At 70.9% G+C, this 48,246-nt stretch carries 37 protein-coding genes and 1 pseudogene; 16 read left to right on the top strand and 22 right to left on the bottom strand.

All coding sequences use genetic code 11. The annotated features are described in order from the left end of the window. Positions 1-162: 162 nt before the first annotated feature. Both ACFYSH_RS02955 and ACFYSH_RS02950 read right to left on the bottom strand, forming a co-directional pair. Entirely contained in the window at positions 163-471 is a 309-nt protein-coding gene (locus ACFYSH_RS02955; protein WP_388750567.1) for an Imm53 family immunity protein, read from the bottom strand. Positions 472-484: 13 nt separating this feature from the next. Further along, positions 485-9,997, bottom strand: coding sequence for a LamG-like jellyroll fold domain-containing protein (locus ACFYSH_RS02950; RefSeq protein ID WP_388750564.1), 9,513 nt, complete (start codon positions 9,995-9,997; stop codon positions 485-487). A gap of 201 nt (positions 9,998-10,198) precedes the next feature. Between ACFYSH_RS02950 and ACFYSH_RS02945 the strand changes: the two genes are divergently transcribed. From ACFYSH_RS02945 to ACFYSH_RS02935, 3 genes are all read left to right on the top strand, one after another. Further along, positions 10,199-12,163, top strand: a complete 1,965-nt coding sequence (locus ACFYSH_RS02945; protein ID WP_388750561.1) for a tachylectin-related carbohydrate-binding protein — start codon at positions 10,199-10,201, stop codon at positions 12,161-12,163. A gap of 86 nt (positions 12,164-12,249) precedes the next feature. Beyond that, positions 12,250-15,618, top strand: a complete 3,369-nt coding sequence (locus ACFYSH_RS02940; RefSeq protein ID WP_388750558.1) for a LamG-like jellyroll fold domain-containing protein — start codon at positions 12,250-12,252, stop codon at positions 15,616-15,618. Between the two features lie 96 nt (positions 15,619-15,714). After that, on the top strand, positions 15,715-16,173 hold the full coding sequence (locus tag ACFYSH_RS02935; protein ID WP_359467230.1) for a MarR family winged helix-turn-helix transcriptional regulator: 459 nt from the start codon (positions 15,715-15,717) through the stop codon (positions 16,171-16,173). Between the two features lie 15 nt (positions 16,174-16,188). Here the strand turns inward: ACFYSH_RS02935 and leuE are convergent, their stop codons facing one another. Continuing rightward, a complete protein-coding gene (gene leuE / locus ACFYSH_RS02930; RefSeq protein WP_388750555.1) occupies positions 16,189-16,848 on the bottom strand; it encodes a leucine efflux protein LeuE in 660 nt (219 codons plus the stop codon). A gap of 190 nt (positions 16,849-17,038) precedes the next feature. Further along, positions 17,039-18,619, bottom strand: a complete 1,581-nt coding sequence (locus tag ACFYSH_RS02925) for a methylmalonyl-CoA mutase (RefSeq protein WP_388750552.1) — start codon at positions 18,617-18,619, stop codon at positions 17,039-17,041. Between the two features lie 266 nt (positions 18,620-18,885). Here ACFYSH_RS02925 and ACFYSH_RS02920 point away from each other — a divergent pair, with 266 nt between their 5' ends. Then, positions 18,886-19,788, top strand: a complete 903-nt coding sequence (locus tag ACFYSH_RS02920; RefSeq protein WP_388750549.1) for a L,D-transpeptidase family protein — start codon at positions 18,886-18,888, stop codon at positions 19,786-19,788. Between the two features lie 127 nt (positions 19,789-19,915). Here ACFYSH_RS02920 and ACFYSH_RS02915 read toward each other — a convergent pair whose 3' ends face one another. The 6 genes from ACFYSH_RS02915 to ACFYSH_RS02890 all read right to left on the bottom strand — a co-directional run bounded on the left by ACFYSH_RS02915 (position 19,916) and on the right by ACFYSH_RS02890 (position 25,869). Continuing rightward, positions 19,916-20,983, bottom strand: coding sequence for a hypothetical protein (locus ACFYSH_RS02915; RefSeq protein WP_359467243.1), 1,068 nt, complete (start codon positions 20,981-20,983; stop codon positions 19,916-19,918). Next, positions 20,983-21,666 carry an RNA polymerase sigma factor gene (locus tag ACFYSH_RS02910; RefSeq protein WP_359467246.1) on the bottom strand — a complete coding sequence of 228 codons (684 nt, stop codon included), beginning with the start codon at positions 21,664-21,666 and terminating at the stop codon, positions 20,983-20,985. Before ACFYSH_RS02910 ends, ACFYSH_RS02915 begins: the two co-directional genes overlap by 1 nt. Positions 21,667-22,009: 343 nt before the next feature. Continuing rightward, on the bottom strand, positions 22,010-22,606 hold the full coding sequence (locus ACFYSH_RS02905) for a hypothetical protein (RefSeq protein WP_359467249.1): 597 nt from the start codon (positions 22,604-22,606) through the stop codon (positions 22,010-22,012). A 141-nt stretch (positions 22,607-22,747) separates the two neighbouring features. Then, entirely contained in the window at positions 22,748-23,254 is a 507-nt protein-coding gene (locus ACFYSH_RS02900) for a hypothetical protein (RefSeq protein ID WP_388750544.1), read from the bottom strand. A gap of 75 nt (positions 23,255-23,329) precedes the next feature. Next, a complete protein-coding gene (locus ACFYSH_RS02895; protein ID WP_359467255.1) occupies positions 23,330-24,061 on the bottom strand; it encodes a DUF4328 domain-containing protein in 732 nt (243 codons plus the stop codon). A gap of 206 nt (positions 24,062-24,267) precedes the next feature. After that, positions 24,268-25,869: a family 20 glycosylhydrolase gene (locus tag ACFYSH_RS02890; RefSeq protein ID WP_388750541.1), complete on the bottom strand. Its 1,602-nt coding sequence runs from the start codon at positions 25,867-25,869 to the stop codon at positions 24,268-24,270. Between the two features lie 374 nt (positions 25,870-26,243). Here ACFYSH_RS02890 and ACFYSH_RS02885 point away from each other — a divergent pair, with 374 nt between their 5' ends. The 7 genes from ACFYSH_RS02885 to ACFYSH_RS02855 all read left to right on the top strand — a co-directional run bounded on the left by ACFYSH_RS02885 (position 26,244) and on the right by ACFYSH_RS02855 (position 31,918). Further along, entirely contained in the window at positions 26,244-26,804 is a 561-nt protein-coding gene (locus tag ACFYSH_RS02885; RefSeq protein ID WP_359467260.1) for a 2-oxo-4-hydroxy-4-carboxy-5-ureidoimidazoline decarboxylase, read from the top strand. Positions 26,805-26,970: 166 nt separating this feature from the next. Continuing rightward, entirely contained in the window at positions 26,971-27,351 is a 381-nt protein-coding gene (gene sdhC / locus ACFYSH_RS02880) for a succinate dehydrogenase, cytochrome b556 subunit (protein ID WP_359467263.1), read from the top strand. Positions 27,352-27,356: 5 nt separating this feature from the next. Next, positions 27,357-27,836, top strand: coding sequence for a succinate dehydrogenase hydrophobic membrane anchor subunit (locus ACFYSH_RS02875; RefSeq protein ID WP_359467266.1), 480 nt, complete (start codon positions 27,357-27,359; stop codon positions 27,834-27,836). Positions 27,837-27,866: 30 nt separating this feature from the next. Next, positions 27,867-29,621: a succinate dehydrogenase flavoprotein subunit gene (sdhA, locus tag ACFYSH_RS02870; RefSeq protein WP_359467269.1), complete on the top strand. Its 1,755-nt coding sequence runs from the start codon at positions 27,867-27,869 to the stop codon at positions 29,619-29,621. Further along, on the top strand, positions 29,621-30,388 hold the full coding sequence (locus ACFYSH_RS02865) for a succinate dehydrogenase iron-sulfur subunit (protein WP_388750537.1): 768 nt from the start codon (positions 29,621-29,623) through the stop codon (positions 30,386-30,388). Before sdhA ends, ACFYSH_RS02865 begins: the two co-directional genes overlap by 1 nt. A 174-nt stretch (positions 30,389-30,562) precedes the next feature. Beyond that, positions 30,563-31,159, top strand: coding sequence for a hypothetical protein (locus ACFYSH_RS02860; protein ID WP_359467275.1), 597 nt, complete (start codon positions 30,563-30,565; stop codon positions 31,157-31,159). A 54-nt stretch (positions 31,160-31,213) separates the two neighbouring features. Next, on the top strand, positions 31,214-31,918 hold the full coding sequence (locus tag ACFYSH_RS02855) for a TetR family transcriptional regulator (RefSeq protein ID WP_388750533.1): 705 nt from the start codon (positions 31,214-31,216) through the stop codon (positions 31,916-31,918). Here ACFYSH_RS02855 and ACFYSH_RS02850 read toward each other — a convergent pair. The 3 genes and pseudogenes from ACFYSH_RS02850 to ACFYSH_RS02840 form a co-directional block, all read right to left on the bottom strand. Continuing rightward, positions 31,905-32,459 (bottom strand): annotated as a pseudogene (locus ACFYSH_RS02850) (ABC transporter substrate-binding protein); the annotation flags it as partial. The gene ACFYSH_RS02855 and the pseudogene ACFYSH_RS02850 sit on opposite strands and share 14 nt — an antisense overlap. A gap of 37 nt (positions 32,460-32,496) precedes the next feature. After that, positions 32,497-33,822, bottom strand: coding sequence for a metallophosphoesterase (locus ACFYSH_RS02845; RefSeq protein WP_388750530.1), 1,326 nt, complete (start codon positions 33,820-33,822; stop codon positions 32,497-32,499). Positions 33,823-33,876: 54 nt separating this feature from the next. Further along, on the bottom strand, positions 33,877-34,122 hold the full coding sequence (locus ACFYSH_RS02840) for an SCO4848 family membrane protein (protein ID WP_359467282.1): 246 nt from the start codon (positions 34,120-34,122) through the stop codon (positions 33,877-33,879). 121 nt (positions 34,123-34,243) lie between these two features. On the opposite strand from ACFYSH_RS02840, the gene ACFYSH_RS02835 reads away from it, so the two are divergent. Next, positions 34,244-35,488: a D-alanyl-D-alanine carboxypeptidase gene (locus ACFYSH_RS02835; RefSeq protein WP_359467285.1), complete on the top strand. Its 1,245-nt coding sequence runs from the start codon at positions 34,244-34,246 to the stop codon at positions 35,486-35,488. Here ACFYSH_RS02835 and ACFYSH_RS02830 read toward each other — a convergent pair. Beyond that, a complete protein-coding gene (locus ACFYSH_RS02830) occupies positions 35,436-36,368 on the bottom strand; it encodes a YihY/virulence factor BrkB family protein (protein ID WP_359467288.1) in 933 nt (310 codons plus the stop codon). The two genes, ACFYSH_RS02835 and ACFYSH_RS02830, sit on opposite strands and share 53 nt — an antisense overlap. Before the next feature lie 162 nt (positions 36,369-36,530). Here ACFYSH_RS02830 and ACFYSH_RS02825 point away from each other — a divergent pair, with 162 nt between their 5' ends. After that, a complete protein-coding gene (locus ACFYSH_RS02825; RefSeq protein ID WP_359467290.1) occupies positions 36,531-37,289 on the top strand; it encodes a decaprenylphospho-beta-D-erythro-pentofuranosid-2-ulose 2-reductase in 759 nt (252 codons plus the stop codon). A 26-nt stretch (positions 37,290-37,315) separates the two neighbouring features. Here the strand turns inward: ACFYSH_RS02825 and ACFYSH_RS02820 are convergent, their stop codons facing one another. Further along, positions 37,316-37,906, bottom strand: coding sequence for a 2'-5' RNA ligase family protein (locus ACFYSH_RS02820; RefSeq protein WP_359467293.1), 591 nt, complete (start codon positions 37,904-37,906; stop codon positions 37,316-37,318). A 108-nt stretch (positions 37,907-38,014) separates the two neighbouring features. Continuing rightward, positions 38,015-39,028, bottom strand: a complete 1,014-nt coding sequence (trpS, locus tag ACFYSH_RS02815) for a tryptophan--tRNA ligase (RefSeq protein WP_359467296.1) — start codon at positions 39,026-39,028, stop codon at positions 38,015-38,017. A gap of 191 nt (positions 39,029-39,219) precedes the next feature. On the opposite strand from trpS, the gene rocD reads away from it, so the two are divergent. After that, positions 39,220-40,425, top strand: a complete 1,206-nt coding sequence (gene rocD, locus ACFYSH_RS02810; protein WP_359467299.1) for an ornithine--oxo-acid transaminase — start codon at positions 39,220-39,222, stop codon at positions 40,423-40,425. A 27-nt stretch (positions 40,426-40,452) separates the two neighbouring features. Here the strand turns inward: rocD and ACFYSH_RS02805 are convergent, their stop codons facing one another. The 3 genes from ACFYSH_RS02805 to ACFYSH_RS02795 all read right to left on the bottom strand — a co-directional run bounded on the left by ACFYSH_RS02805 (position 40,453) and on the right by ACFYSH_RS02795 (position 43,456). Further along, complete coding sequence (locus tag ACFYSH_RS02805) at positions 40,453-41,640, bottom strand: glutathionylspermidine synthase family protein (RefSeq protein WP_359467302.1); 1,188 nt, start codon at positions 41,638-41,640, stop codon at positions 40,453-40,455. A gap of 7 nt (positions 41,641-41,647) precedes the next feature. Further along, positions 41,648-41,923, bottom strand: coding sequence for a hypothetical protein (locus tag ACFYSH_RS02800; RefSeq protein WP_359467304.1), 276 nt, complete (start codon positions 41,921-41,923; stop codon positions 41,648-41,650). A gap of 132 nt (positions 41,924-42,055) precedes the next feature. Next, positions 42,056-43,456 (bottom strand): PLP-dependent aminotransferase family protein, encoded by a 1,401-nt coding sequence (locus tag ACFYSH_RS02795; RefSeq protein WP_359467307.1) that lies wholly within the window; start codon positions 43,454-43,456, stop codon positions 42,056-42,058. Positions 43,457-43,503: 47 nt separating this feature from the next. Here ACFYSH_RS02795 and ACFYSH_RS02790 point away from each other — a divergent pair, with 47 nt between their 5' ends. Both ACFYSH_RS02790 and ACFYSH_RS02785 read left to right on the top strand, forming a co-directional pair. Beyond that, positions 43,504-44,016, top strand: coding sequence for a carboxymuconolactone decarboxylase family protein (locus tag ACFYSH_RS02790; protein ID WP_388750523.1), 513 nt, complete (start codon positions 43,504-43,506; stop codon positions 44,014-44,016). A 77-nt stretch (positions 44,017-44,093) separates the two neighbouring features. Beyond that, positions 44,094-44,831, top strand: a complete 738-nt coding sequence (locus tag ACFYSH_RS02785; RefSeq protein ID WP_388750520.1) for an isocitrate lyase/phosphoenolpyruvate mutase family protein — start codon at positions 44,094-44,096, stop codon at positions 44,829-44,831. 88 nt (positions 44,832-44,919) lie between these two features. On the opposite strand, the gene ACFYSH_RS02780 is transcribed toward ACFYSH_RS02785, so the two are convergent. From ACFYSH_RS02780 to ACFYSH_RS02770, 3 genes are all read right to left on the bottom strand, one after another. Further along, positions 44,920-45,909 (bottom strand): malate dehydrogenase, encoded by a 990-nt coding sequence (locus tag ACFYSH_RS02780; protein WP_359467315.1) that lies wholly within the window; start codon positions 45,907-45,909, stop codon positions 44,920-44,922. Between the two features lie 178 nt (positions 45,910-46,087). Further along, positions 46,088-47,134, bottom strand: a complete 1,047-nt coding sequence (locus ACFYSH_RS02775; protein ID WP_388750517.1) for a DUF2690 domain-containing protein — start codon at positions 47,132-47,134, stop codon at positions 46,088-46,090. Positions 47,135-47,583: 449 nt separating this feature from the next. After that, positions 47,584-48,228 carry a DUF3017 domain-containing protein gene (locus ACFYSH_RS02770; RefSeq protein ID WP_388750514.1) on the bottom strand — a complete coding sequence of 215 codons (645 nt, stop codon included), beginning with the start codon at positions 48,226-48,228 and terminating at the stop codon, positions 47,584-47,586. Positions 48,229-48,246: the final 18 nt, after the last annotated feature.

Below are 48,246 nucleotides of genomic sequence, written 5' to 3'. Positions count from 1 at the left end.
TCGCGCGGGCCCCCACGCGCCGCGGGGGCCCCCGCCCGAGACTGGGCGCGGGGGGCCCCGGGCGGCGCCGTTCCGTCCGCCGGACACCGCCCGACGGTGTCCACGTCCGCCACCCGACCGCCCGGGCCTGCCCCGCCCCACGGTCCTCGGCGCAGGCGTCTCTCAGAGCGAAGGCTCTCCGGAGCCCGGAGCGGCTCGTCCGGCCAGCTCTTCGAAGAACACGTCCACCTCGTGGAGGGAGAGTGGGTCGCAGGCCGCGTGGAAGACGGTTCCGTCGTTCCAGGCGATCATCCACCCTCCCCCTGGAAGGTCGCGTCGCACGCGTTCCACGTTCGCGCCCTCCATGTCCGTCTCGCTCACGTCGATCTCGATGTGCCACCCGGGATTGTCCGTCGTGGCCATTCTGATGCCGTATTCGTGCTCCCATTCCCCGTCACAGTTGGATGCGTACCAGGATGGGATGAAACGCATTCCCTGATGCCCTTCAGGAGCATCCGAGGGGCTTTTCCCAGTCTTCGGGTGCACGCGCGTCGCCGCCGTTCGGTGAGTTGATGTGAGGGGTCGGCACGACTGTGCCATCCGCGTTCGTGTGTTCCGGCCCTTCCAGGTCGAACCGCTTCACGAGTTCGAACGGAGCCGGGTTGCGGGGATTCGTCTGCGGGGCCCACTCCGCGTACTTCTTGATTCGTCCCGTCCCACCGTGGCGGACGAACGTCGAGTGCGGCCCTTCAGCATCATAGTTGGGCCGCTGCCCGGGCTTCCGCCCCATATTGTGAACGAGGACGCTTTCGTCACCCGCCGCCACGTAGTACGTGTGGACGCTGTCCACCGAGAGGTTGTAGACCCGCTCCGAGCGCGTGGAGTCGGCGACCTTCGTCACCTGGACCCATGAACCGCCGCCCGTCCGCAGCCACTGGCCGGGGTCGAGTTCGCCGGCGGTGGCCCACTCGCCGAGGGAGGACACCCAGAAGGAGTGACCGACGGTCGCGGTGATGACGTCCGTGGCGTCGCCCCGGTCACCGTCCGTGTCGACCGTGAGATGCACCAGCTGCTTGAGGCCCTCGCCCCTGATCGTGGCCGTGACCTCCTCGTCGGAGGTCTTCCCCGTCGTCGGATCGGTCGCCTGGACCTCGTCCCCCGCCTCGACCTCCTCGATCGGTTTGCGGGAGCCGTCGGCCATCACCACCTCGGTGCCGGCGACGAAGCTGTTGCCGATGGCGTCCGCGGCCATGCTCGTGCAGGAGACGGCCGTCTCGACGCGGTCCACCGTGGTCTCGACCCTGTCGGCGGCCTTCCCGATGTCGTCCGAGTACTTCGCGGCCTTCGACATCATCCGCCCGGCCTTCGCGGCCCGGACCACGCCCGCGCCCGCGCCTCCGAGGACCAGTCCGCCCACCGTCGCGGCGGCCCAGGCGCACGCCTCCATGTCGCCCTTGGTGACGCAGTTCTTGATGTCGTTGTAGCCGGTGACCTCACCGACGAAGTTGCCGACGTCCTTGACGCCCTCCCACACCGCGCCCCAGTCGGCGGCGTCCCGGACCGTCTCGACGACCGCCCCGATCTGCTGGGCCACCGCGTCACGGAGCGCGTCGGTCGCCTTCGCGACGTCCTGGACCACGTCCGCTGCGGCGTTGACCAGCATCGCCGGAAGGTTGGGATCGGCCGTGACGATCGCGACGCCGATCGTGATCAGCGGTTTCATCGCGGCGGTGATGGCCGGTATCGGATTGTGTTTCGCCACCTGGGCGGCGAACTCTCTGGCCTTCTTGGTGACCGCGACTCTCGCCGCGTGGTACGCCTGTCTGGCCTGCGCGGCCTTCTCTCTCGCCCACTCGCGCGCCTGCTTCTCGGCCGACCGGTAGATCTTCTTCCCGTAGTCGACGATCGTCTTGAGGCCGGACTTGCGGTAGAGGTAGTTGACCGCCCTCCCCGCGAAGTCGAGGGCCTTGCTGAGGGCGGCGCGGGGGTTGCGGACCGCGTAGACGACCGCGTCCTTGACCCTCTTGGCGGTCTTGTACGCCTTCTTCACGTACTTGTTGTTCTTGATCTTCTTTATGACCTTCGAGCAGAAGCCGCAGCTCGGCCAGTGCCCGTCAGGATCGCTGTAGTCCATGGGTGACCCGGCGCCGTAGGTGTACCGGTTGGCCAGGATCGAGCTGCCGGAGGCGTAGGTGTAGGAGTCGCGGGAGTCGAACGCCCCGGTGCCCGGGTCGTACCAGCGGGCTCCCATGTTGACCTGGTCGGTGTCCGGGTCGGTCCAGTCGCCCTGGTAGCCGGCGTTGCCGGTGGTGTCGCCGGTCGTCTCCCCGAAGGGGTCGTAGGCCGTGGACGCCGTCAGGCCGGTGGCCGTGCCGTCGGTCGCCGACATGTCCCCGACGACGTCGCCGTGCTTGTCGGTGACGGTCAACTGCGCGTCTCCGGTGCCCTCCAGGACGGAGAGGATCTCGTCCGATGCCCCGCGCCCGTAGGTGGAGTTGTTGTCCTTGACCGGGTCCGGCGTGAGACCGGCGTAACTGAAGTCCGCGCCGTTGCGGGACGCGACGCGGTCCAGCGAGTCGTAGGTGTACTCGGTTCCCGACTCACCCGCCGTCGTCATCCGGTCGAAGGCGTCGAAGGCGAACTCTTCGGTCAGGCCCGAGCTGGTCCGGGAGGCCAGGGTGCCACGGGCCGTGTGGTCGTAGGTGTAGTCCCCGTCGGACAGCAGCCGGTTGCGCTCGTCGAAGGTGGCGGCCTTCTCGCCGTTCCCGGTCCTGTTCCCGCTGTCGTCCCAGCCGTACTCGGTGGTGGTGCCCTCGCTGGTCCAGGAGGTCAGCCGGCCGGCGTCGTCGTATCCGTAGGTGTTCTCACCCGCGTCGGCCGTACCGGCGGTCTTCTTGCTGGTCAGATGGTCGTCGCTGTCGTAGCCGTAGTCGGTCGAGGCGATGGGCGCACCGGTGGACGTGGACACCGTGTCGGTGTCCAGGCGGCCCAGTTCGTCGTACGTGAACTCGCGTGACTGGCCCGCGCCGTAGTCGATCCGGTCGACCGCCCCCGCACTGTCGTACCCGTAGTTCTGGGTGGACCCCGTGAGCGGGTCGGTCGCGGAGGTCAGCTGCCTGCTGGTCCAGCCGAAGCTCGCCGTACCGGCCGCGTCCGTGCGGGAGATGAGCAGGCCGTCGCTGTTGTACGCGTAGGTGGCGTCCCCCGAGGGGCCGGCCGCCTCGAGCAGCGCACCGCGGTCGTCGTAGGTGTACGTGTTGTCGCCCCCGGGCGCGGACGCCCGGGTGAGGCGGCCGGCCGCGTCGTACCGGAACGTCTTGGCCGCGGTCTCCGACTCGGCGCCGCTGCCGGTCTCCCCCACGAGCAGCCCGGCCCGGTCGTAGGCGCGTTCCCGGACGACTCCGCCCGGGGCCACGACCTTCACCGGCAGGCCCTCCACGTCGTAGGAGGTGGTCCAGGTACGGTCCGCGAGGCCGGGGTCCCGCTGCGTCGCCGGCTCGATCACCGACTCGGTCAGGCCGAGCGTGTTGAGCGTGTACAGCGTCGTGTTGCCCCGCCCGTCGGTGTAGCGGGTGCGGTTGCCGAGCGCGTCGTAACCGAAGGACGTGGTGATCGACTTCTCGTCGGTCACCGGTTCGCGCTGGCTCGTGAGCCGGCCCAGGGCGTCGTACTCGTAGGTGGTGACGCCGCCCAGCGGGTCGGTGGACGAGGTCAGGTTGCCGCCGGCGTCGTATCCGTAGACGACCTCGCGGATCGGGTTGTTGGTGGCGTCGAGGTCGGAGTCCTCGACGAGCCGGCCGAGGGTGTCGTACGTCTTGGCCGCGGTGCGGCCCTGGCCGTCGGTGGTGCGGACCTCACGTCCGCTCATGTCGTAGCCGAGGTGGCTGACCACGTTGCCCGGGTCGGTCGCCCGGACCAGCTGCCCCAGCCCGTCGTACACGAAGGTGCTGTCGCCGCCACCGGGCAGGGTCTGCCGGACGACGTTGCCCGCGTCGTCGTAGGTGTTGCGGGTCGTGAACGCCCCCGGCTGTGGCTTGCGTTCGATCTCCGTGCTCGTGACCGGCCGGTCCAGGTCGTCGTAGGTCGTCTCCGCCCGCGCGCCCGTCGGGTCGGTGACCGAGAGGAGCTGGCCGGTGCGGGTGTACGTGTACGACCACTCGCCGCGTTCGTCGTCCTGGCCGACGGGCACCTTCTTCGAGGTGAGCCTGTTCTGCCGGTCGTAGGTGTAGCTGGTGACGGCGCCGCGCGGGTCGGTGGACTCCACCGTGTTGCCCAGGGCGTCGTAGGCGTAGCTGACGCGCGGGGTGACGGCCTGTGCGGCACCTGGCGCCAGGTAGTCCGGGGCGGTCGCGGTGAGTGTCCGGCCCAGCCGGTCGTAGGTGGTGCGGTTGACGTTGCCGAGCGCGTCGACGGACTCGGTGACCGCCCCGAAGGTGTCGTACCCGGTGTAGGTGGTGGGGCGGGACGTGGTCGGGGTGGAGCCGGCGGTCTCCGTCAGCACCTCCGGCGCGGTGGTGGACAGCGGCCGGCCGATCTCGTCGTAGGCGTAGTCCGTCCGGTTGCCGCCCGGGTCGGTCACGGAGCGCACCAGGCCGCGCTGGTCGTAGTCGTAGACGGTGGTCCGGCTCTCGGTGACGCCCTGGACGGTCTCCTGCTCGGCGTTGCCGGCGTCGTCGTAGGTGTAGCGGACGGTCTCCGGCGTGGCGTTGACCGGCCACGGCACGTTGGAGGCGGCGCCGCCGTTGGCGACGGTCTGCACGTTTCCGGCGAGGTCGTAGGTGTACGTGGTGCGGCGGGCCAGGCCGTCGGGGTCGGTGACCTCCGACGTGGTGCGGCCGACCGAGTCGTAGGTGTACGCGGTGACGAGCTTGCCGTTGTTGCCCTTCTCCTCGAGGAGGTTGCCCGCGCCGTCGTAGGTGTTGGCCGACACGACGATGTCCCGTGTGCTGCCGTCGGGGTCGTGGAAGTCCTCCAGCGTCACCGACTTGACCAGGTCGTCGCCGTAGTACGCGTAGACGATGGTGCGGCCCATCGCGTCGGTGTGCCGGGCGACGCGGCCGGCCATGTCGTACGCGTACGACTGCAGGACCGTGTAGTCGTCGTCCCCGCCGTCGTCGTCCCAGTCGCGCAGCCGGGCCTCGGCCATCGAGCTGCGCGCGGTGTAGGTGTAGTCGAAGTGGTTGCCGTTGGCGTCCACCATCGACGCGCGGTTGCCGAGCGCGTCGTAGGTGTAGGCCGTCTCGCTGCCCTCCGCGTCGGTCACCGTCACCGGACGCCCGTGCTCGTCGTTCTCGAACGTCATGGAGCGCGGCTCGTCGCCCCCGAGCACGTCGCTGACCTCGGTGCCGACGACGTTGCCGTCGGCGTCGTAGGAGGTGGTCGTGCGCTGCTGGTGCTTCTGCAGGGTGACGACGTTGGTGGTGGCCGGTTCCGTCGTGGAGACGGTGCGGTTCAGCGCGTCGTAGGTGATGGTCACGGTCTCGCCGGCGGGCCGGGAGTCGGAGACGGTGGTCTCGGTCAGCTTGCGGCCGAGCGCGTCGTACGTGAAGGAGGTGACCAGACCGGACGGTTCGGTGATCTGTGCCAGGTCACCGCTGGTGAAGTACCGGTAGCGGGTGACCTTGCTCCGCGGGTCGGTCGACGTCAGCGGCAGACCGGTGGGCGTGTTGCCGCCGCCGACCGCGGGCTCGGCCCCCGTCGTGTACGTGTTCCTGACGGTGCCGTTGTCCGGGGAGATCTGCTGGGTGAGCAGACCGCGGGTGTCGTACTTGTACTGCGTGCGGAAGCGGTTGTCCGTCGGACCGCTGGAGCGGCCGTCCCGTGTCTCGGACGGCTGGTCGGCCCGCAGGTCCAGGTCGCCGGAGGGCGTGGGGTACGTGGTGTACGCGGTCTGGCAGTCGCCCTTGGCCCGGCATGTGGTCCGGCTGATCACGTTGGAGCGGTCGTCGTAGCCGAGGGTGACCTTGTCACCGGTCTCGCTGATGACGCCGGTCTGGTTGCCCTTGTCGTCGTACTCGTAGGTCTGGATCGCGACACCTTCGACGGGGTGCCGGATGAAGTCCGGTTCGCTGCCGCCGTCACCGGGCGGGTTGGTGCAGAACGCCGGGTCGCCCGGGTCCGGCTCGGTGCAGATCTGCTCCGGCGGCCCCTCCGGATCGGGGGACTCCCCGGGCTCCGGGGCGCCCAGCCCCAGAGGCGTGCCGTAGCGCAGCATCTGGCCGGTCAGACCGTCGTACTCGTAGAAGTAGGGGGAGTCCGCCGGGTCGTGGACCTCGACCGTGCGGCGGAGGTCCTCGTCGTTGCCGAAGACGGCGGGCCGGCCGATCTTCCAGGTCCCGCCGTTGCGGTCGGTGTACTCCTCGACACGGTCCCGGGACACGTCGTACGACACCTGCGAGGCCTGACGGCCGGAGGGCAGTGTCGTCCCCGTCAGCACGTCCGCGGCACGGTTGGCCTCGCGGTGGTGACCGGCGACCGCCTCCGCGCCCAGCGGATGGTGGTAGACGGCCACCTCGTCGATGGTGCCGTTGAAGGAGCGGGCTCCGGTGGTGCCCCAGCCGGGCCAGGATGCCGGGGTGGAGGCGTGGGCCGCGCCGATCTGGTTGTGGGTGAGCTCGCCGGGTACCGGCTGCTTGCCGGTGAGGGTGCCGGACAGCTTCCCGTCGAGGTACAGGGACTGGGTGGAGCCGGACAGGGAGAGCACGGCGTGGTGCCACTGGCCGTCGTTGACGTTCTTGGTGATGTCCGTGATCGGGGAGACCGACCCCGTCCAGAACTGGCCCCGCAGTTTCCCGTCGTTGCCGACGTACAGAGCGGGGACGCCGACTCCCGGGGCGGTGCCCAGGGCCTTGTCCTGGTAGCCGATCAGCGGGCCGCCGGTACCCGACGCGATGGTCTTGAACCACACTTCGACCGCCGCGTCCCGGCTCCGTTTGAGGGTGCCGGCCGGCAGATCCACCCGGGAGCTCGTGCCGTTGAACCTCGCCGCTGTGGAGGTGTCCCCGGTCAGGGCACCGCCCTGGGCGAGCGTCACGTCCTTGTAGGTGCCGCGGTCCTTGCCGAGGTTCGTCTCCTTGGCGCTCGCGGCCGCGGTACCCTCGTCCTCGCCGAGCCGCCAGTACGACTCGGGCCGGGCGTCGAGCACCCCGGTGGCGTAGTGGCTGCCCTTCCCGTAGCCGTACCGGGTGCATCCGCCGAGCGGATCGCAGACGCTGTCGAGCACGTCGCCGGTGTAGCCGTACGTCCATGCCTGGGCGGCCCCGCCGACGGGGGTGGTGGAGACCCGGGTGACGTGGGAACCGGTCCAGGTGAAGGTCATGGTCCGGCCGCTGCGGGCGTGGCGGGCGCTCTGCAGTTTGCCCGCCGACCAGGTGTAGTTGACGACGTTCGAGGACGCGTCCGTGACCTTGACGAGCAGACCGCCGGTGGAGAAGTCGTAGGTGGTCCCCGACTTGTCCTGGAAGGCATAGGTGTTGGCGGTGGCGTCGTACGTCAGCTTGGCGTACCGGCCCGGCGGCGAGGCGAAGGTCCCGTCGGGGTTCCTGCCGAAGCGGACGTCCTGGCCGTCGGGATAGCGCAGCACGACATTGCCGCTGCCGTCGTTGTCGGGGGTGATCCGCATGTCGTACCGGGTGGTCCAGCCCGCACCGAACGCGAGGTCACGCCGGGGGTCGAGGCTGTTGTACGTACGGACGAGCGTCAGGTCGGGGCCGACGGCGCTGATCGAGGCGTCGACGGCGGAGGAGGTGAAGTTCCCGACGTTCGGATCGAACTCCTGGCCCTGTGCCTGGGACAGCCGCGAGGTGATCTCCGGCTGCGGTACGGCCGCGACCAGGGCGACCTGGGCGGTGGGCACCTCGTTGGACGCGTCCTTGACGAAGCCCCGCCACAGATAGGTCGTGCCCCACTTCAGCCGGCCGGCCGGTACGGGGTGGGCCGAGGCCGTCTGGTACGCGGAGGTGGTGCACGCGACGGGCTTCCCGTCCTTGTCCGCCTCGCAGATCTCGTACTTGTACTGGAGGGACGACCCGGCCGGGGCGTCGATGTCGACACCGCTCGCCCACAGTTGCGGGGTCAGGGTCTGCGCCTGGTACCCGTTGGGCGGGAACTGTTCCTTGACGACCGGGGCGATGTCGAAGACCTGGAGGGTCAGCCTGCCGGGCGGCACCTGTTCGTCCGTGAAGACCTTGCCGCCGGAGCGGACCATGGTGAAGTCCAGCAGGTACGCGCCCGGTGGCAGGGCCTTGATCGTCGCTTCCACCGTGGCCGCGGATCCGCGCGCCACGTTACCGCTCAGGTTGGCGGTGCGCTGCTGGGTGACCAGACGGCCCTTGGCGTCGTAGGCCCGGTAGGCGAGGTAGTAGGTGCTCGGGGTCCAGGTCTCCGCACCCTTGTTCGTGACCTTGACCTTGACCTTGCCGGCCTGGTTCTGGAGGACCGGGGGGTCGGGGACGGGACTGGGGAAGGAGTAGGTGGCGCTGTACGGGGAGTGCGTGACGAAGAGCTTCGGCGGGTTGGCGGTGGCGTGCCCGGTGAACCTCTTGAACGCGAGCGTGTCCGAGGGGGAGGCACGCAGCGACAGGCCGTGGTTCGGCTGCGTCCCGTCGACCCAGCGCTGGACCAGGTCACGGCCGCCCTTGCCGAGATCGAAGAGTGCACCGGCGGTGGGGCAGGCCGAGCTGGACGCCCCGAGGGCGACGTGGCCGTAGGCGAACGACTTGGAGGTGAGCGCGCCGGCCACCGAGGGCCCGGGATAGGCCGTGCCGGTGCCTTCTGCCCAGGAGCCGGTGACCGGGTGGACGGAGACCGCCCGCGGTCGGCACGATCCCGAGTCGTAGTTCACGACCTGGAGCTGGGCGCCGAAGATGCGGTGGTGGCTCAGCTCCTCGTCGAGTCCGGGGAAGCCGAGGAAGGAGTACGTCGCACCGGTCGTGCTCCTGCCGACCTGGAGCTCGCTCGACCCGACGACGGACGGCCCGCCGTCCCGCACGTACATCGAGGTCGAGGCGGAGGTGGCGTCGACGGAGGGGTCGAGCCGGACCGGATAGGCGCGGCCGGGTTCGGCGAGCCAGGCGGCGTCCGCGCTCACCCGGAGCGTCTGCCGGCCGCCTTCCTCCCGCAGCTCGTACCGCACGGCCCGGGAGGTCGCGCCCGCGGCGTCCTCCATGAAGCCGGCCGGGATGACCGCCTTCGTGCGGCCGTCGGTGTCCGCCAGGACGACCGCGCCGTCCTCGGTGCGTGCCGTCAGGCCCTGGAGGGTGAGGGGGAAGTCGAACTGCGTGGGGGCGTCGGCCGACCGCAGAAGGATCGTTTCCTTGACTCCACCCGCCTGCGAGTCGAGCCACAGGTCGGTGTCCGGCAGGACCTGCTCGTAGGTGACCCTGCTGCCCTCCGCCTTCCCCGGGGCCGCCGCGGCGCCGTCGAGCGCGTAGCCGAAGCGTTCTCCTGAGGCGAGGGTGAGGGTGGCGAGCCGATCGGCGTCAGCGCGGTCCGCGAGGTCGAGGCCGACGGCGTCGGCCGTGTTGGACCAGCCGCCGTCCTGTGCGGCGAGGCCGGTCCGGATGGGCTGCCACGTGCCGTCCGCGCGACGGTAGTTGACCGCCGCGGTGGACACCTCGCTGGTGAGGGTGCCGTCCTCGTTGGCGTACGTGCGACTGTGCGCGTCGCGCTCGGCCACGATCTCCTTGCTGGTGTCCGGGTCGAAGCCTTCCACGCGCGGGGCGGGTGCCGTGGCGACCTTCACGGTGTTGGGACGGGCGGAGGGCCGCGCCGCCGGCGGCGGGGTCACCGGGTACTTGGCGCGCATCGTGCGCGGCGCCCGGGTGTTGGCCCCTCCGTCGGCCGTGTGGCTGCGGCCTTCCGCGCTCCCCCAGCGCTGCCCCGGCCCCTCGGCCGCGGCGAGCGGCTCGGGGAAGAGGGGGAAGCCCGCTCCCGCCACGGCCACAGCGCCGACCGCGAACGTCACGAGCAGGGCCAGGGCGATGCTCCGGCCCCACCGCCCGCGCGCCAGACGGGGCATCAGGAAGCTACGGGCGATTCTTCGGTACGACGGCACGGATCCCCCAAGCTCGTGATGCCACGGACCTGTTGATGCTGGGACCACTGATCCGGGTGTGTCGAGACGGGCACATATTGTTCATGCACCTGACATGTGTCCGCGTTTCTTGTTCATCCGTTCGCTACCGCACCGTTCACCCGCGTCCGCCTAACGTCCGGCAGCATGACCTCAGACACGTCCCGTACCGCTCCACGGTGGATCGCGGCGGCCACCGCCGTGGCCGCCTCGCTTCCCCTGCTCGTCGCCCTGCCCGGCACGGCGCACGCGGCCGAGGCCGCCACCTGCACCACGACCGGCCCCACCTACGCCGTCGACTCGGCGGGCAAACTGCTGCGCGCCGACATGCCCACCCCGCTCACCGGCGGGACCCTCCCGGCCGCCGGCAGCATCGACACGGGCTGGAACGTCTACGGCCGGATGCTGGCCGGGAAGTCGGCACGCTTCTACGGGATCAAGTCCGACGGGCTCTACCTGAGCCATCGCTCCTCGGGCACCTGGGACATCCACCACAAGAAGATCAGCGACAACTTCGGCTGGCTGGCCAAGGCGGACGACCGCAACCAGGTCACCATCGACCGGGACGACCGGATCTGGGTGCTGGACAACGAGGGCGCGCTGCGGACCTTCTCGTACGATCCGGCGGACGAGGCCTGGTCCGCGGACAGCGGCAAGATCCTCGACCAGGGATGGGAGCGCTACAACCTGATCGTCGCGGCCGACAAGGGTGTGGTGTACGGGCGTTCGGCGACGGACGGCCGCCTGTACCGCTCACGCTACGACTTCGCGAGCCAGCGCTGGCTGGAGCGCCACGTCGTCGAGAGCCTGGCCGACTGGAACGTGTACACCAAGGGGATCACCTCGGTCGGCGGTGACACGCTCATGGGCATCACCGCGGCCGGAGCCGCGCACTACTACCGTTTCGACGAGAACATCCGGGACTTCCCCGTCTACAAGAAGACGGTCGGCGCCTCGGGCTGGGCCGCCTACACCAGCGTCGCGGGAGCGCCCGACGCCTGCCGGATCGTCAACACCCACACACCGGCGGCGACGCCGGCCGCGCTGGAGAAGTACAGCCCGGCGGCCATCACGCAGTCCTCCTCCGGCTCGCTCGAGATCGCCTACTCGGACAACCTCGGTTACCTGGTGCACGGCAGGATCTCCGACCCCTCGGACATCAACTCGGTGAAGTGGGCGACGGTTTCGGGCAACGAGGCCTTCTCGGGGCGTCCGACCCTCGCGGAGCACGCGGACGGCCGTGTCGTCGTCACCGGGCACAACCTCTCGGGTGACGTCTGGCAGCTCAACCAGAAGGCGAAGGCCTCCGCGGACTGGGATTCCTGGCTCTCCCTCGGCGGCGCCATGGCCCAGCACCCCGTGACCACGAAGACGGCCGGCGGCCGGCTGGTGCAGTTCGCCGTCGACGCGGACGGACGCCCCTGGTACCGGATCCAGCAGCGGCCCGACGTCTCCTTCATGGCCTGGATGCCGCTGAACGGCCTCGGCCTCTCCGGCCCGCTGACCGCCGTCCCGGCACGCGACGGTATCCAGCTCTTCGGAAAGAACGCGGCCGGATCCCTGGTCACCGCACGCTTCGACGAGGCCGGCACCCTCACGTCCTGGACCGGCCTCGGCGCCCAGACCGTCACGGGCACCCCGGCCGTCGTCGTCTACCCGGGCTACCGCTACCGCGTCTTCGCCAACGACGGCCAGGGCAACGTCGTCACCGCCACCCAGGACTCCGAGGGCGGCGCCTACAGCACCTGGAACACCCTCGCGGGTGTGGTGGCCGAGGGGTCGCCGACCGCCGTGATCTCCCCGGCGTCGGGCCTCACCGAGGTCCTGGTCCGTGACGCCGCCGGGGGCATCCACAACACGGGTGAGACCACGCAGGGCAGCGGCGTCTGGCGCAACTGGAACCTGGTGTCCGAAGGCGCGGCCGCCGAGCCGACCGCCTTCACCTACACCAACGCCAGTGGACCGCGCTGGGGCTTCACCTTCCGCACCGCCTCGAACGCCACCTGGATCTACGAGCTCAGCTCCGCCTTCAGCACCTTCGCCGCCCGTAGCACCGACCGGTCGCCCGGGTTCACGGGCACCGAACTGCCCGCCGCCCCGTCGGCGGGCTGACACCGCACCACCGGCCACGACATCCGAGCCACCGCGGCCGCCTCCCTCCGGGGCGGCCGCGGTGCCGCCGAGAGAGGCAGCCTCCCTTGCCCGTTGTCAGCACCAGGACGAGAGCGGTACTGGCGGGCCTGGGCCTGCTCCTCTCGTCCCTCGCGGTCCCCACGCTCGCCGCGCCGCCCGCGACGGCGTCCGGCTCCGCACCGTCCACCGACGCCCTGACCGGAACCGAGCAGATCCTCTTCCGCTCGGGGACCGGCGGATACGGCTGTTTCCGCATCCCCGCGCTGGTCCGCACCAAGGCGAACGTGCTCCTCGCCTTCGCCGAGGCCCGCCGCTCACCCTCCTGCGCCGACCGCGGTCCGATCGACCTCGTGGTCCGGCGCTCCACCGACGACGGCCGCACCTGGGGGCCGGTGCGCGTGGTGACGACCGGAAGCCCGGACGACCCCCACGCGCCGTACACCCACAGCAACCCCGCGCCGGTCGCCGACCTCGAGACCGGCGACGTCCTGCTGCTCTCCACCTCCGAGCCGGTCCAGCCGGGCGGCAGGCGGACACCGCGTGTCCAGCGCTCCACCGACGACGGACTGACCTTCGGCGCGGCCCGTCCGCTCCCGAGGTTCACCGCCACCGACAAGGGCTGGTACGGCACCGGACCTGGTCACGGCATCCAGCTCACCCGCGGCGCTCACCAGGGCCGGCTGGTCGTGGGCGCGTACGAGGAACCCGATTCCTCCACCGCGTACATCGGTGTGCTGTACAGCGATGACGGCGGAGAGAGCTGGCAGGCGTCCACCACCCCGAACTCCCATGTGAAGGACACCGTCAAACCGGGCGAGCCGACCGTCGCCGAGCTCGACGACGGGAGCCTGTACGTCAACGCGCGGAACAACACCGACCCCGTCCACCGCACCCGCGCCGTGAGCACGGACGGAGGTACGACCGTCCCGGCGCAACGGCTCGCGACCGGCCTGACGGCGCCTCAGGTGCAGGCCTCGGTGCTCGCCCTGCGGCAGACGTACCGCAGCACCCCTGGTGACACGCTCGTCTTCGCGGCCCCCACCCACCCCACCGACCGGCAGGAGATGGGCCTGCGGTGGTCGACGGACCGGGGCGTGACCTGGCAGCAGTCCTCCCGGAGCGCGATCAGCGACCAGCGGGCCGGGTACTCCGACCTCGCCGAGCTCATGGACGGCCAGATCGGTCTCCTGTACGAGGGCGGCGCGGACTTCTCCGCCGCCCACATCTACTTCAACCGGTTCACGCCCTCCTCCGTGGGCATCCCGGGCACGACCGCCAAACCGGTCCATCCGCAGCCCACGCCCGCGGCCGGCCGGACCACCCCGGACACCGGCCCGGACGCCCACGACGCCTATCTGGCGGGGGACGCGACGCTGGGCCCGGGCCGCTTCCAGCAGGCCCTGGTCCTGGACGGCGCGGGTGACCACGCCGAACTGCCGTACGCGCCGGCCCTCGACCCCGGCGCCGGAGACGTCACCTACTCGTTCTTCTTCCGCCACACGGCCTCGGCCACGAGTCCGCAGCAGGCCCTGATGTGGGCGTACGGTACGGGCTCGGCCGAACCGCAGGTGTGGATCAGGGCGCAGCCCGCGCAGGACCGGCTCTTCGTCTGGGCCCAGACCGCCTCGGGCACCACCGGGCTGGCGCTGCCGGACACGGCGGCGTCCACAGCCTTCGGCGACGGGGCGTGGCACCATCTGGCCCTGGTGCGCACCGCCGGCCAACTGGCCCTGTCGGTGGACGGCGGGCCTCCCGCCGTGGCGACCGGGGTCACCGGATCCCTCACGAACACCCTCGACCAGGGCATCGACGGCATCCGGCTCGGCGCCAAGGCCGACGCGACCGCCAGCGACTCCTACACCGGCGCACTCGACGGATTCCGGGTCCACCGGACCGCCCTCACCTCCGCCCAGCTCACGGCTCTGCGCACCGCGGACGACGCTGCCGGCACCGAGGACTCGCTGTCGGTGCACCTCCCGTTCCAGGTGATCGACCGCGCCGACGCCCCGGCCATGGTCTCCGTCGGCATCCAGGACGACGTCTCCGGCCACTGCGCCGACGGCACGCTGCTCGACGGACTGCCCACGGAGACGACGGGCCGTGTGGGCAGAGGGGCGATCGGGGTGTCGGCCACCCGGCCGGGCGTCGAGACCCCGTACGTGCCCGCCCTGGACGTGGGCTCCTCGGACTTCACGTACACCCTGTGGTTCGCCCACGCGGCCACGGCCTCGACACCCAACGCGGCGCTGCTGTGGGCCTACGGCTCGACGTCCGGCAAGCCCTCCCTGTGGGTACGCACCCAGCCGGCCCAGGACCGCCTGCTGGCCTGGGCCCAGACACCGGAGGGGCACGTCCAGGTCGCACTGCCGGACCCCGGCACGTCCACGGCCTACGGGGACGGCGGCTGGCATCTGCTGGCCCTGAGCCGCACGGGCGGCACGCTGCGGCTGAGCGTCGACGGCGCGCCGGCCGTGGAGGCCTCCGGCCTCACCGGCTCCCTGACCGGGACCGCGACGGAAGGGCTGCGGGTCGGTTCCAAGCCGGACCGCACCGACGTACTGAACGGCAAGCTGGACGACGTCCGCCTGTTCGACCGGGCGCTGACACCGGCCGAACTGACCAAGGCCACGGCCTCCACGGCCGGCGGCAGCGGCGGCTACCCGTCGGATCCGCCCCGGGTCTGGTGGTCGATGGAACCCGGCAACACAGAGGTCCACCAGGTCCAGCGCTCCGCCGCGGGCCCCGCGACGCCGGACTCCTCCGCCCACTGCAACCACGCCTATGTGCGGGGCTCCGCGGCCCCGGGCAGCGGCAGATTCGGCTCCGCCCTGGCGCTCGACGGCACGGACGACGGCGTCGAACTCCCCTACGGCGCCGACGAGGCGCTGGGAGCGGGCGACTTCACCGTCGCCCTGTGGTGGAAGTACTCCGCCACCTCGGCCACCGGCGACCAGGTGCTGCTCTGGGCCTACGGCACGGGAGGTACGGAACGCCAACTGTGGCTGCGCGCCAAACCCGCGCAGGACCGGCTGACCGCCCACTTCCAGACGGACAGCGCCACGACCGAGTTGCACGCGGTCGACACCACCACGGCCGCCGCCTTCGGGGACTCCGTATGGCACCACGTCGTACTCCAGCGGTCCGGTGACCGGCTGACCCTGTCGGTGGACGGCACCGTCCTGGACGAGGCGGCCACCCCGCCCGGCGCGGTGACCTACGGTGACGCGTTCGCGGTGTCCGGCATACACCTGGGGACCCGGCCTAACGGCGCCGAGCACCTGAAGGGCTCCCTGGACGAGTTCACGCTGGTACGCCGGGCTCTGACGGCCGAGGAACTGACGGCGCTGCGCACGCGCAACGCCGATCCGGGATCGGCTGCGGTGGCACGGCTCCCCTTCGAGACGGTGACGACGACGGGTTACGCCCGCATGTGACGCCGGGGCGGGGTGCCAGGTTCCACGGAGCCGGGCACCCCGCCATCCGACGCACCCCTTGACCTCAACGTAACTTGAGGTCCTACGGTCCAGGGCATGGACTACTCACATGACGACGCAGGACTGGCGCGGCAGCCCATCGGTTACTGGAGCTGGGCCGCCTACGACGCGACCGTGACCCACATCCGGGCCGCGCTGGCCGAACACGGTCTGACCCAGCCCCCCTGGTGGGTCCTCAACCAGCTCACCGACGCGGACGAACAGGGCCGCCCGCGGGCCGAGGTGGTCGCGATGCTCAGCGGCTATCTGGGCGTCGGCGGCGCACTGGAGCCCGAGATCGACACCCTCGTCGCCCAGGGCCTGGTCACCGAGGACTCCGGCACCCGCCTGCGGCTGACCGCCGAGGGACACGTCCTGCGCGACAAGGCCGCGGAACGGGTCGGCAGGGCGCTCGCGGAGATCCACGCGGGCATCCCCGACGAGGAGTTCGTCGCCGCGCTCAAGGTCCTCCAGCGGATGATCCACAACGTGGGCGGCAAGGCCTGGCACCACTGAGCCCGCTCGCCGCACTCAGACGCTGCTGAACGACAACTTCGCCGCGAACCCGAGGAACAGCACACCCGCCGCCGAAGTGGCCCCCGCCGACAGCCGCTTACGGCGGCGGAAGGCGGCGGCCAGGCGGGTGCCGCCGAATATCAGCGCCGAGAGGTAGAGGAAGCTGCCGAGCTGCAGCAGCGTGCCCAGCAGCAGGAAGGAGAGCCCCGGATAGGCGTAACCCGGATCGACGAACTGCACGAAGAAGGAGATGAGGAACAGGATCAGCTTGGGATTGAACAGGCTGACCACGAGCGCACGACGGTAGGGACGCTCCGCGTCCGTCGCGGGCGCGCCGCCCTCGTCCGCCAGATCGGCCATCCGCTGGTGCCGCTCGCGCCACATCGACACGGCCGACCGCAGCATCCCGATCGCCAGCCAGGTCAGGTACCCGGCGCCCGCGAACTTGACGATGCCGAAGAGCAGCGGCGTCGTCTGCAGCAGGGAGGCGGCACCGAGCGCGGACAAGGTCATCAGGATCGTGTCCCCGGTCCACACCCCGGCAGCGGCCACATAACCGGTGCGCACCCCACGTCTGGCGGCGACGGAGAGCACGTACAGCGAATTCGGTCCCGGCAGCAGAATGATCAGCACCAGGCCGGCGAGATAGGTCGGGAGATCGGTGACACCCAGCATGAACGGAGTGTCGCACGCGGGTCCGACACACCGCCCGCACGGTCCGGGATGTGGAGGACCAGTCGTTGTCGCCGTCCGGCGGACGGCCCACGGAGAGCCCCGTCTCCGCACCGGCCACGTCCGGCACGGTGCCTCGTGGACCACTGTGCACGCACCTGCCCACGGATCAGCGATCGCCTGAGGCGTCCGCTCAGAACGCGTCCGCCGGGACGTACGCCCCCCACACCTCCCGCAGCGCGTCGCAGACCTCACCCACCGTGGCCCGCGCCCTGAGCGCGTCCTTCATCGGATGGAGCACGTTGTCCGAACCCTGTGCCGCCGCCTTCAGCCCCGCCAGTGCCGCGTCCACCGCCCGCTGGTCGCGTTCGGCGCGGAGCCGCGCCAGGCGGGCCGCCTGCCGGGCCTCGATGGCCGGGTCGACGCGGAGCGGCTCGTACGGTTCCTCCTCGTCGAGGCGGAAGCGGTTGACACCGACGACGACGCGCTCACCGCTGTCCGTCTCCTGCGCGACGCGGTAGGCGCTGCGCTCGATCTCACCCTTCTGGAAGCCGCGTTCGATGGCGCCGACGGCGCCGCCCATGTCCTCGACCCGGAGCATCAGTTCCAGCGCCGCCGCTTCGACGTCGTCGGTCATCCTCTCCACGACGTACGAACCGGCGAAGGGGTCCGCCGTCGCCGTCACGTCCGTCTCGTACGCCAGGACCTGCTGGGTGCGCAGGGCGAGGCGGGCCGACTTGTCCGTCGGCAGGGCGATGGCCTCGTCGAAGGAGTTGGTGTGCAGCGACTGCGTGCCGCCGAGGACCGCGCCCAGGCCCTGGACGGCGACCCGGACCAGATTGACCTCGGGCTGCTGGGCCGTGAGCTGCACGCCCGCGGTCTGCGTGTGGAAGCGCAGCATCAGGGACCTGGGGTTCTTCGCGCCGAACTCCTCCCGCATCACCCGTGCCCAGATCCGGCGTGCGGCACGGAATTTGGCGACCTCCTCGAGGATCGTCGTACGGGCGACGAAGAAGAAGGACAGACGCGGCGCGAAGTCGTCCACGTCCATGCCGGCCGCGACGGCGGTGCGGACGTACTCGATGCCGTCCGCGAGGGTGAAGGCGATCTCCTGCACGGGCGAGGCGCCTGCCTCGGCCATGTGGTAACCAGAGATCGAGATCGTGTTCCACTTCGGGATCTCGGCCTTGCAGTACTCGAAGATGTCGGCGGTCAGCCGCAGCGAGGGCTTCGGCGGGAAGATGTACGTGCCCCGGGCGATGTACTCCTTGAGCACGTCGTTCTGGATCGTGCCCGTGAGCCGGTCGGCCGGTACGCCCTGCTCCTCGGCGACCAGTTGGTAGAGAAGGAGGAGGAGCGCCGCAGGGGCGTTGATGGTCATCGACGTGGAGACCTCGCCCAACGGGATCCCGCCGAACAGGACGCGCATGTCGTCGACGGAGTCGATCGCCACGCCGACCTTGCCGACCTCACCGGAGGAGAGGGGGGCGTCGGAGTCGTGTCCCATCTGGGTGGGCAGGTCGAACGCGACGGACAGGCCCGTCGTGCCGTCGGCGATCAGCTGCTTGTACCGGGCGTTGGACTCGGCGGCCGTACCGAATCCCGCGTACTGGCGCATCGTCCACGGCCGCCCCGTGTACATGGTGGGGTGGACACCGCGTGTGAAGGGGAAGGCGCCCGGGGCGCCGAGCTTCTCCTCGGCCCGCCAGCCGTCGAGCACCTCCGGCCCGTACACCGGCTCGATGGGCAGTCCCGATTCGGACTCACGCGTCATCTGCTGTGCCTCCCGTTCACGCCACTCGTCCGGTGACCACATCCGCGACGGACCCCGACGGCGGCGCCACGGCCTGCGGGAGCCCTCCGCCGGGGCCTTCCCCCAGCACTACCACGAGGTCCGGACGCGCACTTCTCCCCACGCGCAGGATTCGGCAACCGGGCGGGCCGGGAATCCGTCTCATGAGACATCCGCGCCGCGCGACGGACCGTGCGCGACGGGTCACGCGAGGCCGGGTCCGCGACGGGCGACCCAGGGGGCAGGACATGAGACGTATGCGGACGAAGAGCAACGCACGCCGAGCGCGTACGACGGCCGCGGCAGCCGTCGGCGTACTCGCGCTGACCACACTGACGGCGGGCTGCAAGGTCGAGCCGGTGGGGGCGACGGAGCCCACCACCCTCCCGGCGAAGGCGCCCTCGCGCCCCACACCCGCACCGTCGCCCACCGCGGACGCCGCCGGGCCCGGCGGTGGATCGGCGAGCCCCTCGGCCACTCCCTCACGGACGCCGAGCGTTCGCCCCTCTCCGCGGCCCAGCACCCTGATGTCCATGGGCGACCGGAGCAAGCGGGTACGGGAGTTGCAGGCCCGGCTGCGTCAGATCGGCCACTTCGGCCGTGGCCCCACCGGGTACTACGGCACCACGACCTTCGCGTCCGTGCAGTCCTTCCAGGGCAAGCGGGGCCTGGAACGCACGGGGAGGACCGACACGGTGACCTGGGAACGGCTGCTCGCGATGACGCGGGAGCCGACGGCGGAGGAACTCGACCCGCCGGACGCCGCGCCGGCTGCCGCGAAGCCCGACGCCCGCTGCATGACGGGCCGGGTCCTGTGCATCAGCAAGAACAGCCGCTCGCTGTCCTGGATGATCGACGGCAAGGTCGTGTCGTCGATGGACGTGCGGTTCGGCTCGCAGTACACACCCACCCGTGAGGGCACCTTCTCGGTGTACTGGAAATCCCGCCACCACGTCTCCACGCTCTACGACTCCCCCATGCCGTACGCCATGTTCTTCAGCGGCGGCCAAGCGGTGCACTACTCGTCGGACTTCGCGGCGCGCGGCTACGACGGCGCCTCGCACGGTTGTGTGAACGTGCGGGACGAGGGGAAGATCGCGTCGCTCTACGCCCAGGTACAGGACGGCGACAAGGTCGTCATCTACCAGTAGACGCGTGACCGGAAAAGGGGCGCGGACGGGACCGGGGGAACGTGTCCCGCCCGCGCCGGGTGCGCTGAGCCGAAGGTACGGGGGGAACCCCGGCTCTTTCGCGCCGCCGATGACCAGTCGGCACTCACTACTGCGCCGGAGTGCCGGAGAACGTTACAGCTGCCGCGTCTACGCAGGTCAGCGCATTGTCGGGACAAGCGCGGACGGCGTGCGGAAGGAGACCGGGGGGAATCGGCTTCTCGCCGTCCCCGCCGTTGTCCTCACCCTTGTCCGCGCCGCCGTTCCCGCTGTCGCCCTTGTCCTTGTCGCCGTCGTCGGCGCTCTCCCCGCCCTGGCCGTCCGCGCCCAGGAGCCGGTCGCAGAAGCGGTCCAGATCGACCTTCCCGTCCGTCAGCTCGAGGAGCCGCCGTTCGTCCGGCCGGCTCAAGGTGTCCGCGCGGTAGGCATGGCAGGCCTTGACCGACGTCTTGTACACCTCGGCCGGGGACGCTCCGGGCACCTCGGGTCCGCTCGTACCGTCGTCGGCGTCACCGGTACCGCTGTCCCGGTCACCGTCCTCGCGCCGCGTCGCACCGCCGTCCGGCCCGGTCCGCCCGTCGCTCCCGGCCGTCCCGGCGTCCGGCTCGTCCGAGGCCGGGGGCGCGCCGGGCGCACCGGACGTGGCGGAGGGCACGGGCGCCGGTTCACCGCCGCCGTCGGGCACCTCGACGCCCAGCTCGCGGGGGGACGCGGCCGCCGAGACGGACGTCACCGGAGCCGGCGAGCCCTGGCCGCCGAACGGCGCGGGAAGCATGCCCGTACCCCCGGCGACCGCCACCCCACCGAGTGCGCACCCGGCGAGTGAGACGGCGAGGCCGTAGCGCACCGGGCGGGTCCAGCGCGCACGCCGGGGCGTGGCCTTGCGCCCCTTCCCGATCCGTACGGCGTGCAGCGCGTCCTGCCGGCCCGCGAGTCCGGCGGGGCGCACCGCACCGGACCGCTTCCCGCCCCGGGACGCCTCGCGGAAGGCGGCCAGCACGGCGGACTCGCCGGGCAGTTCGTCACCGGACGGGCCCGGGGTCCGCAGGGCGAGCAGCGCGGCCTCCAGCTGCCGCGCCCCGGCTCTCGCGTGATCGTCGACGGGTTCGACGGACTCGCCACGGAGCAACTTCTCCGCCGCGTCCGCGTCAAGCCACTCCTGCTGCTCGTCGGCCATCACATGTCCTTCTGCGTCCACGGACGCGAATGCGTCACACCGGCGGGCGTCACCGCACCGTGGCGGCCAGGGCGTTGCGCGGGCACGGCGCCGAGCTCCCCGCCCGCTGCCGGAAGGTCGTCCTCCGGGCCGTGGTCGGCGCCCACCAGCTCCGCGAGCCGCTTCAGACCGCGGTGCGCGGCGGTGCGCACCGCACCGGGGCGCTTGCCCAGCGTCCGGGCCGCGCTCTTCGCGTCGAGACCGACCACCACGCGGAGCACGACCGCCTCGGCCTGGTCCTGCGGCAACTGCGCGATGAGGGACATGGCTCGTCCGGTGGCCATCGACTCCAGTGCCTCGGTCGCGGTGTCGGACTCGGCGGGCTCACCAGCCAGTTCGCTCTCGTCGCCGCCGACGGCGGGGCGCCTGCCCCGCATCCGTATGTGGTCGAGCGAGCGGTTGCGCGCTATCCGCGCGGCCCAGCCGCGGAAGCGGTCGGCGTCCCCGCTGAACCGGTCGAGGTCACGCGCTATCTGCAGCCAGGACTCGGACGCCACGTCCTCGGCGTCCGGTTCACCGACCAACGTACGTATGTAGCCCAACAACCGTGGGTGCACGGCGCGGTACACAGTCCGGAAGGCGTCTTCGTCCCCGTCCTGTGCCGCGAGCACCGCGGCGGTCAGCTCCGCGTCGTCCCCCAGCACTCCCTCAACCCGCCCTGCTGATCAGAATCGTAGCTGGTCACCACTACTGCGCCACCCTGCGCGACTCAGCACGCTACGTGGTCGGGCGGTGCCCCGTCCATGACTTGTACAACCCGCAACTGTCTCCTGACACAGTGCGGTGTGACAGAAAACGCACCCGTGGCGCTGAAATGAGTACGGGCCGCTCTGCGGCCCCGCGGAAGACGACCGGGGCCTCTCCTGTGGGGGGTGGCGGCCCCGGTCGTCGTTCCGTGCACCCACCTGACCACCCCTGGCCTGACCGAACCCACACCCCGGCCCGGTGCACCGCTCTCCCCTTTCGGTGCCCCTCCGGATCCGGGCCTCACTCCGGCATGCCGCCCCCGGACTGTCCGCGGGCGCGGCGGGACATCACCGCGCGCAGTACCCGCCGGCCCTCGGTCGACAGGTCCAGGGCACGGCGCAGTCCCGCTCCGCCGCCCACAGGTCCGGTGGTCTCGGCGAGACCCTCCAGGATCTCGGCCTGGCGGCGGAGTTCGCCCATGACGAGCGGACCACCGCCCACAGCCACCTCGGCACCGCCGGCCGACCGGCGCAAGGACGCCGCGGTGCCGTCGCCGGCCGGGAAGTCGAACTCCCGGTGCACTTCCAGCGCGAGGAGCGAACAGGCGTCCGCCCATGCGCGCAGCGGTCCGGCGGCGAAGTCCCGGGGCGCCTCGCCGAGCAGCGCCCGGACGCGGGCCGCCGTCGGGTCGCTCCTCGCCGCGCCTTCCAGAACCGCGTGTACGGCGTCGAGCCGGGCCGCCCATGCGGCGCCGTTCTCGCAGCCCGCCCAGAGCGGGCGCAGGGGCTCCGGCCCGTCTCCGTCCGGCGGAGCCGGAAGGCAGCGGTCCAGGCAGGCGACTCCGCTCGCCGCCAGCCCCCGCTCGTCGGCCCGTGCGATCAGCTCCAGCAGACTCATCGACATCCCCCATCGGACCGTCCCGTCCATCGGCCCGTGCGGCCCATCGACGCCCGGAAGCACACCGCTTCCCGTTACCGCGTACTGCGCCGAATGGCCGAAAAGCGTCACCCTTCCGACACGGAACATCGCCACGGGACGTCAGCTGGACCGGCCGACGACGCCCAGACGGTCCAGAAAAGCGAAGAAAAGCTCCTCCGCGGACCACTCAGGCCGCTCGATACGCAACAGTTCGAGCAGGGGGCCCTCGAGAACCCCACGGCCAGATTCAGCCGCCCACCCGACGGCCCGGGCGGCCGCGTCCTCAGGTGGCAGGAAGAGGTCCTCGAGCGTCGTGCCGTCCCGGCCCAGGAGCGCCGTCATCGGCTCCCTGCCGAGGCAGGCGTACCAGGACCCGCTCCGCGGTGCCGAAGCCTCGACGGCCACGCAGGCACCGTCCATGACGAACCCGAGGAGGACCGGCGCCCGTGCGGCGTCGGCCAGCGCGGTCATGCTGCCCAGCGAGGGCTCCGTCGGATGGGACCAGACCTGCCAGCCGTCCGCGCGGTACTCCCGCAGCGTCAGCCGCTCCCGCGCGTCCCGTAACGCCGGGTGGCCGATGAGCGGCTCACCGCTGCGGCCCACCAGATAACAGCCCCAGAAACCCACATCATGCTCCCCCCGTGGCACCGGGCTGTCATTCTTCCCGCCCCGCACCACGGGGAAGCGCGAGAACGGGTCAACTCAGACGGACGCCGGACCGGCCGTCGACGGCGCGGACAGCGGGGTCACACCGAGGGCCGCGCGCTCGCCCTGCATCCGGGTCAGCTTGCGTACGAAGAGGATCGCGAGGACGGCGGCGACGGCGTCGAGCACATCGGCCACCATGACCATGCCGGCCGCGTCCATGACCTCCGGCAGCAGCTCGGCCTGCTCGTACCGCTTGGCCGTGTACCGGGTGAAGAGCAGCGAGAAGACGTAGACCCCCCACCAGAGGTTCAGCGGCGCCATCGAGACGGTGCGCCAGGCACCGTCCGGGTTCGTCTGGGCGCTCGCGGCCCAGATGCCCCCGGCGACCCTGCGCGGCAGCCAGAAATTGCCGAGCGGCACGAACCAGCCGCCGATCGCCCACCCGGGCCGCATGGGCTGCAGACCGGCGTCGAACACCTCGGCGTTCCGGCGCACCCGGTGGAACCAGATGATGAAGAGCACGGCGGTCGCCAGCACCGCGATCATCTGCAGGCTTCCGGCACGGGCGTACAGGAGGTCGGCGCGCGTCGCCGCGGGCCCGGCGAACGCCGTGGGGTCGCCGGCGACCGCGTCGGCGACGACGCCGCGCAGGTACGCCCCGGCGGCGACGGCCAGGAGGTCCGTGGCGATCACGGCGGCCAGCAGGGCGACGACCGCCGTGGCGAGCCGGTCGGGCGAGCGCAGCCGGTGCCAGGACTCGATCGTCGGGACAGGAGCCGCGGACATGAGCCCGTGCGGCGGTGAGGAACGCAGAGCCGCACAGCGGGTGCAGCGCCCGTCGTCGGAAGCGACGGGTCTCGTACGGCATGTGGTGCAGAGCATGGAACGGCCCCCAGGATTCGTCCGGAACGCAGGAGCCGCGCGCCCCTTCCCAGGGCGCGCGGCAAGCGGAACCTAGCCGCCGGCGGCGTCGCTGTCCACGCGATTGCCGATCAGTTCGACGCGTCGGCCTCGTCCGCCAGCTGCTGGAACCGCGCCCAGGTCAGCTCCGGTTCCCGCGGGTCCCACAGCTTCTGGGAGACCGCGTTCAGCGGCAGCCGGATTCCTTCCGCCACCTGTGCCTGCGTCTGCGCGTTCGGGAAGTCGCCCCAGACCGCGAACCGGCCACCCAGGATCTGCTTCGAGTAGCGCTCGGCCACCGGCTCGGTCCCGCGCAGGACGAGCGGGGTCCACTGCTCGTAGATCCGCTCGCCGGTCGGGTACGTGAAGTCGTTGGGCTCGCCGAGCACGTAGTAGAGGAACTCGTCGTTGAGGTTGACCACCGCGCGGCCTTCGGCCAGGTAGTCCTGGGGCGGCCGGGCGCCGATCTCCTTGCCGGTCCAGTACTCGACCTCGATGTCCTTGGCCGCGGTGACCGCGCCACCGCTGAAGAAGCCGTCGTTCCATGCCTTGGGGATCTTCTCCGCCTCGCGGATCACCGCCGCACGGTCGTTCAACCAGCTCTCCGTGAGGTCCTGGACGGTGGCGCCGTCGCCGTGCTTCTCGCGGGCGGCCGCGGCGAGCTGCGGGTACGAGGCGGCCGGGTCGCTGACGGTCAGCGCCTGGTACTCGTCGGCACCGACGTGGAACCACTGGCCGGGGAAGAGCTCGGCGTACTCGCGGAGCAGGTCGTCGACGATCTCGGCCGATTCGGCCTTGGAGATGTCGATGGCTCCCTGGCGGGCGGTGCCCTGGGTGTTGCGCAGCTGCAGACCGGGGTGCGCCTTCAGCACCGCCCCGAGGTGTCCGGGCGAGTCGATCTCGCCGACGACCGTGATGTGGAGGCTCTGCGCGAGTTTCACGATCCGGCGGACCTCGGCCTTGGTGAGGTGGTCCGCGGAGACCACCTCCGGGTGCGAATCGGACTCGATCCGGAAGGCCTGGTCGTCGGAGAAGTGGAGGCCGAGCTGGTTGAGCTTGAGGTCGGCCATCTCGCGCAGCCGGTCCTCGATCCAGTCCGCGCTGTAGTGCTTGCGTGCGATGTCGAGGTTGAGCCCGCGCTGCGGCCGGTCGGGGGTGTCGCGCACCACGCCCTCGGGCACGGTGCTGCCGGTGTTCAGCGACTGCTTCAGGGTGCGGGTCCCGTAGAAGACACCCGCCTGGCCGGGGCCGCTGATCGTCACGCGGTTGTCCGCGGTCTTCAGGGTGTACGACTCCGGGTCGCCCTTGCCCGAGGCCGCGAGCGCCAGCTCGACGTCGCCGGACCGGGCGGACTTCTCGCCCCGGTAGGTGATCTTCAGCTCATCGGCGAGCAGTTTCGCCTCGTCGGCGAGCTCGGGGTCGGCCGCGACGACCGCGCTGTCCTCGGCCGGTTTCCAGCCGGGCCCGCGGGCGGCGGTGTGCTCACGGACCGCGGGTATCGTCCGCGGCGTCGTGGAGAGCGGGTAGCTCCGGGTGGGTGACGGTGCGACGGAGGTGCGGGACGACGCCGACGCGCCGGGGCCGGAGCCCTCGGGCCAGACGACGACGGTCAGGGTGACGGCGGCTGCCACCGCGACAGCGGCGCCGGCCACCAGGGGTGCGCGTGAGGCGCGTGCAGCATGCGAGGGCGACATCGGTCAGAAACCTCCGGATTGGGGGAAAAACAGAGCAAAGAAGATGAGAAAGTCGGGCATTTCCCCCACTGCTTCGTCCATCAGGCGTTCCGAAACTCTCCCGTCCAGGTGAATTTCTCGCGTCCTTCGGTTGCACGCCGCTCGGTCTCGCTAGCGTGATGGATCACAGGTAACAGTCTTCACTCCCACCCCGCGCAACCTCGTCGCTCTCCGGTCCCTCTCCAGGGTCACAGAAGTCATTCATTCGAGGAGTCCCGCTGTCCAGGTCCAGCGAGTCCCACGCCGACCTGCCGAAACCGCAGCAGGCCGGGCGGACGGCCGTACCCGTCCAGAACCGGAACCGGCACCCCGTCCGGGCCCTCAGGGAGGTCCCGGTGGAGGCCCCCGTTCCGGAACCAGTGTCCGTGACTACCCGGCGACATGCCCACTCGAGTGGTCTCGCCCGCTTCAACGCCTGGCCCCGGGACCTGGCCGAAGCGGCCCTGCTGGAGTGCTGCGGCAGCAGCCGCTGGGCGCAGCGCGTGGCCGCCCACCGGCCCTATCCGGACCTGGAGACGCTGCTCGCCGCCTCCGACGAGGCGGGGTACGACCTCGCGCCCGCCGGTCTCTCCGAGGCGCTCGCCTCGGAGAGCGCTCCCTGCCTGCATCACGACGCGCCCCGCGCCGCCCATCTGGCACTGCGCGCCGCGCACGCCGCGTACGAGAGCCGGTTCGGCCACGTCTTCGTGATCTGTCTCGACGGCCTGCGCCCCTCCCAGCACGTCGATCAGGTGCTGGCCGCGATCCGTACCCGGCTGGCGCACGAACCGGACGAGGAGCGCGCCCTGACCGCGGAGGAGATGCGTCGACTCGCCCGGGGCCGCATCATCGAGCTGCTGACGGAGGCGGGCCGGGAGCCCGGCCCGCTCCCCCCTGTGGCATATGACCCCAGGTAGCCCGTCCGTGCCTGTTTGACTGCCGCTTTGATCACACCGGAGGCCCCGCCGCCATGGAACCGACAAAGCGTCGCTACGATGGCCGGGGCCGGTGGACCGTACCCGGCCGGGTCAGACCGACAGTCAAGCCGGCCGACCCCAATCCCCGCTCCCGGAGGGTTCTTCCGTGCCGGCTGGAACGCTGTACCGCGGCCGGGAAGGCATGTGGTCCTGGGTGGCTCATCGAGTCACCGGTGTCCTCATTTTCTTCTTCCTGTTCGTACACGTCCTGGACACCGCTCTCGTGCGTGTCTCCCCCGAGGCGTACGACGACGTCGTGGCCACCTACAAGACCCCGCTCGTCGCGCTGCTCGAGTACGGCCTGGTGGCCGCGATTCTCTTCCACGCGCTGAACGGTCTCCGGATCGTCGCCGTGGACTTCTGGGCCAAGGGCCCGCGCTACCAGAAGCAGATGCTCTGGACCGTCATGGGTATCTGGATCGTGCTGATGGTCGGGGCCCTGTACCCCGTCCTCGGACACGCCGTACGCGAAGTCTTCGGGAGCTGAGGCCGATGTCCACCGAGACACCTTCTTCCGCGATCGGTGACGTCGAGGGCGTAAGCCTGTTCGACGTCGACAACCCGGCCCCGGTGATCGAGCCCCCGCGCAAGCGCACGGGCAAGACCCCCAAGGGTTCGCGCACGAACTTCGAGATGTACGCCTGGCTCTTCATGCGCCTGTCGGGCATCGTGCTGGTCGTCCTCGTCATCGGCCACCTGCTGATCCAGCTGGTGCTCGACGGCGGCGTGTCCAAGATCGGTTTCGCCTTCGTCGCAGGCCGCTGGGCCTCGCCGTTCTGGCAGATCTGGGACCTGGCGATGCTGTGGCTCGCCATGCTGCACGGCGCCAACGGCCTCCGTACGGTCATCAACGACTACGCCGAACGGGACAACACCCGCTTCTGGCTGAAGATGCTCCTGTACACCGCCACGGTGTTCACCGTCCTGCTGGGCACGCTGGTGATCTTCACCTTCGACCCGAACATCCGCTAGGCGCCGGGACAGAGGGACCAGAGGAAAACCATGCAGATCCACAAGTACGACACCGTCATCGTCGGCGCCGGCGGCGCCGGCATGCGCGCGGCCATCGAGTCGACCAAGCGCAGCCGCACCGCCGTGCTGACGAAGCTCTACCCCACCCGCTCCCACACGGGCGCGGCGCAGGGCGGCATGGCCGCCGCGCTCGCCAACGTGGAGGAGGACAACTGGGAGTGGCACACCTTCGACACGATCAAGGGCGGCGACTACCTGGTCGACCAGGACGCCGCCGAGATCCTCGCGAAGGAGGCCATCGACGCCGTCCTCGACCTGGAGAAGATGGGCCTGCCGTTCAACCGCACGCCCGAGGGCCGCATCGACCAGCGCCGCTTCGGCGGTCACACCCGGAGCCACGGCGAGGCCCCGGTCCGCCGGTCCTGCTACGCGTCGGACCGCACCGGCCACATGATCCTCCAGACGCTGTACCAGAACTGCGTCAAGGAGGGCGTGGAGTTCTTCAACGAGTTCTACGTCCTGGACCTGCTGCTCCAGGAGGTCGACGGCGTCAAGAAGTCCGCGGGCGTCGTGGCCTACGAGCTGGCCACCGGCGAGATCCACGTCTTCCAGGCGAAGTCGATCATCTTCGCCTCCGGCGGCACCGGCAAGTTCTTCAAGGTGACCTCCAACGCCCACACCCTGACCGGTGACGGCCAGGCCGCCGCGTACCGCCGTGGTCTGCCGCTGGAGGACATGGAGTTCTTCCAGTTCCACCCGACGGGCATCTGGCGCATGGGCATCCTGCTGACGGAGGGCGCCCGTGGTGAGGGCGGCATCCTCCGCAACAAGGACGGCGAGCGCTTCATGGAGAAGTACGCGCCGGTCATGAAGGACCTCGCGTCCCGTGACGTCGTGTCCCGCTCCATCTACACGGAGATCCGTGAGGGCCGCGGCTGCGGCCCCGAGGGCGACCACGTCTACCTCGACCTCACGCACCTCCCGCCGGAGCAGCTGGACGCCAAGCTCCCGGACATCACCGAGTTCGCGCGTACGTACCTCGGCATCGAGCCCTACACGGACCCGATCCCGATCCAGCCGACCGCGCACTACGCCATGGGCGGCATCCCGACCAACGTCGAGGGCGAGGTGCTGGCCGACAACACCACCGTCGTCCCGGGCCTGTACGCCGCCGGCGAGGTCGCCTGTGTCTCCGTGCACGGTGCCAACCGCCTGGGTACCAACTCGCTGCTCGACATCAACGTCTTCGGCCGCCGTTCGGGCATCGCCGCCGCCGAGTACTCCGCGAAGAACGACTTCGTCGAGCTCCCGGAGAACCCGGCCCAGCTGGTCGTCGACCAGGTCGAGCGGCTGCGCAACTCCACCGGTACCGAGCGCGTCTCCGAGCTGCGCACGGAACTGCAGGAGTGCATGGACGCCAACGTGATGGTGTTCCGCACCGAACAGACGATCAAGACGGCCGTCGACAAGATCGCCGAGCTGCGCAGGCGCTACCTCGACGTGTCCATCCAGGACAAGGGCAAGCGGTTCAACACCGACCTGCTGGAGGCCGTCGAGCTGGGCAACCTCCTCGACCTGGCCGAGGTCATGGCGACCTCCGCGCTTGCCCGCAAGGAGTCACGCGGCGGTCACTACCGCGAGGACTTCCCGAACCGCGACGACGTCAACTTCATGCGCCACACCATGGCGTACCGCGAGGTCGCGGACGACGGCACCGAGTCGATCCGGCTCGACTACAAGCCGGTCGTCACGACCCGCTACCAGCCGATGGAGCGTAAGTACTGATGGCTACCCCGACCCTGGAAAAGACCGGCAACGCCGAGGCCGGCTTCGCCGACACCCCGTACATCACTGCCACGTTCCGGATCCGCCGCTTCAACCCGGAGGTCTCCGACGAGGTCCAGTGGCAGGACTTCCAGATCTCGATCGACCCGAAGGAGCGTGTACTCGACGCCCTTCACAAGATCAAGTGGGAGCAGGACGGCACACTCACCTTCCGCCGTTCCTGCGCACACGGCATCTGCGGCTCCGACGCGATGCGGATCAACGGCAAGAACAGGCTCGCCTGCAAGACGCTGATCAAGGACATCAACCCGGAGAAGCCGATCACGGTCGAGGCCATCAAGGGCCTCACGGTCCTCAAGGACCTCGTGGTCGACATGGACCCGTTCTTCCAGGCCTACCGCGACGTCATGCCGTTCCTCGTCACCAAGGGGAACGAGCCGACCCGTGAGCGCCTGCAGTCCGCCGAGGACCGCGAGCGCTTCGACGACACCACCAAGTGCATCCTGTGCGCGGCGTGCACGTCCTCGTGCCCGGTGTTCTGGAACGACGGTCAGTACTTCGGCCCGGCGGCCATCGTCAACGCGCACCGCTTCATCTTCGACTCGCGTGACGAGGCCGGCGAGCAGCGGCTGGAGATCCTCAACGACCGTGACGGTGTGTGGCGTTGCCGCACGACGTTCAACTGCACGGACGCCTGCCCGCGTGGCATCGAGGTCACCAAGGCGATCCAGGAAGTGAAGCGCGCGCTCATCACCCGCCGCTTCTGACCCACGCGTTACCTCGGGAGGCCCCGTTTCGCGCACGGACCGTGCGGGAAGCGGGGCCTCTTGGTGCATCGGGCGGGCCGGGACGGTACGGTCGTGCGGGGCCGGTGACCGGCTCACCTCTCCCGGAGCAGCACAGCACGGGAACAGATGGCCTGATGGAGAACGGGGAACGTCATGAGCGATCCGAATCCGTACGCGGACGACTCATACAAGTGGGGCCCGCCCCAGCCGCCGGGCAATCCGCCCACCATGCCGGACGGGCAGGGCTACGGCTACCCGGCGCCGGGCGGCACGCCGGCGTACGGCTACCCGCAGCCGCTCCCCGAGTCGGCGGCGCAGCCCGGCCCCGGTTACGGCTATCCCGGCGCGGGACAGCCGACGGAGCCCGGCTTCAACCTGCCGGCGCAGCAGGGGCAGGGCCCCGGCGGAGTGCCGATGCTCTCGCTCGGTGACATCACGGTGATGAACGACAGCATCGTGACCCCTTCCGGCACCCTCCCGCTCAAGGGCGCGGTGTGGACGGCGACCGACATGTCGCGCACGGAGGAGAAGATCCCCACCGTGGGCATCGTGCTGGCGATCGTCTTCGCGCTGTTCTGCCTCATCGGCCTGCTCTTCCTCCTGATGAAGGAGAAGCGCACGACCGGCTTCGTGCAGATCACGGTCACCAGCGGCGGACGGCACCATCAGACGATGATCCCGGCGACGGGTCCCGAGACCTTCCACTGGGTCATGTCCCAGGTCAACACCGCTCGTTCGCTGAGCGCCTGAGACCGGGCCGGCCGCCCGGATCCGGCGGAGAAGGACAGCCCTTAGCCTGGGACCGTGGTGAAGCAGGAGAAAGAGCCCAAGGCGCCGAAGAGTGAGCAGACCCGCACCCTGATCCTGGAGACCGCGCTCCGGCTCTTCGAGGAGCGCGGCTACGACCGGACGACGATGCGGGCCGTCGCCCAGGAGGCGGGCGTGTCCGTCGGGAACGCCTATTACTACTTCTCGTCGAAGGAGCACCTGGTCCAGGGCTTCTACGACCGGCTCGCCGCCGAGCACGAGGTGGCGGTACAGCCGGTTCTGGCCGGGGACAGGGACCTCGCCGTACGCATCCGGGGCGTGCTGCTCAGCTGGCTGGACGTGGCCGGGCCGTACCACCGCTTCGCCGCGCAGTTCTTCAAGAACGCCGCGGACCCGGACAGCCCGCTCTCCCCCTTCTCCGAGGATTCGGCCGCGGCCCGCGAGGCGGTCGTCTCGGTGCACGAGCGCTGCCTGTCGGGCTCCTCGGCCAAGGCCGACCCGGAACTTGCGGGGCTGCTGCCGCAGTTGATGTGGCTGATGCAGATGGGGCTGGTGCTGTTCTGGGTCTACGACCGGTCCGAGGGCACGGAACGCAGCCGCCGGCTCGTCGAGCGCACCGCGCCGATCGCCGCCCGGGCGATCGCGCTCTCCCGTTTCCGGGTGCTGCGACCGCTCGTGCGGCAGATCCACGAGGTGCTGGTGGAGTTCATGCCCGGCGCGCGGGACGTCAGATCCAGCTGAGTTCCCCCAGCCGCCAGATGCCGGTGCCGTCGGAGAGGTACGGGGATCCGGACACGGACTGCTTGCTGACGACGTAGTCCTTCTTCTGCCACAGCGGGACCAGCGGCACGTCCTCGCCGACCAGCCGCTGGAGCTCCTTGAAGTCGTCCGAGGTCCGGCCGCGGTCGCTGTACATCTGTGGGGACGCGATCAGTGCGTCCGTCTTCTCGCTGGTGTAGCCGTCGTGAAGGGAGTTCTCGCTGCCCACCAGCGGCTGGCTGAAGGTGTCGGGGTCCGGGTAGTCGGGAAGCCGGCCCAGGGTGTACGCGTCGTAGTCACCGGCCGCGTAGCCCTTCTGGAAGGCCTGCCACTCCACCGCCTTCTCCGTGACCTCGAACAGTCCGTCCTTCTCCGGCTGGCGGACCAGCTCGGTGGACTCCTCCTTGTTGGCGTCGTCGTCGCGGTGGGCGAAGGTGATGTGCAACGGAAGATCCACACCGGCCTCCTCCATCAGTTCCCGCGCCCGCCTCGGGTCCGCCTGGCGGTAGAAGTCGAAGAAGGGGTAAAAAACCCAGGTCAGGCGCTCGCAGGTGGGGAGATCAGGCCTGCGGGGAGGCGAGCTCCACCACCGTGATGTCGGAGGGTGCGCCGACACGAACCGGGGGCCCCCAGGCGCCTGCGCCGCGCGAGACGTACAGCTGGGTGTCGCCGTAGCGTTCGTATCCGGCGACCGTGGGGTTGGCGAGCTCCGCCAGCAGGTTCCCGGGCCAGAGCTGGCCCCCGTGCGTGTGACCGGACAGCTGGAGACCGACGCCGTACTCGACGGCCTGGTCGATGACGACGGGCTGGTGCGCGAGGAGGACGGAGGCGCGGCTGCGGTCGCGGTCACCGAGCGCCCGGGCGAAGTCGGGGCCCTGGCCCTCGCTCTCACCCGCGACGTCGTTGACTCCGGCGAGGTCGAAGCCGGCGATCTCCACGCGGGCGTTCTCCAGGGGGTGCAGACCCAGCTCGCGTACGTGGTCGACCCACTCGGCGGCGCCGGAGAAGTACTCGTGGTTACCAGTGACGAAGTAGCTGCCGTGGCGGGCCTCGAGCCCGGCGAGCGGCTCGGCGGCGGAACCGAGGTCGGCGACGGATCCGTCGACCAGGTCCCCGACGACGGCGACCAGGTCGGAGTTGGTGGCGTTGATCGCGTCGACGATCCGCCGGGTGTGGGCGCGGCCCAGGATGGGGCCGAGGTGGATGTCGCTGACCACCGCGATACGGAAGCCGTGGGCGGATCGCGGCAGTCCGGCGAGCGGGACGGTGATCCGCTTGGTGCGGGGACCGCGCAGCACCCCGTAGGTGCCGTAGCCGACGGTGCCGAGCCCGGCGAGGGCGGCGGCTCCACCGACGGTGCGGGCGACGAACAGCCGCCGCGACGGGTCGGCGACGGACGGGGCGGGGGTCTCGGTGCGCGGCGCGACGTCCGTACGGGTGCTGCCTCCGCCGCTGCCGGTCGCGGTGCCGGACTCGGACCCGGAGTCGGACTCGGACTCGGACTCGGACTCGGCGGCAGGGGCTGCGGCTGCCTGCTCGGCCTGCACGGGTTCGGCCACGCGGTCCCGGCGCGCGAGCAGCCGGCGCAGCAGGGGGCGTACGGCCTCGCCCACCAGCAGGGCCATCGTCAGGTAGAGCAGGGCGGCCAGCCACAGATAGCCCGGCCAGGCCAGCACCTGCTGCACCGGGAAGGGGAACCCCGCCCGGCCGGAGACCAGGGCCCCGACGGACAGCAGCGGCAGCACGAAGGCCGCGACGGTGCCCGCGCGGCGCGCGAGGCTGCCCTTCTCCGTCGTGTCACCGATCAGCCGGCGCCACACGTATCGGTGCACCGCTGCCAGCAGCGCGAAAACCGCGACCGCCACGAGTACGAAGACCACAACCACGTACGCTCCCCCGCTGAAACGATCCTGTCCGGACGGCGACACGCGCCCGGCACGTCATCTGCCTGCGCGACGCAAAGCCCTGACACCACGGAACCCGATGACCCCTACAGCCGTCCCCAGAAGAAACGAGGTGACGGCAAGCAGGAGATGGACCCAGAAGTACGCAGTCGGGTCGCCCGCGTCGTCGAACGCGAGCCCGCTGCCGTCCTTCCACAGATTCTTGACAAAGGTGACCCAGATGACCCAACTCCACGCTCCGAAGACGAGCAGGAACCAGGAAACGGGGCGGCTGAGCTTCATGGGTTCAGTATCGCCGTCGCGCTCCGGGGCCATCGCACGGGGTGGGCTGTCCCGGCGGTATGCGCGGCGGTTCAGGCCATCCGGGTCCCCGTCCTCAGCGACGCCCTGTACGTTTCCGATCGTGCCTGCCTTGAAAAAGATCGTGATGACGGTCCTCTCTGCTGCGTTGTTGTCCGTATGTGTCGTCAGTCCCGCGGGGGCCGCCGACAAGGACAAGACCGGCGACAAACAGCCGAAGCCGACCGGCCCGATGTCGACCGTGGGCGGTGAGCGGCTGGGCAAGGTGGGCACCCAGGTCGACCTGGGGCCGGGCGCCCCGGTCCTGCCGAAGGACCTCAGCGCACGGTCGTGGATCGTCGCCGACGCGGAGAGCGGTCAGGTGCTCGCGTCCCACAACGCGCACTGGCGGCTGCCGCCCGCCTCCACCCTGAAGATGCTCTTCGCCGACACGGTGCTGCCCGCCCTGCAGCCGAAGAGCCTGACCCACCTGGTGACCGAGGAAGAGCTCGCCGGCGTCGGCGAGGGCAGCAGCCTGGTCGGCGTCAAGGAGGACCACTCCTACACGGTCCACGACCTGTGGCTCGGTGTGTTCCTGCGCTCCGGCAACGACGCGGTGCACGTGCTGTCCGAGATGTACGGCGGAGTGCCCGCGACGGTCGCCGCCATGCAGCGGCATGCCGAGGAGCTCCAGGCCCTGGACACCAGGGTCGTCTCGCCCGACGGCTACGACTCCCCCGAGCAGGTCTCCAGTGCGTACGACCTGACGCTGTTCGCCCGGAGCGGGATGCAGAAGGCCGATTTCCGGGAGTACGCGGCGACGGCGACGGCGACCTTCCCCGGCGAGCAGAAGAAGGGCAAGAAGCGGGAGAGCTTCGAGATCCAGAACACCAACCGGCTGATGACCGGGGACATCGGGGTGGAGCCGTACAAGGGCATCGCGGGCGTCAAGAACGGTTACACCACCCACGCGGGCAACACCTTCACCGGTATCGCCGAACGCGACGGGAAGGTGCTGCTGGTGACGGTCATGAATCCCTCGGCCGAGGAGAGCCACGCCGTCTACAAGGAGGCCGCCCACCTGCTCGACTGGGGTTTCGCCGCCGGCGGCAAGGTGACCCCGGTCGGCGAGCTGGTACCGCCGAAGTCCGCCGTGCCCGCGAAGGGCTCCGAACCGGCGTCGGGCGCGGACACGGCCCAAAAGAAGGAGCACGCGGCGGCGGCGGCCGCCGCCCCGGTCGGCTCCACCGGGGTGTGGACCGCGCTGTCGGTCGTCGGCGGGGCGCTGCTCGTCCTGGCGGCCGGAGTGTTCCTGGTCAACCGGCGCTGGCCGCTGCCCGACCTGGTGCGCCGCCTCCCCCGCCGCTGACGCCCGCCCCCTCCCCGCCCACCGCGCTCCTCCTGCTCGGTGTCGCCGTCCAGGCGGCGCAGACCAGCAGCAGCTTCGCGCTGAAGTTGATCCACAGGAGCAGCGCGACGGGCACCCCGAAGGCGCCGTACATGCTCTTCGACGCGACGTCCCTCATGTAGCTGCCGAGCAGCAGCTTGAGCAGCTCGAAGCCGACCGCGCCGACCAGCCCGGCCACGATCAGCCGCCGGCGCGGCGGTTCCACCCCGGGCAGCAGGGTCAGCAGGTAGAGCAGGATGAGGAAGTCGGCGAAGACCGCCACGGCCACGGCTGCCACCTGCAGCAGCACCCCGCCCACGCCGTTCGCGGGAATGCCCAGGCGGTCGGCCGTCCAGCCGATGGCCGTGGAGGCGACCGTGGACACGGCGAGTGTCACGAGCGCCGCCCCGCCGAGACCGAGGAGCAGACCGGCGTCCTTGAGCCTGCGGACGACCGGGTTCCCCTCGTCCACGTCGTCCTTCTCCCACACGGCACGCAGACAGTCCCGCATCGAGCCGATCCAGCCGATGCCGGTGAACAGCAGCAGCACACCGGCGACGACCCCCACCGTGCCCGCGTGGGCCACCAGGTTGTCGATGCCGAGCTGGTCCGAGATGCCGGGCACCTGGTCGGCGAGCTTGTCCTTGATCGTGCCGAGCTGCTGCGGGGAGAGCAGTGCGGCGCCGACCGCCGCGCCGACCGCGATCAACGGGAAGAGTGCCAGGAAGCTGAGGAAGGTGATCGCCGCGGCGAGCCTGGTCCAGTGGGCCCGGTCCAGTGTCTCGTAGGAGCGCCAGGCGTGGGTCTCCATCAGCCGTGCGGCGAGCGGCCCGATCACGGGGAGGTTCTTCAGCCAGTCCATGACGTACGCGTACCCTCCCGGACACGGAAAACCGGCGTCCGGGGCCTCCTGAGCCACCAATCACCCATTTCGGTGAGTGCTGTAACAAATCCCTCAAAAGGGTTTTCTCTGGCGATACGGTCACGATCACGTCTGTCGGCCATCCCCGCTTGGAGTTTTCCCGTGAAGGACGCCTTCGGTGCCCCGCAGTCCCTGCTCGTCCTCGGTGGCACCTCGGAGATCGGCCTGGCCACCGCGCGGCGGCTGATCGCCCGCCGCTCCCGGACCGTCCTGCTGGCCGGACGGCCCTCCCTCGCGCTCGAACGCGCCGCGGCCGGCCTGCGCGAGCTGGGCGCCGATGTCCGGACCGTCGCGTTCGACGCGCTCGACTCCGCCTCCCACGAGGAGGTGCTCGGCAAGCTCTTCACCGAGGGGGACATCGACATGGTGCTGCTGGCCTTCGGTGTCCTCGGTGACCAGGCGCGCGACGAGGAGGAACCGCTCGCCGCGGTCCGGGTGGCCCAGACCAACTACACGGGGGCCGTCTCCGCCGGCCTGGTGTGCGCCGGCGCGCTCCAGGCCCAGGGGCATGGCTCGCTGGTGGTGCTCTCCTCGGTGGCCGGTGAACGCGCCCGGCGCGCCGACTTCATCTACGGCTCCAGCAAGGCGGGCCTTGACGTCTTCGCGCAGGGCCTCGGCGACGCCCTGCAGGGGACCGGGGTGCACGTGATGGTCGTACGTCCCGGCTTCGTGCGGTCGCGGATGACGGCGGGGCGCGAGGAGGCGCCCCTCGCCACCACCCCGGGAGCGGTCGCGGACGCGATCGTGGCGGGGCTCCGGCGGGGCTCGGAGACGGTGTGGGTGCCCGGTGCGCTGCGGGTGGTGATGTCGGCCCTGCGGCACGTGCCGCGCCCGCTGTTCCGGCGGCTGCCGGTGCGCTGATGCCCCGGCTCAGGCAGGCGCCGGGCTCAGGGGCGCAGGGACCGCTGGTCCATGGAGCTGCCGCCCTGGGCCGGTACGACGGACGCGCCGCCGCCGGCCCCGAACGGGAACTCGTCGATCTTGCGCCAGACGCCGTCCGCACCCTGCTCGTACAGTGCGAAGGAACCACAGGTCCAGGCCGCCTCGTACGACGAGAGCTCCTCGTACGCGCGGTCCATGGCCTCCTCCGCGATGCCGTGCGCCACGGTCACGTGCGGGTGGTAGGGGAACTGCAGCTCGCGCACCAGGGGGCCGGAGGCCTCCCGGACCCGCTTCTGGAGCCAGGAGCAGGCCGAGGCGCCCTCGACGACCTGGACGAAGACGACCGGCGAGAGCGGCCGGAAGGTTCCCGTCCCGGACAGCCGCATGGGGAAGGGCCGGCCGGCCGTGGCGATCTGGGAGAGGTGCGCCTCGATCGCCGGCAGGTCGGCCGACTCGGCCTCCGTCGGCGGAAGGAGGGTGACGTGGGTGGGGATGCCGTACGCGGCAGGGTCCCCGAAGCTCGCGCGCCGCTCCTGGAGCAGGCTGCCGTACGGCTCCGGGACCGCGATCGAAACGCCGAGCGTTACGGTCCCCACATCGTTCTCCTCAATAGTCGAAGATCGCTCTTCGGTCCTGGATCGCTCTTCGGACGTGCCGACGCCAGTGTCGCCCTTTTGGCCGTGCTCCCGCCAGGGCCCTTGGACTCAGTGCTTCGCCGGCAGAAGACCCATTCGATCGTACGTCTGTGCGAGCGTTTCGGCTGCGACGGCCCTGGCCTTCTCCGCCCCCTTGGCCAGCAGGGCGTCCACGGTCTCCGGGTCGTCCAGGTACTCCTGGGTGCGGGTCCGGAACGGAGTGACGAACTCCACCATGACGTCGGCGAGCTCGGTCTTGAGTGCGCCGTACCCCTTGCCCTCGAACTTCTGCTCGAGATCCGGGACGGCGGTGCCGGTGAGGGTGGAGTAGATGCTCAGCAGGTTGCTGACGCCCGGCTTCTCCTCCGGGTCGAAGCGGATCACGGTGTCCGTGTCCGTCACCGCGCTCCTGACCTTCTTGGCGGTGACCTTCGGGTCGTCCAGGAGATTGATGAGGCCCTTCGGCGTCGACGCCGACTTGCTCATCTTGATCGCCGGGTCCTGCAGGTCGAAGATCTTTCCCGTCTCCTTGAGGATGTACGGCGCCGGGACGGTGAACGTCCGGCCGAAGCGGCCGTTGAAACGCTCGGCGAGGTCCCGGGTGAGCTCGATGTGCTGCCGCTGGTCCTCGCCGACCGGAACCTGGTCGGCCTGGTACAGCAGGATGTCGGCGACCTGGAGGACCGGGTACGTGAAGAGACCCACGGTCGCCCGGTCGGCACCCTGCTTCGCGGACTTGTCCTTGAACTGCGTCATGCGGGACGCCTCGCCGAAACCGGTGAGGCAGTTCATGATCCAGCCGAGCTGGGCGTGCTCGGGGACATGGCTCTGGACGAAGAGGGTGCACCGCTCCGGGTCGAGCCCGGCCGCCAGCAACTGGGCGACCGCGAGCCGGGTGTTGTCCCGGAGTTCCCTCGGGTCCTGCGGCACGGTGATCGCGTGCAGGTCCACCACCATGTAGAAAGCGTCGTAGGACTCCTGCAGCGCCACCCACTGGCGGACCGCACCGAGGTAGTTGCCGAGGTGGAACGAGCCTGCGGTGGGCTGGATTCCGGAGAGCACGCGGGGTCGATCAGAGGCCATGCACTCATTGTCTCAGGTGTCGAACCGATCTCCGGCAACCGGTGGAGGAAAGATGCGGGGGCGCGGGGAGGCGGGCCGGTGGTGTCCGGCGTCAGGCGCGCCGCCCGGGCGAGGTTTCCCCGTCCTGGATCCGACCGACGATAGACAGTGGGCACCACCCCCGCCCACGCCGCACGACGAACGGAGATCCCGTGTCGACCACGGACACCGCCATCGCCTCCGCCGAGGCGCACAGCGCGCACAACTACCACCCGCTGCCGGTCGTCATCGCCTCGGCGGACGGCGCCTGGATGACCGATGTCGAGGGGCGCCGCTACCTCGACATGCTCGCCGGCTACTCGGCGCTCAACTTCGGACACGGCAACCGGCGCCTGATCGACGCGGCCAAGGCGCAGCTCGAACGCGTGACCCTGACCTCGCGCGCCTTCCACCACGACCGGTTCGCCGAGTTCTGTACGCGGCTCGCCGAGCTCTGCGGCATGGAGATGGTCCTCCCCATGAACACCGGGGCGGAGGCCGTGGAGACGGCGGTGAAGACGGCCCGCAAGTGGGGCTACCGCGTCAAGGGCGTCCCCGACGGGATGGCGAAGATCATCGTCGCCGCCGACAACTTCCACGGCCGGACGACCACGATCGTCAGCTTCTCCACCGACCAGGAGGCGCGGGCCGATTTCGGTCCGTACACGCCCGGGTTCGAGATCGTGCCGTACGGGGATCTGACCGCGCTCGCCGGAGCGATGACGGAGAACACCGTCGCGGTGCTGATGGAACCGATCCAGGGCGAGGCCGGGGTGCTGGTACCGCCGCCCGGCTATCTCGCCGGGGTGCGGGAGATGACCCGGGAGCGGAACGTGCTGTTCATCGCGGACGAGGTCCAGTCGGGTCTGGGCCGGACGGGCCGGACCTTCGCGTGTGAGCACGAGGGCGTCGTGCCCGACATGTACGTCCTGGGCAAGGCGCTGGGCGGTGGCGTCGTGCCCGTGTCGGCGGTCGTGTCCTCCGCCGCGGTCCTCGGCGTCCACCGGCCGGGCGAGCACGGCTCCACCTTCGGCGGGAACCCGCTGGCCTGCGCGGTCGCCCTGGAGGTGATCGCGATGCTGAGGACCGGCGAGTTCCAGCAGCGCGCCACGGAGCTGGGCGACCACCTCCACCACGAGCTGGGGCTGCTGACCGGCGGCGGCGCGGTGCGGGCCGTGCGGGGCCGGGGCCTGTGGGCAGGCGTCGACATCGCCCCGGCTCTCGGCACGGGCCGCGAGATCTCGGAGAAGCTGATGGGCCGCGGGGTGCTGGTCAAGGACACCCACGGCTCCACGATCCGGATCGCCCCGCCCCTGGTGATCAGCAAGGAGGACCTGGACTGGGGCCTGGACCAGCTCCGCGGCGTACTGGCGGGCTGAACCGCCCGGATCAGTGGGAGGGCCGGCTCAGAGGATGACGTGGGGCAGGAAGCGGGCGTACTCGTCCGTGATCAGCCCCGCCGATTCCCGGATGCCGAGCCCGGCGGACTCGTCCTCGACCACCCAGGCGCCGAGCACCACGCGGTTGCCCGAGAAGTCGGGCAGGGGCGCCAGCTCCTGGTAGCAGCAGGGCTCGTCACGCCGCACCGGTGCGCTGCCCGGTTCGTGGACGGTGACCCCGGCGCCCTCACGGCCCAGCAGCGGCTTGGCGACGTAACCCGCTCCGTCGGGTCCGGCCAGTTCGCGGGGTCCGTCGAGATAGGCGGGGAGGAGGTTGGGGTGGCCGGGATACAGCTCCCAGAGGATGGCCAGCAGCGCCTTGTTGGAGAGGAGCATCTTCCAGGCGGGCTCGATCCAGCAGGTGCTGCCGGTGCCTCCGCCGTTGTCGAGGGTGTCCAGCACGTGCGGGCCGAAGCGGTCCGACGCCAGCCATTCCCACGGGTACAGCTTGAAGCAGCTCCGGATGAAGCGGAGCCGCTCGTCGACGAATCGGCCGGACAGCCTGTCCCAGCCGATCCGTTCGACCGAGAGCGCCTCGGTGTCGATGCCGGCCTGCTGGGCGGTCTCCCGTAGGTACGCGACCGTCATCAGGTCCTCGCCCAGCTCGTCGCCGTCGGAATGGGCGAAGTGCAGGGGGCCCGGCGGCAGCAGTGGGGCCTGCCGCTTCCACGCGTCGACGAGACGCTCGTGCAGGGAGTTCCACTGGTCGGCGCCGGGGAAGCGCTCCTCCATCCAGAACCACTGGGGGCTGGCCGCCTCCACCAGCGAGGTGGGGGTGTCCGCGTTGTACTCCAGCATCTTGGCCGGGCCGGTCCCGTCGTACCGCAGGTCGAACCTGCCGTACAGGGACGGCAGTTCGGCACGGCGCCGCCAGGACTCGGCTATCAGGCCCGCCAGCCGGGTGTCGGTGATGCCGAGATCGGCGAAGCGGTCCTGCTCGACGATGTGCGCGGCGGCGGCCAGGCACATCGTGTGGAGCTCCTCCACGACCTCTTCCAGCGCCTCGACCTCGGGCAGCGAGAAGACGTAGTAGGCGCTCTCGTCCCAGTACGGGCGCAGGGAACCGTCCGGATAGCGGGTCAGGGGGTAGATCAGCCCCTGCTCCTCGACGGTCTGCTGCCAGCCGGGACGCGGTTGCGTGGTGCGGCGTTCCACGGAGGTCTCAGCCGCCGCTGGAGCCGGAGGAGCCGAAGCCGTCGCGTTCGACCGCGGACTTGTCGAAACTGCCGCCGGAGACCCGGTTGTTGTGGCTGCTGCCGCCGTAGTAGTACTTCCCGCTGCCGGTGCTGTCCTCGCACTCGTAGCTCGGGAGGACCTCCTGGGTCACGGGATCGACGCACCGCTCGTCCGGCTCCGAACTGCACGCGGTGAGCGTGGCGGCGAGTACGCCCATGCCACCGAGCACGACGGTGCCCGACCTCAGCTTGCGCCTGATCATGTTCTGTTCTCCCCCGTCGTACCCACGGGCCGGTGTCCACCCACCCGCCCCTTGCCAGTCAGATTAGATGCACGGGGCGGGCGGCTGAAACCCGGTGCCGCTCATCCCTGCCGCTCGTCCCGGAATCCGCGATCACGGGAGCACCCTGCAGAGCGCGTCCAGCGCCCCGGCCCAGCCGCTCTCCGACGGGGTGCCGTAGCCGATGACCAGCCCGTCGCGGACCGGCTCCGCGTCCGGATGCCGGAAACGCGAGAGCCGCTCCAGAGCGAGCCCCTGCCAGGTGGCCGCCTGGACGACCGAACGCTCGGTCCCTTCCGGCAGTTGGAGCACGGCGTGCAGGCCCGCCGCGATGCCGCTCACCCGGAAGTCCGGCGCCCGCTCGGCGAGCACCGCGACCAGCTGGTCGCGGCGGCGCCGGTAGCGCAGCCGCATGGCCCGCACATGCCGGTCGTACGCCCCTGAGGCGATGAACTCCGCGAGGGTCAGCTGGTCCGGTGCCCCGGACATCCAGTCGAAGCCGCCCTTCGCCTCGCACACCTCCTCCACCAGGCCCTCGGGCAGCACCATCCAGGCCAGGCGCAGTCCGGGCACCAGTGACTTGCTGGCCGTGCCCATGTAGACGACCCGTTCCGGATCGAGCCCCTGGAGCGCCCCCACCGGCTGGCGGTCGTAGCGGAACTCGCCGTCGTAGTCGTCCTCCAGGACCAGTCCGCCGGAGGACCTCGCCCAGTCGACCGCCGCGGCCCTGCGGTCGGGATGGAGCGGGACGCCCGTGGGGAACTGGTGGGCGGGGGTCAGCAGCACCGCGCCCACGCCCGGACTCCCGCCCAGCTCCCCGGTCCTGGCCCCGAGGCCGTCCACCGGGAGGCACGGCGTGCGCAGGCCCGCCTCGGTCAGGAGGTTCCGGTGGATGTCCAGCCCGTACGACTCGACGGCCGCCTCCCGCACCTGGCGGCGCCGCAGCACCTTCCCCATCAGCGTGAGCCCGTGGACGAACCCGGAGCAGATCACGATGCGTTCCGGGGCCGCGTACACCCCGCGCGCCCGTGCCAGGTAGTCCGCCAGCACCGTCCGCAGCTCGACGCGGCCCTGCGGATCGTCGTAGCCGAAGGCGGCGTCGGGAGCCGTGGTGAGGGCGCGCCTGGCCGCCTTGAGCCATTCGGCGCGGGGGAAGGACGAGAGGTCCGGTGACCCGGGCATCAGATTGTGGGTGGGCCGCCGGCGCACCTGCCGACCCCTGGCCCCCCGGGCAGCCGGTGCCGGCACGGGGGCCCGCCGCGCGACCCTGGTCCCCGAGCCCTGCCGCGCGGTCAGCCACCCCTCGGCCACGAGCTCGGCGTAGGCGTCGGCGACCGTGTTGCGGGCGATCCCCAGGTCCACGGCGAGCGTCCGGGAGGAGGGCAGCCGGGTCCCGGGCGCCAGCCGGCCGGAGCGCACCGCCTCCCGCAGAGCGCTCATCAGCCCGCTGCGCAGGCCCGCGCCGACCGGTTCGATATGCAGGTCGGCGCCGAAAGCGGCCCAGGAATCCGTCATGGAAATGGACCATACCGCTGCGCCATCAGCCCAGTAGCTTCGTACCCATGACCACGCACACGCATCACCCCGCGCCCACCGACAACGCCCCTGAGCACCCCGCCCGTCTGCAGTGGGCTCAGCTCGCCCCCGACGTCTACAAGGCCATGGTCCGGCTGGACGTGGCGGCTCGTAAGGGGCTCGATCCGACGCTGCTCGAACTGGTGAAGATCCGTGCCTCGCAGCTCAACCACTGCGCCTTCTGCCTGGACATGCACTCCAAGGACGCCCTCGCGGCGGGCGAGTCCGTCGAGCGGATCATCCAGCTCAGCGCCTGGGAGGAGTCGCAGCACTTCTACACGGAGAAGGAGCTGGCGGCGATCCGGCTGACGGAGGCGGTGACGGTCCTGACCGACGGTTTCGTGCCCGACGAGGTCTACGCGAACGCCGCCGAGCACTTCGAGGAGACCGAGCTCGCCCAGCTGATCGCCGCCATCACGGTGATCAACGCCTGGAACAGGTTCGGGGTGACCGCCCGGCTGACCCCGGGGCACTACACGCCCGCCGACGCCAAGCACTGAGAGCGACGGGGCGAGTGACACCGCGGCCTCGCTCCTGTCGGACCACCGCCCCGCGTTCCTCCCGTCCCGGAGTCTCGATGAACGAGCCTGCTTCCGTCTTCCGCGCCCTGCACCACGGACGCCGTCCAGCCGATCCGCTGGTCCTGCCCGGCCCCTGGGACGCCGCGAGCGCCCGGGTGTTCGAGGACGCCGGATTCCCGGCCCTGGCCACACCGAGCGCCGGCGTGGCCGCCTCCCTCGGGTACGCCGACGGGCGGACGCCCGCCGCCGAGATGTTCGCGGCCGTGGCACGGATCGCGCGAGCGGTGTCCGTTCCCGTGTCCGCGGACGTCGAAGCCGGATACGGCCTGGCCCCGGACGAACTCGTCGAACGCCTCCTGGAGGCCGGGGTGGTCGGCTGCAATCTGGAGGACTCGGCCGACGGCGTCCTGGTCGACCCACGGCGGCAGGCCGACCGGCTGGCGGAGGTGCGCGCCGTCGCCGGCGGGCGCCTGTTCGTCAACGCCCGCGTCGACACGTACGTCCACGGGAACCCCGACGCCACGGACGTGGTGGCGGACACGATCGCCCGTGCCCGGCTCTACGCGGAAGCCGGCGCGGACTGCGTGTATCCGGTCATGGCCCCGGCCGACGCCCTTTCCCGTGTGGCCGCCGCGGTGCCGGTCCCGCTCAACGCGCTCGGCACGCCCGAGGACCCGTCCGCCGTTCGCCGGCTCGGAGAGCTGGGCGCCGCACGGATCACCTTCGGTCCTCAGCTGCAGCGCCGGGCCTCCGACGCCGTGCGCGGCCTCGCCGACCGGCTGCTCGGCCGCTGACCCCGCGTATGAGGGCGCCCCCGTCAGCAGGTGCTGACGGGGGCGCCCTCATACGGCTCCGGAGTCCGGCCCGGGGGCCGGTCTGCGGTCAGATCAGGCCGAGCTCGCGGACCGCGTCGCGCTCCTCGGTGAGCTCCTTCACCGACGCGTCGATGCGCGCGCGGGAGAACTCGTTGATGTCCAGGCCCTGGACGATCTCGTACTTCCCGTCCTTCGTGGTGACCGGGAAGGAGGAGATGATGCCCTCGGGAACGCCGTAGGAGCCGTCCGACGGGATACCCATCGAGGTCCAGTCGCCCGCGGCGGTGCCGTTGACCCAGGTGTGCACGTGGTCGATGGCGGCATTGGCGGCCGAGGCGGCCGAGGACGCGCCACGGGCCTCGATGATCGCGGCGCCACGCTTGGCGACGGTCGGGATGAAGGTGTCGGCCAGCCACGCCTCGTCGTCGACGAGCTCGGCGGCGTTCTTGCCGGCGATCTCCGCGTGGAAGATGTCCGGGTACTGGGTCGCCGAGTGGTTGCCCCAGATCGTCAGCCGCTTGATGTCGGAGACGGCGGCACCGGTCTTGGCGGCCAGCTGCGAGATCGCACGGTTGTGGTCCAGACGGGTCATCGCGGTGAAGCGCTCGGCCGGTACGTCCGGGGCGGCGGCCTGCGCGATGAGGGCGTTGGTGTTGGCCGGGTTGCCGACGACGAGGACCTTGATGTCGTCCGCGGCGTTGTCGTTGATGGCCTTGCCCTGCGGCTTGAAGATGCCGCCGTTGGCGGACAGCAGGTCGCCGCGCTCCATGCCCTTCGTACGGGGGCGGGCGCCGACCAGGAGGGCGACGTTGGCGCCGGCGAAGCCGACGTTGGCGTCGTCCGTGATCTCGATGTTCCGCAGCAGCGGGAAGGCGCAGTCGTCGAGCTCCATGGCGGTGCCCTCGGCGGCCTTGAGACCCTGCGGGATCTCGAGGAGTCGCAGGTTGACCGGCACGTCCGGGCCGAGCAGGTGGCCGGAGGCGATGCGGAAGAGCAGCGCGTAGCCGATCTGGCCGGCTGCGCCGGTCACGGTGACATTCACGGGAGTGCGGGTCATGGCGATCTCCGTTAGACAGCTGGCGGCGGTGGGGGTTCCTGCCCCTGGTGCTGGACACCTCTGAATCTTGATGTGAAGAGATATCCAGCGATCAGGCTATCGGACCCTTGCCGCCCGGGCCGCCCGCCCCCCTGTGGGGCCGCACACAGCCGGTCACGGAGCGCAGCGGCCCCCCTCCTCACTCAGGCGTGGTGCAGCCGGTCGCGCCGGAGGCGAGGGTCGCGCAGGCCTTCGCCTCGGAGGCCTGCCTCACGGCGACCATCGGGGTGTACGCCTCGGCGCCGGCGCGCACCGTGCCGGCCTGCTCCGACGCATCCGAGGTGATCTTCACGGTGTCGCCCAGGGCCGCCCGGGTGACACGGGCCCAGGCGGCTCCGCAGGTCTCGCTGTAACGCACCTCGACGAGGCCACCGCCGACGGTCGCCCGGGCGACCGTGCCGGCGAACTGCCCGCCGCAGCCCATGGCTTCCGGGTCCTCCCCGGTGCAGTCCGTGCCGCTGCACCCGACGCCGGAGGGCAGCTCGGGCGCGCTCGTCGTGGGCCCGGCCGACGGTGTCGCCCCGGCCGCGGCGTCGTCGTCCCCGCCCAGATCGGTGAGCAGCACCGCCCCGGCCATGAGCAGGAGCGCGCCCACGAGGCCCGTGAGGAACAGCGTCACCCTGCGGCGGCCGCCCCCCGGCCGTCCTTCGGACGCGTCCCCGCCGGAGTCCGGTGCGCACACTGGCCGCGGCTGCTGCGGGATGTGCGCAACCGCGCTCCGCCGGGCGGGTACGGACAGCGGCGGACCGAGGTCGCGCCCTTCCTCTCCTGGCCCCGCGGCGGTGGACACCCCCGTCCCGCCCTGGCGCACGGCACGCCCGCCCGCCACGGGAGCCGCGGCCACGCCCGCCTCACCCAGTGCGGCACGCGCCTGGGAGATCCTGATGGCCTCCATCGTCATGTCGTGGCGCATCTCGGAGCGGCTCCAGGCCCGCTCGGCCAGTTCCCACATGGTCGTCAAATGGTGCTGCTGCGTACCCGTGGCCTCGGCGAGTGCGACGATCGCCCCCTTGGGCGCGAGCAGCCTGCCGTTGAGATAGCGCTCCCACGACGTCCTGCTGTAACCGGTGCGGTCGGCGACCGCGGCCAGGCTCATCCCGCTGCGGTCCACCAGTCTGCGTAACTGGCCCGCGAACTCCCGTAGCTGCGGATCGAGTTCTTCCGGTAGTGACTTCCAACGAGGCATTGCTTCCCCCCAGTCGATTGCCCCGAACCCACTGAAAAAATGGGAACAGTTGTTCACCCTCCCGGCGCGCCCCGTTCCCCGGCGCCGAGTCCTTCCCCCCTGCCGTCGGAGCGGTCGGCCCGCGCCCCGAACTACCCAGAAGGATGCACGGAGCCAGGGTGCCAGTTCCGGACAAAGGGGCGCACGGGTGCATTCGGTAGGAGCGGGCACTCCGTTGTGCGCCGTAGCGCGTACCGAACCGGATCCCCACCGTGGCGCGACGATCACACGATGGCGGAATGGTCACCTCCGTGCCACAGGCCTCATGCCCCCCTTGAAGCCGGCACCTCATGTCCATGACGCTTGTTCAGGGACAGGGCAATGGTGCTCAAGTCACCGCATTCCGGCGCTTCTCGCGGCGGCGCCCTGTCCGGTGTCCGTCCCTTCTCGGGGGAGGGGACGGACACCACTCAACGGACGGTGAAGCGGACCACGTCCTGCAGGAAGGGCACGTTCAACCACGGCTTGGGCTGCGCCATCAGCGCGAGGAGCACGATCAGCGCGCCCATCAGGCCGTACGTCACCAGGTCGGTGAACCGCGACCGCACGGCCAGCATGCCGACGGAGGGGACGACCCAGCGCAGTACCGCCCCGGCGAGCAGCGCGACGCCCATCAGCATCACGCCGATCCTGAACGCCTGGTCGAAGGGGTCGGTTCCCACGATCAGCAGGCCGAGCCCGGCGGTGCAGAGCACCGACAGCAGCGGCCACTGCCGGGCGGGGGCGGGTGCGTCGTGGGGGGCCGCCCTGCCGCCCCCCTCGGGACGCGCGGTGTCATGGGTCAGCGAGAAGCGGCGCGAAGGCTCCCGCGTCGATCCGCCGGCCCCGGCTGCCTCGTCCGTCTCGGCCGCCCCGTCGGTCTCGGCCGCCCGGCCCGTATCCGCTGCCCCGTCCGTATCCGCCGCCCTCTCCGAATCGGCCGCCCTCTCCGAATCGGCCGCCCCGTCCACCTTGTCCGTCCCGTCCGCCTCGACGGTGACGGGTGTGCCGGCTTTCCGGGCCGACGCGTCCGCGTGCGTACCGTCCGCGTCCGCCGGACTCGTACCAGCGCCCATGACGTTCCTCCGGTCGGT

It is taken from the genome of Streptomyces sp. NPDC005791 (genome assembly GCF_042871485.1).
In the GTDB taxonomy this organism is placed as follows: domain Bacteria; phylum Actinomycetota; class Actinomycetes; order Streptomycetales; family Streptomycetaceae; genus Streptomyces.
This window is presented reverse-complemented; position numbering and strand designations above follow the sequence as displayed.

Coding starts and splice junctions, on each gene's coding strand:
- ACFYSH_RS02890 (WP_388750541.1), bottom strand. CDS start 25,869: ATGTCGCCCTCGCATGCTGCACGCGCCTCACGCGCACCCCTGGTGGCC.
- ACFYSH_RS02860 (WP_359467275.1), top strand. CDS start 30,563: ATGAGCGATCCGAATCCGTACGCGGACGACTCATACAAGTGGGGCCCG.
- ACFYSH_RS02865 (WP_388750537.1), top strand. CDS start 29,621: ATGGCTACCCCGACCCTGGAAAAGACCGGCAACGCCGAGGCCGGCTTC.
- ACFYSH_RS02905 (WP_359467249.1), bottom strand. CDS start 22,606: ATGAGTCTGCTGGAGCTGATCGCACGGGCCGACGAGCGGGGGCTGGCG.
- ACFYSH_RS02875 (WP_359467266.1), top strand. CDS start 27,357: ATGTCCACCGAGACACCTTCTTCCGCGATCGGTGACGTCGAGGGCGTA.
- trpS (WP_359467296.1), bottom strand. CDS start 39,028: ATGGCCTCTGATCGACCCCGCGTGCTCTCCGGAATCCAGCCCACCGCA.
- ACFYSH_RS02925 (WP_388750552.1), bottom strand. CDS start 18,619: ATGACGCGTGAGTCCGAATCGGGACTGCCCATCGAGCCGGTGTACGGG.
- leuE (WP_388750555.1), bottom strand. CDS start 16,848: ATGCTGGGTGTCACCGATCTCCCGACCTATCTCGCCGGCCTGGTGCTG.
- ACFYSH_RS02795 (WP_359467307.1), bottom strand. CDS start 43,456: ATGACGGATTCCTGGGCCGCTTTCGGCGCCGACCTGCATATCGAACCG.
- ACFYSH_RS02830 (WP_359467288.1), bottom strand. CDS start 36,368: ATGGACTGGCTGAAGAACCTCCCCGTGATCGGGCCGCTCGCCGCACGG.
- ACFYSH_RS02800 (WP_359467304.1), bottom strand. CDS start 41,923: ATGATCAGGCGCAAGCTGAGGTCGGGCACCGTCGTGCTCGGTGGCATG.
- ACFYSH_RS02775 (WP_388750517.1), bottom strand. CDS start 47,134: ATGCCTCGTTGGAAGTCACTACCGGAAGAACTCGATCCGCAGCTACGG.
- ACFYSH_RS02945 (WP_388750561.1), top strand. CDS start 10,199: ATGACCTCAGACACGTCCCGTACCGCTCCACGGTGGATCGCGGCGGCC.
- ACFYSH_RS02785 (WP_388750520.1), top strand. CDS start 44,094: ATGAACGAGCCTGCTTCCGTCTTCCGCGCCCTGCACCACGGACGCCGT.
- ACFYSH_RS02780 (WP_359467315.1), bottom strand. CDS start 45,909: ATGACCCGCACTCCCGTGAATGTCACCGTGACCGGCGCAGCCGGCCAG.
- ACFYSH_RS02920 (WP_388750549.1), top strand. CDS start 18,886: ATGAGACGTATGCGGACGAAGAGCAACGCACGCCGAGCGCGTACGACG.
- ACFYSH_RS02840 (WP_359467282.1), bottom strand. CDS start 34,122: ATGAAGCTCAGCCGCCCCGTTTCCTGGTTCCTGCTCGTCTTCGGAGCG.
- ACFYSH_RS02950 (WP_388750564.1), bottom strand. CDS start 9,997: ATGCCCCGTCTGGCGCGCGGGCGGTGGGGCCGGAGCATCGCCCTGGCC.
- ACFYSH_RS02790 (WP_388750523.1), top strand. CDS start 43,504: ATGACCACGCACACGCATCACCCCGCGCCCACCGACAACGCCCCTGAG.
- ACFYSH_RS02915 (WP_359467243.1), bottom strand. CDS start 20,983: ATGGCCGACGAGCAGCAGGAGTGGCTTGACGCGGACGCGGCGGAGAAG.
- ACFYSH_RS02935 (WP_359467230.1), top strand. CDS start 15,715: ATGGACTACTCACATGACGACGCAGGACTGGCGCGGCAGCCCATCGGT.
- ACFYSH_RS02770 (WP_388750514.1), bottom strand. CDS start 48,228: ATGGGCGCTGGTACGAGTCCGGCGGACGCGGACGGTACGCACGCGGAC.
- ACFYSH_RS02955 (WP_388750567.1), bottom strand. CDS start 471: ATGCGTTTCATCCCATCCTGGTACGCATCCAACTGTGACGGGGAATGG.
- sdhA (WP_359467269.1), top strand. CDS start 27,867: ATGCAGATCCACAAGTACGACACCGTCATCGTCGGCGCCGGCGGCGCC.
- ACFYSH_RS02895 (WP_359467255.1), bottom strand. CDS start 24,061: ATGTCCGCGGCTCCTGTCCCGACGATCGAGTCCTGGCACCGGCTGCGC.